Below are 55935 nucleotides of genomic sequence, written 5' to 3'. Positions count from 1 at the left end.
CTCCAGCAGGGCGTCGAGCGGATCACCGTGGACGAGGACGTCCTGCGCTACTGCGTGGACCTGGCCGCCGCCACCCGCGCGCACTCGGCCGTCGAGGTCGGGGCGTCACCACGTGGTGCGCAGGCGCTGGTGCTGGTCGGCCGGGCGCTGGCGGTGCTCGACGGGCGGGATTTCGTGCTGCCCGAGGACATCAAGGAGTGCGCGGTCCCGGCGTTGGCGCACCGGCTCACGCTGCGGCCCGAGACGTGGACGTCCGGCGTGACCGGCGTCGAGGTCGTCACCGAACTGCTCGGCCACGTCCCCGGACCGGCGAGCAGCCGGTCATGAACCGCGGGCAGCGCATCAAGGAAGCCCTGTCCGGCGGGCGCGGGTCGCACTGGCACCCCACGGACGCCCTGGTGCGCGGCGCGGCCCTCGGGGTCGGGCTGGTCGTCGTCGGCGGGTTGATCCACCGGGTCGAGCTGGTGCTGTTCGGCGCGCCGCTGCTGGTGTCCACGTTGATCGCGCTGGTCACCAAGGTCGGCGGGAAACCGGTCGTGACGGTGCGCGGACTGTCCCGGACGGGTGCGAGGCCACCGTCGGCTCGTCGCGTCGCCTTTCCCGACGATCACGCTTTTCGATCGGCGGGAAACGCGGCGCGACGAGCCGACTTTCGGGCGGCCGAGCCGCGAGCCGGAGGCGAGCCGTCCAACACGGTCGGGGCGGCGAAGTCGCTGGTCGAGGTGGACGCGGGCGACGGGGCCGAGGTGATCGCGATCCGGCTGCCGGTGGACGAGCCCGGGCCCGGTCCGGTGCACCTGCTGCCCGCCACCACCCGGTCGGTCGAGGTGGTGCTGCGCCGCGACTCCTGGGGTGAGGGCGTGGACCTGCGCCCGGACCACCTGGTGGCCGGTCCGGACGGGCTGCTGGTGTTCGGTCCGGTGACCGCCGCCGAACGGGGCCGGGTGATCCTGCCGCCGGTCCACCGGCTGCCCGCCGGGCTGCTGCCCGCCCGCGCCCGCGGTCTGGTCGGCGCGCACCGGGCGCGGCGGCCGGGGGATTCGGTGGAACTGCGGGACATCCGCGCCTTCCAGCCGGGTGATCGGCTGCGCCGCGTCGACTGGCGGGTGTCGCTGCGGGCGGGCGCGCTGCACGTCCGGGAGCACCACGCGGAGGCGGACGCGGACGTCGTGCTGGCCCTGGACACCCGGTTCGACGTCGACCAGGACGTCGGCTCGTGGTCGGTGGCGACTCAAGACGCGACCACCCGGGACGGCGGGAGCCTCGACCTGGCGGTGCGGGCGGCGGCGTCGCTGGCGGCCGGGTACCTGCGGCAGGGCGACCGGGTGGGCCTGGTGGACCTGGGGCGACCCGAGTTGTCGGTGCGGCCGGGCGCCGGTCGGCGGCAGTTGTTGCGGCTGCGCAACCAGCTCGTGGTGTGCGCGCGGTCGGCGGGGTGGGCGCAACGGCCCGTGCTGCGGCGCGAGCAGTTGCCGCACGGGGCGCTGGTGGTCGTGTTGTCGCCCTTCCTGGACGCGGACGTCGCGGAGCTGTCGGTGCACGCGGCGCGGCGCGGTCACGTGGTGCTGGCGGTGGACGTGCTGCCGTCGGACCTGAAACCGGACCGCGAGACGCCCTGGGGGGCCGCCGCGCTGCGCGTGCTGCAACTGGAGCACGAGGTTCGGATGGAGGCCATGCGCCGGCACGGGGTGGCGGTGGTGACCTGGGACCCGCGTGGCGCCGCGATCTCGACGGTCCTGCGGGAAGCGGCTCGACCGGGGGTGCGGCGGTGAATCCGGGAACGGTCGAATTGCGCCGCGGCTGGCCCGGATGGCTGTTCCGCGCGGCCGTCGGAGTGGTCGGCCTGGCCGCCGCCGGCGTGCTTTACGCCGAAGGGGTGACGATTACTCCACTGGTGTTGTACGTCGGCCTGACCGCCGTGGCCGCCGCCATTCCCGCGTCGGCCGCCGCCGCGCTCCTCGTCGCCTATCCACCGGTCGCGTTGGTGGTGCTCGGCGGCGAACCGGTGCGGCCCGGCGTGCTCGTGCTCGTCGCGCTGGTCCATTTGCTGCACGTGCTGTGCGCTTACGCAGCGCTCGTACCCACCCGGAGCCGAATTCACCCGTCCGCACTGCGCCCGGCGGCACTGCGGTACGTCGCGGTGCAGGCCGGTGTACTCGCTTTGGCGGGTGTCGTGCTCCTTTTGCCGGGCGGCCGGACGGACGCCGCCGTTGAGGTGATCGGACTGGCGTGCGCGGCCGGTCTGGTGCTCGGCGCGGTGGTCCTGATGCGCCGGCGGAGCTGAGAGAAGCGTCTCGACCACTCAGCGGAAGCTGAGCTTCTGGATCGTTCCTCTCAGCAGGTTCGCCCTTGGCGGGGGCACCGCCGCTGGTCAGCGCGCCAAGTGTCGCTCATCACCCGGCGACCGTGGTCACAACGGGGCCTGACGACCCGTCGGAAACGACCCTCCGGTGCGACCATAGGCGTATGGCTGCTGTGAAGTCGCAACCCACACGGATCGTGATTGTCGGCGGTGGGTACGTCGGCATGTACACCGCGCTGGGATTGCAGAAGAAGCTGCGTTCCGGTGAGGCGTCGGTCACGGTCATCGACCCACAGCCCCACATGACCTACCAGCCGTTCCTGCCCGAGGCGGCGGCGGGCTCGATCGAGCCGCGCCACGTCGTCGTGCCCCTGCGCAAGGTCCTCAAGCGCTGCCACGTGGTCACCGGCCGCGCCACCAAGATCGAGCACGCCCGCAAGGCCGTGACGGTCGAGCTGGCCGACGGCCACGTCGAGGAGTACGAGTACGACGTCCTCGTGTCGGCGCTGGGCGCCATCTCGCGCACCCTGCCCATCCCGGGCCTGCCCGAGGTCGGCATCGGCATGAAGACCATCGGCGAGGCGATCTACCTGCGCAACCACGTGCTGTCGCGGCTGGACCAGGCCGCCAGCACCAACGACCCGGAGCTGCGCAAGCGGCTGCTGAGCTTCGTGGTCATCGGCGGCGGCTTCGCGGGCATCGAGACGCTGGCGGAGCTGGAGGACATGGCCCGCTACGCGCTGCGCTACTACGAGGGCCTGCGCCAGGAGGACATGCACTGGGTCCTGGTCGAGGCGACCAACCGGATCATGCCCGAGGTGAGCGCCAAGCTCGGCGTCTACACGGTGCAGCAGCTGGAGAAGCGCGGCATCAAGTGCTACCTCGACACGCGGGTCAAGTCGATGGAGAACGGCCACGTCGTCCTCGACGACGGCACCGAGTTCGACTCGGACACGATCATCTGGACGGCCGGCATGAAGGCCAACCCGATGCTGCGCAACACCGACCTGCCGCTGGACGCGCGCGGTCGCGTGCAGTGCACCGCGGCCATGCAGGTCGTCGGCCTGCCCGGCGTGTGGGCGGCGGGCGACTGCTCGGCGGTGCCGGACCTGTCGCGCACCGAGGAGGACCCGACCGCGACCTGCGTGCCCAACGCGCAGCACGCGATCCGGCAGTCGAAGCTGCTGGCCAAGAACATCGTGGCCACCCTGCGCGGCCGCAAGCCGAAGGACTACTTCCACAAGTACCTCGGCAGCGTCGCGGGCCTGGGCCTGTACAAGGGTGTTGCGGACGTGTTCGGGCTGCGTTTCAAGGGTGTTGTCGCCTGGTTCATGCACCGCAGCTACCACGTCATGTTCATGCCTACGGTGAACCGCAAGTTCCGAGTGTTCGTCGACTGGACGCAGGCGTTGTTCTCGGGTCGTGAGGTCGTCGCACTGGGGCAGATCCACGAGCCGAAGGCGGAGTTCGACCGGGCCACGAAGAGCTGAGTGTGGTGCCCACTGCGCCGTTTGGTGGTGGTGGGCAAGCATCCGTCTGGCCCAGCTTCGTAACTTAAGCCCCCAATAGGAGTAATGGGCAGCGCGTCACCTTGACATTGCGTAACGTGAACCCGAGACTACGACTGGTGCGCCACCAAAAGTGTGACGCACCAGTGGGGAGAGAGGTGACCGCGATGTCGCTTGAGGAGCTGGCCGCACAGCTTCGCCGCGGTGAGATCGAGGACCGTGCGCTGGCGGAGTACGCCGCCGAGTACGCCACCGCCGGAAAGGTTTTTCGCAGCAAGAAAGACGACTGAGTCATGTCCGCTTCCGGGTGGGGGAGCGACCTGGTTCCCCCACCCGAGGCCGTCCGGCCCGTGAAGCCCACCCCACTGCTGTTGCAGGGTCAGGACTACATCTTCCGGTCACCCGCCAAGAACCTGGACTTCCAGGAGCAGGTGCACCGCCTCGGCATGGTCGACGAGGGCGACGGCAGCCCCGTGCCGTGCGTCCTGGTCCTCGCCCGCGCCGCCGACATGGAGATGAACGCCCTCTCCATCGCGCTGGCCGAACGCGGCATCCGCATGGCCCGCGTCGACGCCGACCGCTGCGTCGACCTCCCGTTCACCGTCTACACCGACGCCCCCCTGGTGGAGCTGGACCGCTGGCTGCTGCGGCCCCTGCTGGTGTGGCGCCGGCACTTCGAACTCTCCGCGCTCCAGGTCGAACCCGGCACGCTGGCCGGCGCCTACGCCGTGGACCAGTGGGGCGCGGTCGCCAACTGGCTGGCCACCCGCGGCGACTGGGCGCACGTCAACCCGGCCCGCGCCACCGCCCACCTGGACCGGCTCACCCAGCTGTCCGACGCGGCGTCGTTCGGCCTGACCGTCCCGCGCACCGCGGTGACCACCCGACCCGGCCGCACCCGGCCCGGCGGCGGGCGGTGCATCGTCAAGACCACCGGCCGCCACCTGCTCGAACCCCGCCCGGGCATGCAGCACGGCCTGTTCCCGCGCCCGCTGGAGACCAGTCGCGCGGGCGACGTCCCCGAGTCCGCGCCGGTCATCGTGCAGGAGTACGTGCCGTCCGAGACCGAGCTGCGCGTGTTCGTCGTGGGCGAGCAGACCCTCGCGTTCCAGGTCGACAAGCTGGACCCGGCGCAGCTGTGGGTCGACCCCGAAGCGGTCCGCGTGACCCCGGTGGACGTGCCGGCGCGCCTGTCGGACCGCCTGCTGGCCTTAGCGCGGCACTGGCGCTTGCAGGTCGCCGCCTTCGACCTCCTCGTCTCCGGTGGCGACCACGTGTTCCTGGAGGTCAACGTCAACTGCGACTGGCGGTGGTTCGAGCACCGCGCGCAGGACGAGCGGGTGTCCGAGGCCGTGCACGAGTGGGTGGCGGCGCGTTTCAAGGAGTTGATGGGTGCGGGTAAAGGTCGCTGAGCACGCGGCGCTGTTCTACCAGGACGGCACCGTGGTGTGGGACGACTACCTCCACCACCGGCAGTTCGCGATCAGCGAGACCGCCGAGCTGCTGTGCCGCAAGTTCACCGCGTTCACCGACGTGGACGAGCTGCTCGCGCCCCTCGGCGAGGCCGACCGGACCGCGCTGCGCAAGGTGCTGGACGAGCTGGTCGAGTCGGGCGTGCTGGTCGTGGAGGGGTCGCCGGAGCACGAGGCCGAGCGCCGGATGCTGTCCGGGTGGCGGGCGTGGGGCGCGTCGGCGCGGCACTTCCACTTCGCCAGCCGGACCCTCGCCGACGCCCCCTACCAGGCTTCGGACGAGCACGACGCCCTGCTGGACGAGAAGATGGCGGGCGACCCGCCGCCCGCGCCGTTCCGCAGCACCGGCGGCCCGGTGGTGCCGCTGCCCGGGTTGCCGCGGGACCCGTCGTGGGGATCGAAAGGGCTGATGGACGTGCTGCTGTCCCGGCGCACGTCACGCGACTTCGGCCCGGGGCGGGTGCCGCTGGAACGGCTGGGCGAGCTGCTGGCGGTGCTGGGCGCGCCGTCGCCGGTGCGGTCGCGGATCGGGCGGACCGGGACGGTGTTCAAGACCAGCCCGTCCGGCGGCGGCCGGCACCCGGTGGAGATCTACGCGCACGTGCGCGGCGTGGACGGCCTGGCCCCCGGCTGGCACCACTACGACGGCCTGGCGCACGCGCTGGAGCCCCTGGGCGTGTGCTGGACGCCGGCCGAGATGGCCGAGGCGGCGGGGGATCAGGGCTGGGTGGGTGAAGCTCCGGTGGTGCTCGCCTACACCGCGGTGTTGGAGCGGACCCGGTGGCGGTATGACACATCTCGCGCGTACCGGGTGGTTCAAATGGATGTGGGTCACCTCTCGCAAACCGCGTATTTGGTGGCTACCGCAATGGGATTTGGTATCGGCTTCACCGCAGCATTGCGGGATGAACTCGTCGAACAAGCACTGGGGTGTGACGCTTATCACGAAGCAGTACTCGGGATGAGTGCGCTCGGTCCATTACCCGAATGAGCGCAATAGCGGTTGGCATTGAGCCGTGCGGGGGACTTGTGACGAACCAGCCCCACGAACGCTGCGTAACCGCTTAGGCTCGCCGCTGCCCCCGTAGCCCAAAGGAAGAGGCAGGCTCCTTAAAAGAGTCACAGTACGGGTTCGAATCCCGTCGGGGGCACGACTGCTGCGACCTTCGTCGTCACCCGACCATCGGGTGATCAAGATCGTCCGGCGGGGTGGGTGATCCGCCCACCCCGCCACCACGTCGGATCAGCCTTGCGTGGTCACCCAGTCGCGGACGACCTCGTCCAGCACGGCCAGCGGGAGCGGCCCGCCGCCCAGCACCAGGTCGTGGAACGCGCGGATGTCGAACCGGTCGCCCAGCGCCGCCTCCGCCGCCGCCCGGATCCGCTGGATCTCCAACCGCCCCACCATGTACGACAGGGCCTGCCCGGGTGCCGCGATGTACCGGTCCACCTCGGACTCGATCTCCACGGTCGCCAGCGGCGTGTTCTCGGCCAGGTACGCGATCGCCTGCTCCCGGCTCCACCCGTGCGCGTGCAGCCCGGTGTCCACGACCAGCCGCCCGGCGCGCATGGAGTCCATCGCCAGCATCCCGAGCCGGGCCACGTCGTCGGAGTACAGCCCCATCTCGTCGGCCAGCCGCTCGCAGTACAGGCCCCAGCCCTCCAGGTACCCGGTCACCGTGGCGACCCGGCGCAGCATGGGCAGGTCGGTCAGCTCCTGGGCCAGCACGATCTGGAAGTGGTGCCCCGGAACGGCCTCGTGGAACGCGATCGCCTCGGCCTGGTACCGGAACCGCTCCTCCACCCGGTGCGTGTTGGCGTAGTACGTGCCGGGCCGGGTGCCGTCCATCGACGGCGGCGCGTAGAAGGCCGTGGGCGCGCCGGGGGCGTCCACCTCGGGCACCGGCTCGACCAGGCACCGCTTGGACGGGATCCGACCGAACCACGCCGGCGCGGCCTCCTCCGCCCGCGTCACGGCCGCGCGCGCCGCCTCGATCAGCTCCTCCTCGGAACCCCACCGCAGCGCCGGGTCGTTGCGCATCCGCTCGAAGATCTCGGCCACGTCCCGCGTCCCGAACACCCGCGACCCGACCTCGGCGTACTCCTCCGCCAGCGCCGCCATCAGCTCCAGGCCGGTCTGGTGCAGCTCCTTGGGCGTGCGCTGGGTGCTGGTCTGCACCCGCGCCAGACCGGCGTACACGGCCTCGCCCTCGGGCAGCCAGCACAGGCCCACCTTGTCCAGCGGACGGCCCTCCAGGCCCGCCACCAGGTTTCGGTAGGCCGCGAAGGCGGGCCGCACCTCGGCCTCGATCAGCTCGTCGCGCGCCGCGTTGAACTCGTCGCTCCCGCCGACCCGGGCGAACGGGTCCTCCGGCGCGGACAGGTACCGGTCCAGGTAGTCCACCGCGGCGTCCCGCAGGTGCGCGACGGGCAGGCGCCCGGCCGCCGCGCCCTCGGCGTGCCGCTCGCCGACCACCCGCAGGAACGCCGGGATCGCGGCCAGCCGGCGCAGGTAGTCCTGCTCCTGCTCGGGCGTCTTCACCACGGTCATCGGCATGACGTTGAGGACCTCGCCCGCCGCCGAGAAGAACGAGGGGCTGATCGTGTACTCGACCGACCGCGCGTCGAGCAGGTCGACCGTCGCCTCCGCCTGCTGGACCACCACGGCCCGGGTCACCGGGTCGTCGGAGTCGGGCAGGGCCCGCGCGCGGGCGGCGATGTCGACGGCCTTGACCCGGGCGGCGGCCTCGGCGTCCGGCGTGTGGTCGGTGAGCAGGTGGTCGTAGCCGGGCAGCCCGAACACGGTCGCGCCCAGCGGAGACAGGCGGGACATCAGGTCGAGCAGTTCTTCGGCGAGACTTGCGGTCGTGTCCACGGTGAGAGCCCCCCGGGCATCGATGGGAAAGCAACTTGCTACTTAGCCTAAATAACGACTAGAGCCGGTCCAAATAGGCGAGCACGGCCAGCACCCGCCGGTTGTCGTCCTCGGACAACGGCAGGTCCAGCTTGCCGAAGATGTTGGCGATGTGTTTGCCGACCGCTTTCTCCGTGACGAACAGCCGCGCGGCGATCGCCGCGTTGGACCGGCCTTCCGCCATCAGCCCGAGCACTTCCCGTTCGCGCGGGGTCAACGTGGTCAGCGGGCGGTCGCGGTCGCCGCGGGTGAGCAGTTGGGAGATGACCTCCGGGTCCATCGCGGTGCCGCCGGCGGCCACCCGCCGGATCGCGTCCACGAACTGCTTGACGTCCGACACCCGGTCCTTGAGCAGGTAGCCGACCCCGCCCGCCCGGTCGGACAGCAGTTCGCGCGCGTAGAGCTGCTCGACGTACTGGGACAGCACGAGCACCGGCAGCCCCGGCACCCGCTTGCGCGCCTCGATCGCCGCCCGCAGCCCCTCGTCGGTGAACGTCGGCGGCAGGCGCACGTCGACCACCGCCACGTCCGGACGGTGGTCGACGAGGGCCTTGAGGAGGGCGGGACCGGAGTCGACCGCCTCCACGACGTCGAAGTCGTAGGCCTGGAGCAGCCGGATCAGGCCGTCCCTGAGGAGGACGAGGTCTTCTCCGAGGACAACGCGCACGGCAGCTCCATGGTGACGATCGTGGGCCCGCCCATCGGGCTCGCGATGCCGAGTGTGCCGTCAAAAGCCCCCAGCCTGCGCTCGATTCCGCGCAGTCCGCCGCCGTCGGTCGGTTCCGCGCCGCCGCGACCGTTGTCCCCGATCATCAGCCCCAGCCGGCCGTTCTCGTGCCGCACCCGCACCCACGCGCTGGTCGCGCCGCTGTGCTTGGCCACGTTGGTCAGCGTCTCGGCGACCGCGAAGTACGCCGCCGACTCCACCGGCGCCTCGGGCCGGCCGGGCAGCACCACGTCCACCTCGACCGGCAGCGGGTGCGCCAGCGCCAGCGCCTTCAACGCGCCCTCCAGGCCCCGGTCGGCCAGCACCGGCGGGTGGATGCCGCGCACCAGGTCCCGCAGCTCCGCCAGGGCCTGCGAGGACGACTGGCGGGCCTCGGCCAGCAGGTCCCGCGCCGCCTGCGGGTCCCGGGCCATCAGTTCCTCGGCCATGCCCAGGCTCATGCCCAGCGCCACCAGCCGGGCCTGCGCGCCGTCGTGCAGGTCCCGCTCGATCCGGCGCAGCTCGGCGGCCTGCGCGTCCACCGTGTCGGCCCGCGAGTCGGCCAGCTCCTGCACCCGGTTCGTCAGCGCCTCGGTGGCGCTGGGCGCGAGCATCCACCGCACGAACGACGCGTGCACCCGCACGATCCGCTCCGTGCCCCACCAGGCGAGCAGCAGGTAGAGGCCGCCCAGCAGCGGCGCGAGGAACCAACCGCCGGGGTCCTCCGGGCCCAGGCCGTTGGGCCGGAGGTCGGTGCCGCCCGCCAGCCAGATGAACGGCGTGAGCAGACCCAGGACCCCGCCCAGCCACAACGCCGCCGGAAGCACGCCGAACAGCACGCCCAGGACCGCGTTGAGCGGCAGGAAACCCAGGTCCCGCCAGGTCGCCGGGTCGGTCGCGATGGTGCGGACCCGGGTCATCGGCCCCCGGTTGGCGGGCTTGCGGTAGGGCAGCGGGATCGGCTCCCCCAGCACCTTCCCGGCCCACCACCGGTGCAGCGTCGTGTACTTGCGCGCCAACGCGGTGAACAGCAGCAGCAGCGGCACGCCCACCGTCACCAGGATCAGCGGGTAGGTGTAGAGCTGGAGCGGGATCAGCGGCAGGCCGATCAGGCACAGCGGCACCCGCGCCAGGGCGAGCCCCGCGGTCCTCAGCCGCGAGGCCGCTCCGCGCACGAGGTCGTGGTCCGTCATGCCGTCGATTCTTCCGGCCGGCCGCGGCGAAAGCGGTGGGTTTAACCCCCCGATCAGACCTCGACCACGGCCCCGTCCGGCAGCACCTCCACGCCGGCCTCGCGGATCTTGGCGTGCTCGGCCGATGCCGGGTCGAGCACCGGGTTGGTGTTGTTCAGGTGCGTGTACACCCGCCGGACGTGCGGGTGGCGGCGCAGCTCGGGCAGGGTGTGCGTGATCGGCAGGTGGCCCATCGCGGACTGGCCGCCGGTCCGGCCGGTGGCCGTGCCCATCTCCGACGGCGCGTAGAACGTGCCGTCCAGCAGGGCCACGTCCGCCTCGGCCACCAGGTCGTCGAACCCCAGCGGCCAGCCGGCCAGGCACGGCGCGTACAGCACGATGCCGCCGGTGCGCGGGTCGTGCAGCCGGTAGGCCACCACCCAGTGACCCTCCACAGTGGACTCGCCCGCGTACCGGGGCCGCTTGCCGCTCACCGGGAACGCCGTCACCTCCAGCCCGCCGTCGAGCGCGAAGGTCTGCTCCGGTTCGACCTGCCGCCACCGCCACTCGGCGTAGGACTCCAGCACCGCCCGGGTCTCGCCCAGCGCGTGCAGCACGGTCGCGGGCGCGTGGACGCGCAGGCCGGGCGCGCCGCGCAGGGTGAGCAGGCCCAGGGTGTGGTCGAGTTCGGCGTCGGTGAGCAGCACGCCGCGCACCGGGGTGTCCCGCGGACCGGGGCCGGGGTGCAGGGCCGGCGTGGCCGCGAGCTGGAGGCGCAGGTCGGGGGAGGCGTTGAGCAGCCACCACGAGACGCCGTCGCCGCTGACCGCCAGGCCGTCCTGGAGGCGCGGGGACAACTCGCCGCGCCGGACCGCCGCGCACGGCCCGCACGCGCAGTTCCACTGCGGCACACCGCCACCCGCGGCCGTGCCGAGCAGGACCACCTTCACCGCGCCACCTCCCCCGGCGCCAGGACCACCTTCACCGCGCCACCTCCCCCGGCGCCAGGACCACCTTCACCGCGCCACCTCCCTGGGCGCCAGGGCGTCCGCCGCGGGTCGCCGCAGCACCAGGTCCACCAGGCCGCGGTGCGGGGACAGCGAGCACACCGGGTCGGTGTTCGCGGCGTTCCCGGTCAGCTGGAAAGCCTGGCAGCGGCAGCCGCCGAAGTCCACCTCCCGGCGCGGGCAGCCCCGGCACGGCTCGCCCATCCAGTCGAACCCGCGGAAGGCGTTGAAGGACACCGAGTCGTGCCAGATCTCCCGCAGCGGACGGGACTTCACGTTCTCGATGCCCAAGCCCTCGATGACCGTCGCCGCCGGGCACGGCAGGACGTCGCCGTTCGGCGCCACGGTGAGCTGCCGCGCGCCCCACCCGTGCATGCACGGCTTGGGGTGCGCCTCGTGGTAATCGGCGATCACGTACACGATCTCCATGCGGGACCGGCTTTTCGCCTCCCGCACGACGTCTTCCGCTTGTCTCAACTGGGTCCTCGTCGGCAGCAGCGCCGCCTGGTTGCGCAACGCCCACCCGTAGTACTGCGTGTTGGCCAGCTCCAACCGGTCCGCGCCCATGTCCTCGGCCAGCGCGACGATGTCGGCCAGGTGGTCCAGGTTCTGCCGGTGCAGCACCACGTTCACCGTCAGCGGCAGACCGGCTTCCTTCACCACCCGCGCCGCTGCGGGCTTGTGCGCGAAGCCCTTCACGCCCGCGATGCGGTCGGCGTTGGCCGGGTCGGCGTCCTGGACGGAGAGCTGCACGTGGTCCACGGCCAGCTCGGCCAGCCGCCCGGCGGTCAGCCCGAGCCCGCTGGTCACCAGGTTGACGTACGCCCCGAGCCCGCTCGCGTGCCCGACCAGCTCGGGCAAGTCCTTGCGGGCCAACGGTTCCCCGCCGGACAGGTGGAACTGGAGCACGCCCAGCTCGCGCGCCTGGTCGAAGACGTCCCACCACTCGGCGGTGGACAGCTCGGCGTCCCGGCGCACCAGTTCCAGCGGGTTGGAGCAGTAGCCGCAGCGCAGCGGGCAGCGGTGGGTCAGCTCGGCGAGCAGCCCGAACGGCGGTTCAGCCATCGGTCACCACCACTCTGCGCGCGATCAGCCGGGTGACCAGCTCGGCCACGTCGTCGACGCGGACGCCGTCGAAGTCCTCGGCCAGCTTCTCCGCCATCTGCGCGATGGTGGTGCGGCCGTCGCACATGCCCACGACGGCGGCGGCGGTCTCGTTGAGCACCAGCACGCCCTCCGGGAACAGCACGACGTGGCTGTCCCGGGTCTGGTCGTACGCGGTCTTCACGCCCTTGCCCAGCCTGGGCGTGGTGAACAGGTCGCTCATGGTCTCGTCCCCGAGTAGTAGTCGACGGTGTCGAGGATCGCCCGCAGCACGTCGCACTTGAAGGCCAAGGCGGCCACCGCCGCCTCCTGCCGCTCGCGGGTCGCGCAGTTGCGCACGACCAAGTCCAAAGTGGACTTCCCTTCTCCCGAGATCACCTTGAGCCGCGCGGTGAAGTAGGCGAACCCCTCTTCGGCGATCCAGGGGTACCGCGCCCGCATGTCCGCCAACCGCCGGGTCATCAGGCCGCGGGAGAACATCTCGGTCAGCCCCGACGCCACCGCCTCCACCCAGTGCCTGGTGCGGGCGAAAGTCACGTAAGCGTCCACCGCGAACCGCACTCCCGGCAGCACGTGCCGCTCGTCGAGCACCTCGTCCCGGGACAGCCCCAACGCTTCGGCCATGCGCAGCCAGTCCTCCGCACCGCCTTCGCCGGGCTTCGTGCCGTCGTGCCAGACGATCCGCTCCCGCCACAGCCGCCGGACGTCGGGGTCGGGGCAGTTGGCGAGGATCGCGGCGTCCTTGCGGGGGATGCTGCGCTGGTAGTACCACCGGTTCGCCGCCCAGGACCGGAGTTCTTCCTTGGTGAGGGTGCCGGCGTGCAGGCGCAGGTGGAACGGATGTGTGTCCCAGTAGCGGCTGGAAAGCGCGCGCAAGCGGGCAGTGAATTCCTCAGCCGACCACGGCTCGGTCATGCTTCTGACTCCAGAGTTGGTGAGACACGACCGGCGAGGCCGCGTCGGCCTGTCGCGCCGCTTTCCCGCCGATCACGTCCTTCGATCGGCGGGAAAAGCAGCGCGATGGGCCGACGCGGCCTCGCCCGCGACGCCGGAGGCGGCGCCACGGGCAGAGTCAGCTCCTGGCCGCGTACGCGGTGACTTCCATCGGGGTGTCGACGTCGACGAAGTCGGGCTTGACCCACGTGCGCTTCGGTTCGGTCTGCATGGCGCGTCTCCTCGCAGTCGTCGTGAGGACGCGGCGGCGGAGTCCCACGGTAGAGCGTCCGGAGCGCCTCGCGCTAGATCGTAAGGAGGGTTGCCCAACCCGCAAGTGGATCAGTCCTGGCGTGATCGTTGCCGGTCTCGGTTGGCTGTGGTTGCATCGGAAGCGACCGCCGAGTTCCGCCGCCGAGCCAGTGCGGACTACGGAGGAGCGCACATGCGTGCTCGTCTAGGTGCGGTGCTTTCGGTCGCCGCTCTCGTCGCAGCGGTCGGACCCGCGCACGCCGAGCCGACGGCCGCCGCCGTGCGGACCGTCGCGACCGGTCAGGCCGTCCCGTGGGACATCGAGTTCCTGCCCGACGGCAGCGGCATCTTCACCGAACGCGACACCAAGAGGATCAAGAAGATCACCGGGACGACGGTGACCACCGTGCACACGGTGGACGCGGCCGTCCCCGGCGGCGAGGGCGGCCTGCTGGGCCTGGCCGTGTCGCCGACGTTCGCCACCGACAACACCGTCTACGTCTACTACACCGCCGCTTCGGACAACCGGATCGCCCGGGTGCGCCTGGGCGGTGCGGTCGAACCGATCGTCACCGGCATCCCCAAGGCCCGCGTCCACAACGGCGGCGGGCTGGAGTTCGGGCCCGACGGCTACCTGTGGGCCACCACCGGGGACGCGGGCGTGACCGGCAACGCCCAGAACGTGAACTCGTTGGGCGGCAAGGTCCTGCGCTTCACCACCACGGGCGCGGCCGCGCCCGGCAACCCCTTCAACAGCCGCGTCTACACCCTCGGCCACCGCAACCCGCAAGGCATCACGTGGGCCAACGGCCGGGCGTACGCGACCGAGTTCGGCCAGAACACCACCGACGAGCTGAACTGGATCGAGGCCGGGAAGAACTACGGGTGGCCCACGTGCGAAGGCACGTGCTCGGACAGCCGGTTCGTCAACCCGGTGAAGACCTGGCCCACCTCCCAGGCCGGCCCCACCGGCATCGGCTTCTACAAGGACGCCCTCTACATCGGGGCGGTCACCGGCCGTCGGGTCTGGAAGGTCCCGGTCTCCGGCACCACCCTGGGCACGCCGGTCTCGCTGTTCACCGGCTACGGCCGCATCCGCGCGGTGGCGCCCGCACCGGACGGCACCCTGTGGATCGGCACCTCGAACCGGGACGGCCGCGGCACCCCTGCCGCCACGGACGACCGCATCCTCAGCACGGACGGCTGACCATCAACACGCACGGCTGACCATGAGCACGGAGGGCTGATCACCTAGTTGCGTGCGGGAGGCATGCGCCGGAGTTGTTCCAGCACAACGGGGTCCTGCAACTGCATCCACTGGACGACCTCGGTGTACGTGGCGCACACGGTGTCCTCCCGCACGCAGACCTCCTCCATGAACTTCTCCACCGCCGCGCTGAACGCCCCGCCGGCCCAGTCGTTGAAGTGGTTGCCCACCACCATCGGCGCCCGGTTGCCGTTGAACGCCGCCTGGTACACCGACCGGTACGTGTCCAGCACGACCTGGGTGAACTCGCCCGGCGGCCCCGGGTCGTCCTTCGCCCCGTTCAGCGCGTACCAGAGGTTGAAGTCCATCATCACGACCTGCTTGCCCAGCGCGGGCACCCGGACCTCCGGCATCGGGAACTCCCACATCCCGTTCTGCACCGACGGCCACACCACGCCGAGGCTCACGTGGCTCGTGTCGTACACCAGCCCGTGCCCGCGCATCGCCGGGAACGCCTGCCCCCAGTCGCCCTCCAGGCACGGCGTCCGCCCGCCCCGCACCGCCGCCGGGTCGAGCTTGAACCCCTGCGCCCGCGCCTTCTCCACGACCGCGAAGAACTGGTCCAGCTCGCGGTTCCACTCGTCCGTGGTCCACTTGCCCACGCTGGGCTCGTCGCCCTGGCAGTAGTGGCCGTTGTAGTGCGTCCCGATCTCGTGCCCGGCGTCGATGGCGTCGTTGAGGTACCTGATCCGCGCGGCCACGTCCTCGCGCGACCCGCCGAACCCGATCGAGGAATACCCCGGGCGGTGGCCGGGACCGGTGTAGGACGCGCCTTCCGCGTCCGGGATCAGGTACACGCCCGACAGCAGACCGGTCACGTGCGCGTTCACCCGCTGCGCGAGCGGCATCACGCGGTCCCAGTGCGCCTTGGACGCGGCCCCGTCGAACGAGAACAGCACGAACTGCGGCGGCTTCTCACCCGGCTGCACCTTCCGCATCCACTTCGGCGGTGCCGCGGGCGCGGGCACGGTCGGCGTCGGCCCGCTCGACGAGGTCGACGGCTGGCGCGGGGCGATCGGCAGGGGAGCGGCCAGTTCCCCGGTGTCGTGGGTCGGCGCCTCCTCCCGCGCGCCAAGCACGGCGAGCACGGACAAGGTCAGCGCGAGCGCCACCGCCGTCGTGACGAAACCCCTGCGTTTCACACCATCAAGACGACTGCGGGTAGCCGGTGGTTGCTTCTACGTGACCGGCGTGGCCACGACCACCTGGTTCTCCTCGTACCCCTGCTCGCCGCCGACCCACCGCCCGCCGCAGGTCACCAGCACCAGCCGGTGCGCGCCACGCGGCCCGAACAGCTCGACGGCCCGCGTCGGCAGTTCGTCCTTCCGAACCGTGTGCACCTCGCTGACGGTGTACTTGAACACCTTGCCCGCGGTGTCGACGACCGACACCTCCCGGCCCGGCGCGGACCGCCACAGCTCGTCGAACGGCCCGGTGACGCCCTTCCAGTTCACGTGCCCGGCGAGCACCGTCGCCCCTTCGGCGGCACCCAGGTCCACGCCCCACCAGGTCGCCTCGCCGACGCCTTCCGGGACGGGCAGCTCACCGTTGGCGGTGACCTCCTTGCGCACCAACGTGGCCAACCCGCCCTCGGGCAGCCGGACGGTGCCCGGTGCCTGCGTGGGTGGCGGCGGTGGTTCGCTCGACGGCGGGGGTGTGGTCGGCGACGCCGGCGGATTGGCCCCACCCGGCAGCCCCGCCAGGTCCACGCCCCGCCCACCGTTCAAGCTGTCCCCGAGCGGGTGTGGCACCACGGGGTCACCCGGCTCGGCGACCCCGGCCACCACCTCCGGAGCCGGCGAGAACACCAGCGCGGCCCCGGCGAGGACACCCGCCACCACCGCGCCGGTCACCAACACCTTCACTCTGTCGTGTTTCACACGATCGGGCCTTTCGCGACCGGGCCTCTCACGATCGGGTGGCCACCAGGCGGCGACGCACGAACCAGCCGAGCAGCCCGCCCACCAGCAGCACGCCACCGCCGAACGCGACCAGCGCGCCCGTGTTCAGCTCGGTGGTGTACGCGGCCTTCGCCGTCACGCCCGCGCCCTCGGAGCCGGCGTGGATGGTGATCGGCACGACCGGCTTGTTCGGCTTGTTCGCCAACGCGAGCGCAAGCGTTTGCCCCGGCTCGACGTTCCCGCACGCCTTGGGTGGCGCGTTCGGGTCGAAGTACTCCTCGTAGCCCTTGGCCGCGGCCACCTCGACCACGCAGATCTCCTGCGGCGTGCGCAGGTCGGGCACGGTCGCGGTGCCGTCGTCGCCGGTCTGGAGGACCAGCGGCTTGCCGTCCGGGCCGGTGAGCTTGCCGTCGTCCTGCTTGAGCGCCGGGGTCGTGCCGTCGGCCGCGGTGATCCGCAGGGCCACACCCGCGATGCCCTTGCCGGTCTCGGTGTCGGTCTTGGCCACCTTCACCACACCGGGCGCGGTCTTGGCCGTGGTCGACGCGTGGGCGGTCAGCTTCTTCTCGCCACCCGTGGTGACGATGCGCTGCATGTTCTCCCGGCCGGCCGGGACGTGCACCTTCGGCTTGTCCGCCGGGCTGTCCAGCTTGACCACCACGGTCGGGTTCGGGCCGGTCGGCACGACGTTGACGTTGAGCGGGCCGCCGTCCAGCGAGGTCTTCAGCTCGCCGGTGGTCTGCCCGCTCTCCAGCGTGGCGTCGGTCAGCTCGACCGTCACCGGCACGCCGCCGACCAGGCTGCCGTCGGACTTGGCGACGTCGACCTTCCACGCGTCCGGCGACCCGATCACCTGCTCCTCGGTGGGGGCGGTGACCTTGGCCGTCCACGGGCCGCGGTTGGTCTCGGCGTCCTTGCGCATCCGGTCCACGGCGTCGCGGGCGCTCGGCGGCAGGTGGTCGTAGTGGAACTGCTCGTTGTACGCGATCGTGCGGTAGTCGCTCTCCGGGCTCAGCGACAGGCCGCCGTGCTCGAACGACGTCCACGAGTGCAGCAGGTGGGCCAGCGCCGCCGACTCGTCCGCGGAGTTGGTGGTCGAGTAGCGCAGCAGCAGGTAGGAGATGTTGGCGGCGATGTCGGGAGCGAGCGGCACGCCCGCCTTCGTCCGCAGCTCGTCACCCTCCTGGTACTCCACGCTGCTGTCCGGCGCGAGGTAGGAGTAGGAGACGCACCACACCTGCTTGCCCTGCCAGATGTAGGAGCCCAGCCAGTCGGTGGTGCCCGGCTTGCCCCGGTACCCCTGCGCCGGTGTGTTGTGGCCGATGCCCTCCTGCACCTGCGCGTTCGACGTGGCGGGCACCGCCAGCAGTGCCACACCGGCCGCGAGCACCGCGCCGGCGAGTCGTCTCCAACCCATGTCTGAACCTGACCCCTCCGGGCGCGTCGTCCGGGCGAACAGTGGCGTGGGTGAGCCTTACGGGTCGTTGGTTGGACGGACAAGCCTCCAGCGGGGTGGGATGGCGACTACGCTCCGCAGCGTGGGCTGTGGATTTGAGATCGACAGCCCGGGTAAAGTCGCTTTTACCGACGGGAACCGATCGACTCGTGTGGTCGTTGAACCCCGTGACGGCGTCGAAACGCCACAGGAGGACGAGGTGCGTACCACCAGCAACCCCGCGTTCCGCAACCTGCCGACCGGCGGCGGTTACGGGAGCTACGCAGGCTTCGGCCAGCAACAGCCCTACGGCACCGAGCCGTACGGCTACCAGGCGCCGCCGACCACCGGCGAGCGCCCCATCACCATCGACGACGTGGTCACCAAGACCGCGATCACCCTGGGCACGACCCTGGTCGTCGGCCTGGTCGCCGCGTGGCTCGTGCTCTCCCGCCAGATCGCGCCCATGGCGCTGGTCATCCCGGGCCTGCTCGTGGGCCTCGTGGTGTCCCTGGTGATCATCTTCAAGCGCACCCCGAGCGCACCGCTGGTGATGACCTACGCGGTCGCGGAGGGTGTGTTCCTCGGCGCCATCACCGGCGTGTTCGAGGCGTTCTTCCCCGGCATCGCCTGGCAGGCCATCCTCGGCACGTTCGGCGTGTTCGGCGCGATGCTCGTGGTCTACAAGACCGGCGCGATCCGCGTCACCCCGCGCCTGACCAAGTGGATCATCGGCGCCACGGTCGGCGTGGTCGTGCTCATGCTCGGCAACCTGCTCCTCAGCCTGTTCGGCGTGAACTCGGGCCTGCGCGACGGCGGCACCCTGGCGATCATCTTCAGCCTCGTGGTGATCGGCATCGCGGCGTTCAACTTCCTCCTCGACTTCGAGGCGGCGAACGAGATGATCCGCTCCGGCGTTCCGGCCAAGTGGGCCTGGTGGGCGGCGTTCGGCCTGATGACCACGCTGGTCTGGCTGTACCTGGAAATCCTCCGCCTGCTGTCCTACTTGCAGCGCGACTAGCAACCAGCTCCAAACGAAGGGCGCCCGGCTCCGGCCGGGCGCCCTTCGCCTTTCCGCCACCAACGCACCACGCTCGGCTTTCCCGCCCAGGGCATGAATCGCGTTTGGCCGCGCAGCGGCTGCTTTTCGCGCCGCAGGCGCTCCCCTATGGGCTATCAGCCACAGGAAGGGCCTCGGTTCGTCCCCCGTACGGCCTGGGCGCAGCCCAACCGCGCTTCGGTCCTTTCCGCAACCACGCTTTACCGGTTGCGGAAAGGACCGAAGTGTGGTTGCCTCCGGCAGGTCGTACGGGGGACGAACCGACGCCCTTCCTCCCCCGGGGGCCTGCCGCGCGGCGAGCGCCGCTTTTGATCTTGAGAGCGCGCAGCGCGTTCGGTTGAGGGCGCGTCAGCGCGGTTCAAGAGCGCGCAGCGCGTTCGTCCTGAGAGCGCGCCAGCGCGTTCAAGAGCGCGAAGCGCGTTCGAGCTTGCGAGCGTGGAGCGCGTTGCGTGACCGCGCGCGAAGCGTGGATTTGAGCAGGTGAGCGCCGGTTCAAAGATTAAAAGCGCCTCGCCGGCGGGCGAGCCGCCAAGGATGGACACAACTACAAGAGCGGGGGCTTCTTGCTTGTGTCATCCCCGCATGACCCGGCAAAGCCGACCACAGATTTCCCGGGTGCCGCTGAAAACTTTTGCTCGTTCCTCGCAAAACTTTTCAGCGGCACCCGGGAAATCTGTGGTAGCCCTTCGGGCGGGCCATACGGGGATGACACAAGCAAGAAGCCCGGGTTGGGGTGTGTGCCCCGGCGGCACTGCCCGACGGCGCTGCGCGCCGAAAAGCAGGCGCTGCGCGCCCAAAGCAGGCGCTGCGCGCCGAAGAGCAAGGCGCTGCGCGCCGAAGAATTCGGGCGGATGTCAGTCGATCCAGGTCGAGGTTCTGCGGTCCTCCGTGGGCATCTCCGAGCCGACCTTGATCAGGCAGGACACGCACAGAGCACCCTCCGGCTCCCGGACCAGCTTGTCCGGGGGCACCGAGTGGGTGCAGGCGGCCTCGAAGTAGGCATCCGATGCCTGGTGCGGCGAGAAGGCGTGGCACAGCGAGTCGTACCCGCTGTGCCACCACACGTACGTCATGGCCCCGACCTCCCTACTACTCCGTAGGACGAGTCGGGGCCGTAAGTGTGACGCGCGTCAGCTCAAACGCTCGATGACCATCGCCATGCCCTGCCCGCCGCCCACGCACATCGTCTCCAGGCCGAACTGCTTGTCGTGGAACTGGAGCGAGTTGATCAGGGTCGTGGTGATCCGGGCGCCGGTCATGCCGAACGGGTGACCGACGGCGATCGCACCGCCGTTGACGTTGAGCTTCTCCAGGTCGATGCCCAGGTCCTGGTACGACGGGATGACCTGCGCCGCGAACGCCTCGTTGATCTCGACCAGGTCGATGTCGTTGATCGACATCCCGGCCAGGGCCAGGGCGCGCTTGGACGCCTCGACCGGGCCCAGGCCCATGATCTCGGGGGACAGGCCCGACACGCCCGTCGACACGATCCGCGCCAGCGGGGTGATGCCCAGTTCCTTCGCCTTGGTGTCGCTCATGATCACCAGGGCCGCCGCGCCGTCGTTCAAGGGGCAGCAGTTGCCCGCCGTCACGCGGCCGTCGGGGCGGAAGACCGGCTTCAGGCCCGAAACACCCTCGTAGGTGACACCCGGACGGGGGCCGTCGTCCGTGGACACGACCGTGCCGTCCGGAAGGGTGATCGGGGTGATCTCGCGGGCCCAGAAGCCGTTGGCGATGGCCTTCTCCGCCAGGTTCTGCGACCGGACGCCGAAGTGGTCCATCTCCTCGCGGGAGATGCCCTTGGCCAGGGCCAGGTTCTCCGCCGTCTGGCCCATCGCGATGTAGATGTCGGGAAGCTCGCCGCGCGTGCGCGGGTCGACCCACTCCGACGCGCCGCTCTCCGCGACCGACTTGGTCCGGGCCTCGGCGTCGGCGAACACCGGGTTGTGGGTGCCCGGCCAGCTGTCCGAGGAGCCGCGCGCGAAGCTCGACACGGTCTCCACGCCGGCGCTGATGAACACGTCACCCTCGCCCGCCTTGATGGCGTGCAGCGCCATGCGGGTGGTCTGCACGCTCGACGCGCAGTACCGGGTCACGGTGGTGCCGGGCAGCTGGTCGAAGCCCGCCAGCACGGACACGACCCGGCCCATGTTGAAGCCCTGCTCGCCGCCGGGGAGGCCGCAGCCGAGCATCAGGTCGTCGATGTCGTTCGGGTCGAGCTGCGGCACCTTGGCCAGCGCCGCCTTGAGGACCTGCACGGTCAGGTCGTCCGCCCGGACGTCCTTGAGCGAACCCTTGCCCGCACGCCCGATGGGCGACCGGGCTGCGGAGACGATCACGGCCTCAGGCATTACGGAACTCCTTTGTTTCGCCGCAGAGGGTGCCCAACACCCTAGTTAACGCCTGTTCAGCCGGGCTACCACTCGTGACGCAGGACGCCGACCAGTGGGGCCAGCAGGATCGATGCAGCCGCCTCGTACCCGGCCGCGCTCGGGTGGAACTGGTCCCGGCTGAAGAAGTCGCCCCGCCGCGCCACGAACTCGCGCGCCAGCAGGTCGCCCAGCGCCACCGGCACCCCGCCCGCGGCCAGCACCTCGCGCCGCTGCGCCCGCGCCAACCGCAGGCTCCACTCCCGCGCCAGCGACCGCAGCGGCTGCGCGATCGGCTGGATCGAGCCCAGGTCCGGGCACGTCCCGACGACCACGCCCACCCCGGCCTCGCGCAACCGCCGCACCTGGACGCCCAGGAGGGCGGCGGACACCGCGACCGGCATCCGGGTCGTCACGTCGTTCGCCCCGATGACCACCAGGCACAGCTCCGGCGGGTCGGCCACCACCCGGTCCACCTGCGCCGGCAGGTCGCGCGTGGTCGACCCGCTGATCGCGTAGGTCTCCAGCCGCACCGGCCGGTCCAGTTCCTCCGCCAGCCCGGTCGCCAGCAACGCCCCGGGCAGCTCGGCCGGGTCGTCCACGCCCAACCCGGCCGCCATCGAGTCACCCACTACGGCGAACCGCACCGGCTTCGCGTCGCCGGTCCCGTACACGCCGTCGGCGCGCGGCGGCGGCGCGTCCGGCACGCCGATGACCACCCGCGCCCGCCGCGACTGCCGCGTGAACAGGCCGTACGCGAGTCCTGTCACGCCACCCACCGCACCCAGCACCACCGCCAGGAACCGCCACCACCGCACGGGCACCACCCCCTTGACCAATCGTCCACAAAGCCGCGCGGATTACCCGCCAAACCGCCGCGGCTCGCGGGTCACCCGGCAGCGGTTACGCTTCGCAAGTCATCTCGCGTTGTGGGAAGGGACTAGCGGTGGAGTACGTCGAGAGCGTCGTGGACCTGGTCGGCAACACGCCGCTCGTGAAGCTGAACAAGGTCGCCGAGGGGCTCAAGCCGCTCGTCCTGGCCAAGGTCGAGTACCTGAACCCCGGCGGCAGCGTGAAGGACCGGATCGCCCTGCGCATGGTGGAGGCCGCCGAACGCTCCGGCGCGCTGAAGCCGGGCGGCACGATCGTCGAGCCCACGTCGGGCAACACCGGCGTCGGCCTCGCCCTGGTGGCCCAGCGGAAGGGCTACAAGTGCGTCTTCGTCTGCCCGGACAAGGTCAGCGTGGACAAGCGCAACGTGCTCAAGGCCTACGGCGCCGAGGTCGTGGTGTGCCCGACCGCGGTCGCGCCGGAGCACCCGGACTCCTACTACAACGTGTCCGACCGCCTGGTCCGCGAGATCCCCGGCGCGTGGAAGCCCAACCAGTACGCCAACCCGGAGAACCCGGCGAGCCACTACCACGGCACCGGCCCCGAGCTGTGGCGCCAGACCGAAGGCAGGATCACCCACTTCGTCGCGGGCGTCGGCACCGGCGGCACCATCTCCGGCACCGGCCGCTACCTCAAGGAGATCTCCGAGGGCCGGGTCAAGGTCGTCGGCGCGGACCCGGAGGGCTCGGTCTACTCCGGCGGCACCGGCCGCCCGTACCTGGTCGAGGGCGTCGGCGAGGACTTCTGGCCGGACGCCTACGACCGCACCGTGTGCGACGAGATCGTGGCCGTCTCCGACAAGGACTCCTTCGAGCTGACCCGCCGCCTGGCCCGCGAGGAGGGCCTGCTGGTCGGCGGCTCGTGCGGCATGGCCGTCGCGGCGGCGCTGCGCGTCGCGGAGAGCCTGACCGAGGACGACGTGGTCGTCGTGCTGCTGCCCGACGGCGGTCGCGGCTACCTGTCCAGCGTGTTCAACGACAAGTGGATGGCGCAGTACGGTTTCATGTCGCCGGACACGTCCGGCGCGACCGTCGGCGACGTGCTGCGGCGCAAGGACGGCACCATGCCCGACCTGGTCCACGGCCACCCCAACGAGACGGTCGCCGAGGCCGTGGCGATCATGCGCGAGTACGGCGTGTCCCAGATGCCCGTGGTCAACGCCGAGCCGCCGGTCATGGCCGCCGAGGTGGCGGGCGCGGTCAACGAGCGCGACCTGCTCGACGCCCTGTTCACCGGGAAGGCCCAGCTCACCGACCGCCTCGACGCGCACATGTCGGTGAAGCTGCCCACCATCGGGTCCGGCGAGTCGATCAGCGCGGCCATGCAGGCGCTGTCGGCGGCCGACGGCGCCCTGGTGCTCGACGACGGCAAGCCCGTCGGCGTGGTGACCCGGCAGGACATCCTGGGCTTCCTCGCCGGACGCTGATGACGACACGTTCACCGGTTGCCGGTGGCCGACGCGGGTGCATCCGCTAGCGTTGGCCACCGACTTATACGCCTACGGCCCATGCCAAGGGGGTTGGAAACTCCGATGAACGCTCCTCAGCCGCCAGGGAACCAGCAATTCGGCGGTCAAAACCAGCAGGAGCAGGGGCAGGGTGCCCAGCCCCCGAACGCCGACGCGACCCAGGTCGTGCCGAGCGGCGGATCGTCCCCTGCGTTCCCACCCCCGGAGGCCACCCAGGTGGTGCCCTCGTCCGGCCCGCAGCAGGCGGTGAACCCGGACGCCACGCAGGTCGTGCCGCCGAGCGCGACCCAGCAGCCGCCGTCGGCGTCGGGTGGTTTCCCGGCGCAGCAGCCGCCGTCCTCCGGCGGGTTCCCGGCCCAGCAGCCCAACCCGTACGGCCAGCCCCAGCCGCAGCCGGGCCAGTACGGCCAGCCCCCGCAGCCGCCGGCCTACGGCCAGCCGCAGTCCAACCCGTACGGCCAGCCGCAGCAGCCGAACCCCTACGGCCAGCCGCAGCCGCAGCCCAACCCCTACGGCCAGCCGCAGGCGAACCCGTACGGCCAGCCGCAGCAGGCCAACCCGTACGGCCAGCCCCAGCAGCAGGCGTGGGGCGCGCAGCCCGGCTACGGCCAGGCCGCCGCGTACGGCGCCCCGCCCACCGGCTACGCCGAGTGGGGCTCCCGCGCCGTCGGCGCCCTGATCGACTACGGCGCTCCCGGCGTGGTGGTCGGCATCCTGGTCGGCATCGGCTCCGCCACCGGCGACCCGACGCTGGCGTTCCTGCTGGCCGGCGTGGGTTACCTGGCGATGCTCGGCTTCATGATCTACAACTCCTGGTACCTGGCGGGCACCACCGGCCAGTCGCTGGGCAAGAAGGTCGCGAAGATCAAGCTGCTCAAGGAAGAGACGATGCAGCCGATCGGCTTCGGCAACGCGTTCGTCCGCCACCTGTGCCACTTCGTCGACGCCCTTCCGTGCTACGCGGGCTTCTTCGCGCCGCTGTGGGAGGTCAAGAAGCAGACGTGGGCCGACAAGATCCTCGGCACCATCGTCGTGAACGCGCCGGACACCGGGATGCCCGGCGGCGGGTACCCCGGCCGGCAGCAGTACGGCCAGCCCCAGAACCCGTACGGCCAGCCGCAGGCCAACCCCTACGGTCAGCCGCAGCAGAACCCGTACGGCCAGCAGCCGCCGCAGCAGTGGTGAGTTGGCACCCCTTCGGACACCGCCCGTTGGCTCATTAGGCCAGCGGGCGGCGTTGTTTCACCCGGTCGTACTCTTGTGCTCATGACGGACTTCGCCCCCTACGGTTTCGCGACCAGGGCAATCCACGCGGGCCAGGAACCGGATCCGACGACCGGCTCGGTCATCGTCCCGATCCACGCCACCTCCACCTACGCCCAGGACGGCGTCGGCGGCCTGCGCGGCGGCTTCGAGTACTCGCGGACCGGCAACCCCACCCGCGCGGCGCTCGAGGAGTGCATGGCGGCGCTCGAAGGCGGTCGGCACGGCCGCGCGTTCGCGTCCGGCATGGCCGCCACCGACACGGCGCTGCGCGCGATGTGCCGGCCGGGCGACCACGTCGTCATCCCGAACGACGCCTACGGCGGCACGTTCCGCCTGATCGACAAGGTCCTCAGCCAGTGGGGCGTCGAGCACACCCCGGTCCCGCTGTCCGACGTGGACGCGGTGCGCGCGGCGGTGCGGCCGAACACCAAGGTCATCTGGGTCGAGACGCCCACCAACCCGCTGCTCAACATCGCCGACATCGCCCTGCTCGCGCAGGTCGCGCACTCGGCGGGCGCGCGCCTGGTGGTGGACAACACCTTCGCCTCGCCCTACCTGCAGAGCCCGCTCGCGCTGGGCGCGGACGTGGTGCTGCACTCGACCACCAAGTACGTGGGCGGCCACTCCGACGTCGTCGGCGGCATCCTCGTGACCTCGGACGACGAGCTGGACAGCGCGTTCGGCTTCCTCCAGAACAGCGCGGGCGCGGTCCCCGGCCCGTTCGACGCGTGGCTGACCCTGCGCGGCATCAAGACCCTCGAAGTGCGCATGGAGAAGCACTCGGACAACGCCGAACTGGTCGTCCAGGCCCTCCTGCGCCACCCGCGGGTGACCTCGGTGCTCTACCCGGGCCTGCCCGAGCACCCCGGCCACGAGGTCGCGGCGAAGCAGATGAAGCGCTTCGGCGGCATGATCTCGTTCACCGTCGAGGGCGGCGAGGCGGCGGCGCTGGAGGTCTGCTCCCGCACCAAGCTGTTCACCCTGGCCGAGTCGCTGGGCGGCGTCGAGTCGCTGATCGAGCACCCCGGCAAGATGACCCACGCCAGCACGGCGGGCTCGATGCTGGAGGTCCCCGCCGACCTGGTCCGCGTCTCGGTGGGCATCGAGTCCGGCGACGACCTGGTCGCCGACCTCGTCGCCGCTCTCGACCAGGCCTGATCAGGTCCCGTAACGGGCGGCGGCGCGTTCCTTCGCCTTGGCGGCTTCGACTTCGCGATCGCGCGGCGGGGCCTTGGTGACCAGGGACTCCAGCAGGACCCTGGTCGCCTCGGCCACCGCCTCGACCGCGATGTCGAACGCCTCCCGGTTCGCCGCCGAGGGGTGGGTCGACCCGCTGACCTTGCGCACGTACTGGACGGCGGCGGCGCGGATCTCGTCCTCGGTGGCGGGCGGCTCGAAGTTGTGCAGCACCCGGATGTTCCGACACATGCGTCCACTATCGCCGAAATCCGCTTGGCCTCGCATGGTTGTCTGAGCACGTGCCCGAGCCCAACCGCCCGTTCCGCTGGGACCCGGTGCGCCCGGACCACCTGGGGACGCTCCCGGCCGACCCGCCCGACCTCTGGTACGTCGACGACCTGGTCGAATGCGCCGGTCAGGTGCTCGCGCGGTGCGCCGACAGCGACCTGTACCTCGTCGGCCGGTCCGCGGACAGCGTGTTCGACCTGCTCAGCGGGGCGTTGGAGCACACGACCTGGCGCGACCGCCTGCACCAGGTGCCGCTGTCGGTGTTCGGCTCCTACCGGGTTTCCGGCGACGACCTGCCCCACTGCGCGCCAAGGCCGGACGGCAGCGTCGAGCGCAACTGGTGGCCGTGCTGTGCGAGGAACCGACGATCCGCGAGCCGTGGCTGCGGTCGCTGGTGAACGAGATCAGGGCTTGACGTCGTACCGGGCGTTTTCCACCTTCGGCACTGCGGGCAGGTCGTGCCCGTTGATGCAGCCACCCTCGAACTTGACGACACCGTCGTGCTCCACGAACCGGCCCGTCTCGGCGCAGCCCGCGTGCGCCACGGTGAAGAACGCCGCACCGGTCAGCGCCGCGGCCGTGGCCACCGCACCGACGAGCGGCAGCACCGCGGTGACGCGTCCCGCGAGTGCCATGCCACCTCCCCAGGTGAAATCCGTGCAAACCCCCGCACCGAGGGTACCGGTCCGGACGTGCCCGGAGGGTGCCTCTCAGGGTTCCCACAGGAAAGGGCCGGCCCGCGGGTGGCGGACCGGCCCTTGTGCACGCGTTCGTCAGAGGTTGCCCCGACGCTCCTGCTCGCGCTCGATGGCCTCGAACAGGGCCTTGAAGTTGCCCTTGCCGAAGCCGAGCGAGCCGTGGCGCTCGATGAGCTCGTAGAAGACGGTCGGCCGGTCGCCGATCGGCTTCGTGAAGATCTGCAACAGGTAGCCGTCCTCGTCCCGGTCGACGAGGATGCGGTGCTCCTTGAGCACCTCGATCGGCACGCGCACCTCGCCGATGCGGGCCCGGAGTTCCGGGTCGTCGTAGTACGAGTCCGGGGTCTCCAGGAACTCGACGCCGGCCGCGCGCATCGCGGTCAGCGTGGCGACGATGTCGTTGGTGGCGAGCGCGATGTGCTGCACGCCCGCGCCCGAGTAGAACTCCAGGTACTCGTCGATCTGCGACTTGCGCTTGGCGATCGCGGGCTCGTTCAGCGGGAACTTCACCCGGTGGTTGCCGTTGGACACCACCTTGCTCATGAGCGCCGAGTAGTCGGTGGCGATGTCGTCGCCGATGAACTCCGCCATGTTCACGAAGCCCATGACGCGGTTGTACCACTCGACCCAGTAGTCCATCTTGCCGAGTTCGACGTTGCCCACGCAGTGGTCCACCGCCTGGAACAGCCGCTTCGGCGCGCCCTCGGGTCGGACGACGGTGCTCTCCCTGGCCACGTAACCCGGCAGGTACGGGCCGGTGTAGCGGGACCGGTCGATCAGCGTGTGGCGGGTCTCCCCGTAGGCCGCGATGGCGGCCATGCGCACCACGCCGTGCTCGTCCTCGACGTCGTGGGGCTCGACGAGGACGGTGGCGCCCTGGGTGCGGGCGTGTGCGATGCACTTGTCGACGTCGGCGACCTCCAGCGCGAGGTCCACGACACCGTCACCGTGCCTGCGGTGGTGGTCGAGCAGCGCGCTGTCCGGCTGCACCCCACCGTTGACCACGAACCGCGCCGAACCGGACTTGAGCACGAAGGACTTGTGGTCCCGCTGCCCCGTCTCGGGCCCGGCGTACGCGACGAGCCGCATCCCGAAGGCGACCTGGTAGAACCACGCGGTCTGGGTCGCGTTGCCGACCACGAAGACCACGGCGTCCATGGAGCGCACGGGGAACGGATCGCGCGTCCCGTCGTAGTCGACCAGGCCCACGAGTTGGCGGAGCTGGTCGTAGCTCACGTCGTCAAGCTGCTGCGTCATGCCTCACAGCATGTGCGGCGTTGGGCAGGGTGAGCAACAGTGTCGTCTTTCGCTGGGCAGGTTGTACAGTGATCTATGGTTTCCGACGGGCAAGCTGAACACTCTGACCAGGTCCTGGACGCGCTGGACGCCCGGCTGTTGCTCCTGCTCACCGACGAGCCGCGACTGGGGGTGCTGGAGTGCTCGCGGCGGCTGGGCGTGGCGCGCGGCACCGTCCAGGCGCGGTTGGACCGGTTGGTGGCGCGGGGCGTGCTGACGGGGTTCCCGCCGGCGCTGGACCTGGCGGCGATGGGGTACGGGCTGACGGCGTTCGCGGTGGTGGAGATCGCGCAGGGGCAGCGGCGGGAGGTGTCCCGGGGGTTGGCGGCGATCAACGAGGTGTGCGAGGTGCACGCGACGACCGGGCAGGGGGACTTGTTCGTGCGGATGGTGGCGCGGTCGAACGCGGATTTGCAGCGGGTGATCGACGAGATCGTGGACGTGCCGGGGGTGCGGCGGCTGTCGACGTCGATCGCGCTGTCGACGCCGGTGCCGCCGCGGGTGCGGCCGTTGCTGGAGCAGGTGCTTTAGGGGGTGTTGCGTTGAGCGTGTCGGGTTGCGCTGGGTATCCCCACCCACCACCCCGGCCAAGCCACCCAGCAAAGCCACCAAGAGCACCCGCCTGCGGCGGGGCCGCCTCCGGCGGCCGGCACGGCCCGGCTGCGCCGGGGCCGTGCGGCCCGAGCGCGCAGCGCCCGGGCCTACGCGCGCAGCGCGGGGCGGCGCAGCGCGGGGCGGCGCAGCGCGGGGCGGCGCAGCGCGGGGCGGCGCGGGGCGGGGCGGCGCGGGGCGGGGCGGGGCGGGGCAGCGCCTGGCTTGTGCCAGGGTGGCCTGGGGGGTGGCGGGTGGGATACCCAACGCAACCCGACAGGCTGAACGCACCCACCCACTCACCCACGCACACGCCCAACACGCGCACCCGAGTAGCCCGACTTGTCGGTCTCCACCCCGAGCAGGCCCTACTCGCCGGCCTCCACACCCGAGCGGCCCACTCGCCGGCCTCCACACAGCAACCGGTCTCCACACGGCAAGAGGGGCGGCCACCTCGCCTTGGTGGCCGCCCCGCTCAAGTCCGTGGGTCAGGCCGCGTAGGGCACCGCCTTGATGAGTGTCACCTTCATCGTGCTGCCGTTGGGCAGCTCGTACTCCCGCGTCTCACCCTCCTTGGCGCCGTTCAGCGCCTTGCCCAGCGGGGACGACGGGGAGTAGACCTCCAGCGAACCGTGGGCGCCTTCCTCGCGGGTGGCCAGCAAGAAGTCCTCGGTCTCGTCGTCGCCCTCGTAACGGACGGTGAGCACCATGCCGGGGGCGGCCACACCGGAGACGGTGGGCGCCTCGCCGACCTTGGCGACGCGCAGCAGTTCCTGCAGCTGCCGGATGCGGGCCTCCTGCTTGCCCTGCTCCTCGCGGGCCGCGTGGTAGCCGCCGTTCTCGCGGAGGTCGCCCTCCTCGCGGCGGGCGTTGATCTCCGCAGCAATGACCGGGCGATTCTCGATCATCTCGTCCAGCTCAGCCTTGAGCCGGTCGTAGGCCTCCTGGGTCAGCCAGGTCACCTCAGTGTCGCTCACGGTCACCAACTCCTCGTCTTGCTCCGGCCCACGGCGTGGGCTGGCAGTTCCCGGGCGCACGCGCCCGGAACGGAAAAACACGGCCCGCGTCGGGGCCGTGCTGAAAGGCCAGAGTAACACGCCTACAACGTTCAGCGACGGTGTTTTGTTCCGAACGGGGCCGTTAAACCCGCAGATCACCCGCTTGGCCGCTACCTCGTGGACAGGTAGGGCGGAACCTGGTAAGAGCAGCCGAACACCTCTCCGGTCGTCGCCTCTTTCGACGTCCGGAGCACGGTCTTGGGATAAACCCGGGTGGCCCCGGGCGGCACCAGCACTTCACGCCGGCCGGCCTCGTCGCCGTCGTCGGACCGGGCCCGCACGATGCACACGACGGGCTTGTCCGGTGTCTCCCGGACGACCTCGAAGGTGATCTCCACCGACCCCGGGTCCAGCACCCGGAACGCGGTCTGCTTCGCCTCGACGGGCGCGGTCCCCAGGTTCTGCCAGCCGACCCACGCCACGAGCGACCCGACCAGCACGGCGATTACGGGCAGTGACCACCGGGCCCACTTCGGCAGGGCACGGCGGGGTTTGCCGTACCGGCCTTCCGGCAGTGCCACTTGCCAACGCCTTCCTGCCCGTGGGGAACAATGGTCCGCGACCACCGCGTTGAGTGTCGCAGGGGCCGCGGCGGCCCCGTCCAGCAGGGCCCGAGGGAGGACCACCACCGTCATGGTTGAGAAGCTGCGCCTGATGGCGGTGCACGCGCACCCGGACGACGAGTCGAGCAAGGGTGCCGCGACGATGGCGCGCTACGTCGCCGAGGGGCACGAGGTCATGGTGGTGACCTGCACGGGTGGCGAGGCGGGCAGCATCCTCAACCCCAAGCTCGCCGACCGGCAGGACGTGCTGGAGAACATCGGCGAGATCCGCCGCGCGGAGATGGCGCGCGCCGCCGAGATCCTGGGCATCCAGCACCGCTGGCTGGGCTTCGTCGACTCGGGCCTGCCCGAGGGCGACCCGCTGCCGCCGCTGCCGGAGGGCTGCTTCGCCCTGACGCCGCTGGAGGAGTCCGTCCCGCCGCTGGTGGCCGTGATCCGCGAGTTCCGCCCGCACGTGATCGTCACGTACGACGAGAACGGCGGCTACCCGCACCCCGACCACATCCGCTGCCACGAGGTGTCCGTGGCGGCCTGGGACGCGGCCGGCGACCCGGACATGTACCCGGAGGCAGGCGTTCCATGGCAGCCGCTGAAGCTGTACTACTCGCACGGCTTCTCGCGCGCCAAGCTGCTCGCGTTCCACGAGGCCATGACCGCGCAGGGCCAGGAGTCCCCGTACGCGGAGTGGCTGGCCGGCTGGGCGGCGGACAAGCCCGACGTGATCGAGCGCGTCACCACCCGCGTCGAGTGCGCCGACTACTTCCCGGTCCGCGACGAGGCCCTGAAGGCCCACGCGACCCAGATCGACCCCGACAGCCGCTGGTTCGCCGTGCCGCTGGAGATGCAGCGGACGGTGTGGCCCACTGAGGAGTACGAACTGGCGCGCTCGCTGGTCGACAGCACGTTGCCCGAGGACGACCTGTTCGCGGGCGTGAGGGAAAAGGTGACGGCGTGAACCCGGTCCCCTGGGACCAGACGACGGCGATGGTGCTGGTGCAGCCCTCGACCACCAAGGACCCCGGCGGTCAGCAGGAGGACTTCGGCAAGTCCTCCCCGCTGGGCCTGCTGATCCTGGTGCTGTTCTTCATCGCGGTGTTCTTCCTGGTCCGTTCGATGAACAAACACCTGCGCAAACTCCCGGCGTCCTTCGACCAACCCGAGGACAAGCCGAAGAAGGACGACTAAACCCGGAGAACCGCACCACCCCGGCGTCGCAGATCACGACGAGCCTGCCGTCGCCGGTCCAGATCAGCGCGCGCGGCACAGACCCAGGTCGACGCCGGCGACCTCGATCGCCGACCCGCCTTCCCGGCACGTCCACACGGTCGGCTACCCGTCGACGTCCCCTACGGCGACCAACGCCCGGTCCTCCTCCGGGAACGCGGTGGCGACGTCGCTGGGCTCCCAGCGCGGGGCATCGGCGGAGTCCAGTTAGGCCGGGGGTCGAGGTCCAGGACCACGGCGTTGCCCAGACGGGCTGGCAGGAGGTTCGAACCGGAGCCTCGCGCGCCGACCCGGGTCCCGACCCGCCCGTCCCGGCACCGTAGAGGTAGCCGGCCAGGTCGTGCGGAGCGTGGTCGCAGCCTCAGCGCGGGTACCACACCCGGCGAGCCGGCACGGAGACCGGTTCGCGCTCCGGCCAGCGCACCGCCGTCAACGCGCCGCCGAACGCGCAACCGGTGTCCAGGCACAGCGTTCCGTTGACCCACACCGGTTCCTCGACCGGCGTGTGTCCATACAGGACGGTTGCGGACCCGCTGTACTCCTCGAACCACGGGTGCCGGACCGGGAAACCGCGCGCGTCGACCTCGCCCGTGCTCTGCCCCCACACGGCCGGCGCCCGCGCCCGCGACGACTCGACCCCGTGGTACCGCTCGGGCAGGCCCGCGTGCGCCACGACCAGGTCACCGCCGTCGAGCACGTAGTGCGGCACGAGCGAGTCCAGGAACTCCAGAACCTCCGCCCGGAAGGCCCCAGTCTCGTGCGCGAGCTGCGCCAGCGACTTCTCCAGGCCGTGCACGACCGTCACGTCCCGGCCCTTCAGCGCCCGCGCCGGCTTGTCGTCGTGGTTCCCGCGCACGCACAGGGCCGTGCCCGCACGCACCATGCCCATCACCAGGCGCAGCACGCCGGGCGTGTCGGGCCCCCGGTCCACCAGGTCGCCGACGAACACCGCAGTCCGCCCGTCGGGGTGCCGAGCACCGTCGTCGGCCACCTCGTAGCCCAGCTCGCGCAGCAGGTGGACCAGCTCGACCCGGCAGCCGTGGACGTCCCCCACCACGTCGAACGGACCGGTCAGGTGCCGCAGGTCGTGGGGCAGGCGCTCGGTGATCTCCACGGGTCCCAGTGTGATCGAACCGGTCCGCGCGCCGCGTGGGAATTACTGTGGACCCATGACGAACCGGCTCGCGTCCTCGACCAGCCCGTACCTGCTCCAGCACGCCGAGAACCCGGTGGACTGGCACGAGTGGTCGCCGGAGGCGTTCGCCGAGGCGCGGGAGCGGGACGTGCCGGTGCTGCTGTCGGTCGGGTACGCGGCCTGCCACTGGTGCCACGTGATGGCGCACGAGTCGTTCGAGGACGAGGCCACCGCCGAGTACATGAACGCGCACTTCGTCAACGTCAAGGTCGACCGCGAGGAACGCCCGGACGTGGACGCGGTGTACATGGCGGTGACGCAGGCGCTGAGCGGGCACGGAGGGTGGCCGATGACGGTCTTCCTGACCCCGGGCGGGGAGCCGTTCTACGCGGGCACGTACTACCCGCCGGTGCCGGGCCGGGGGATGCCGTCGTTCCGGCAGGTGCTGGAGGCGATCGACCACGCGTGGCGTGAGCAGGGCGCGGAGGTGCGCGAGTCGGCGGCGAACATCGTGTCCCAGTTGGCCTTCCGGCCGCTGCCTCAGTCCACTGTGGACGCCGAGGTGCTGTCCGGGGCGGTGGTCTCGCTGCTCGGGCACTTCGACCGGGCGAACGGCGGTTTCGGTGGTGCGCCGAAGTTCCCGCCGTCGATGGTGCTGGAGTTCCTGCTGCGCCACCACGAGCGGACCGGGTCGGTGGAGGCGCTGTCGATGGCGCGGGCGACGTGCGACGCGATGGCCGCGGGCGGGTTGTACGACCAGTTGGCGGGCGGGTTCGCGCGGTACAGCGTGGACGCGTCCTGGGTCGTGCCGCACTTCGAGAAGATGTTGTACGACAACGCTTTGCTGCTGCGCGTTTACACCCACCTGAGCCGGCGCGACCCGTCGCCGCGGTACGCCCAGGTGGTCCGGGAGACCGCCGGGTTCCTGCTGCGGACGCTGACCACGCCGGAGGGCGGGTTCGCCGCGTCGCTGGACGCCGACACCGACGGCGTCGAGGGCCTGACCTACGTGTGGACGCCCGCCCAACTGGCCGAAGTGCTCGGTCCGGTGGAGGGCGCGCGGGCGGCCGTGCTTTACGGCGTGACCGAAGAGGGGACGTTCGAGCACGGCACGTCCACGCTGCGGATGCTCGGCGAGCCCGTGCCGGAGATCGCGGAGAAGCTGTTGGAGGCGCGGGAACAGCGGCCCCAGCCGGGGCTGGACGACAAGGTCGTGACCGCGTGGAACGGCCTCGCGATCACCGCGCTGGCCGAGGCCGGTTCGGTGTTCGGCGAGCCGCGCTGGGTCGCGGCGGCGGCGCGGGCGGCATCGCTGTTGCTGAACCTGCACGTGGTGGACGGGCGGCTGCTGCGGACGTCCCGGGGCGGCGCGGCGGGCACGGCGGCGGGCGTGCTGGAGGACTACGGGTGCTTCGCGGACGGCCTGCTGGCCCTGCACCAGGCGACCGGTGAGCCGCGCTGGTTGACCGAGGCGTGCGCGCTGCTGGACACGGCGTTGGCGCGGTTCGCGGGTGCCGAGCCGGGCGTCTACTACGACACCGCGGACGACGCCGAGGCGTTGGTGCAGCGGCCGTCCGACCCTTCGGACAACGCGAGCCCGTCCGGGGCGTCTTCGTTGGCGTCCGCGCTGGTCACGGCGTCCGTGCTGGGTGCGCCCCGGTCGGCGGAGTACCGGGCGGCGGCCGAGGCGGCGGTGGCGCGCGCGGGTCTGCTGGCGGCGCGGGAACCCCGGTTCGCGGGGCACTGGCTGTCCGTGGCGGAGGCGCTGGAGCACGGGCCGGTGCAGGTGGCGGTGGTCGGCGGTGACCCTGCGCTGGTGTCGACGGCGTGGCGGGGTGTGCACGGCGGCGGGGTGGTGGTGGCCGGCGACCCGGACTCCGCCCCTCTGCTCGCCGACCGCCCGCTGGTCGACGGCGGTCCGGCGGCGTACGTGTGCCGCGGCTACGTCTGCGACCGCCCGGTGACCACCCCGGACGACCTGGCCGCCGCTCTCCAGCGCTAGCGCCCTTCACCGGCGTCTTCACCGGTAGCGAACCGCGGTTGTCTTCCGGCGTTACCGGCGTAGCGTCGTTTGCACTGTAATCGTGTAATCAACGAGGTGGGTGCGTCATGAGACGAGGTTGGGGATCGCGCTGGCAGCAGGCCGAACAGCCGCCCGCGGACGACGCGGCGGCCTGGTTCGCGGGCCGGCTGCCGGACGGTTGGTTCACCGAGGCGCCGACGGTGACCGTGGACCGCGAGGAGATCCTGGTGGTGGGCACCCTCCCGCCGCTGACCGGCGAGTTCGCGGACGAGGCGGAGCAGGCGGCGGCGGAGTCCGGCCGGATCAGCCGGTTCCGCGAGCAGACCCGCGAGGAGCGCATCGAGATCGCCCGCCAGGCCGAACACCGCTACCGCCGCAAGGTCGCGTGGGGTGCCCGGTTGGGTGGCACGGAGGAGCTGTTCACCACCCTGTCGGTGCCCGTGATGACCCGGCTGCGGCAGCCGGAACGCCAGGTCCTGGACACCCTGGTGGCCGCCGGCGTCGCCCGTTCCCGCTCGGAGGCCCTGGCGTGGGCGGTCCGCCTGGTGGGGCAGCACGCGGACACGTGGCTGACCGACCTGCGCGACGCGATGTCCCGCGTGGACGACCTGCGCGCGCAGGGGCCGGACCTGGCGTGATCCGGTAGTCGTGGAGGAGTGGTCGATTACGCCATCGCGTGGGACCTGGATGAGACGTCGTTCCGCGCGCCACCCGCGTGACGTTCAACGGGCCGCGACCGCACGCGTTGCTGGAGGCGACCGACGTGCGCCACGCCCGCCTGAACGGCCACGACGTGCCGTGGGACGGCGCCCGTCTGGTTCTTCATGGAGACGGCGTGCTGAAGGCTCCGGGTCGACCCGTGCACGTCGGTGAACCGCACTTCGACCACCGGCGGGAAGTCGTCGTCCACGCGGCGGGCGGCCCGAGCGCGCAGTGCCGTCACGAGTAGATCGCGAACCAGATGGCGATGTAGTGGCAGAGCGCCGCCAGCACCGTGGCCGCGTGGAAGAACTCGTGGTAGCCGAAGACGTGCGGCCACGGGTTGGGCCAGCGGGAGGCGTAGAAGATCGCGCCGACCGTGTACAGCAGGCCGCCGACCAGCAGCAGGACCAGCGCGCCCACACCCACGTGGTGCAGCAGGTCCGGCAGGACGAAGACCGCCACCCAGCCCAGGGCGATGTAGATCGGGACGCCCAGCCACCGGGGCGCGTGCGGCCAGGCCAGCTTCAGCGTCACGCCGCCCAGCGCGCCCAGCCAGACGACGGCCAGCACGACGTTGCCCGTCGCCGGTTCCATCGCCAGCAGCGCGAACGGCGTGTAGGTGCCCGCGATGAAGACGAAGATCATCGAGTGGTCCAGGCGCTTCATCCACGTGCGCGCCTTCACGCTCACCCAGTTCACCCGGTGGTACAGCGCGCTCACGCCGAACAGGCCGACGACGGTAGCGCCGTAGACGGAGGTGGCCAGGGCCGCTTTCCCGGACACGGTGGCGGCGGCGAGGGTGATCAGGGTCGCGCCCGTCGCGACGGACACCACGAAGGACCAGAAGTGCAGCCAGCCGCGCAGGCGGGGGCGCAGTGCCGGTGCCGGCGGCTCGGGGATCGTCGACGTCGTCACCAGCCCGAGGTTACGGGACCGTAGGGAGGCAGGTCAGCACGCGACGGCGTGACTGCCCCCACCCGGCGTACGCTCTTCCAGCGTGGGTCTTCGCGAACGGGTCAAGAACGTCCTCCTCAGGGGTTACGAGTACCGGCTCAACCGGTGGCTGGACGGGAAGCAACGGCCTCGGCACGTCGGCGTCGTGCTCGACGGGAACCGGCGCTGGGCCAAGGAGGCGGGCTTCACCGACGTCGTCCACGGCCACCGCGTCGGCGCGCGCAAGATCCTCGAACTGCTGAACTGGTGCCGCGAGGCCGAGGTCGAGGTCGTGACCCTGTGGATGCTCTCCACGGACAACCTCAACCGCCCGATCGAGGAACTCGGTCCGCTGCTGGACATCATCGGCGACATCGTCGACGAGATCGCGGAGCCCGGTAACCCCTGGCGCGTCCGCCACGTGGGCGCCCTGGACCTGCTCCCCACCGAAACCGCCGCCCGCCTCTCCGCCGCCTCCCTCCGGACGCGTGATCGGACCGGCTTGGAGGTCAACGTCGCCGTTGGTTATGGCGGGCGTCAGGAGATCGCGGACGCGGTGCGCAAACTGCTCCAGAAGCACGCCGAGTCGGGCGGGACGATCGAGGAGCTGGCGGAGGTCCTGGACGTCGACCACATCGCCGAGCACCTGTACACGTCCGGTCAACCGGATCCGGACCTGCTGATCCGCACGTCGGGGGAGCAGCGGCTGTCGGGGTTCATGCTGTGGCAGTCGGCGCACTCGGAGTTCTGGTTCTGCGAGGCGTACTGGCCGGAGTTCCGCCGGACGGACTTCCTGCGGGCCCTGCGCGACTACGCCCTCCGCCACCGCCGCTTCGGCGGCTGACCCGCGCCCGCCGGGGCCTGCCTTGCCTTTCGACACGGCGGTTGGCGGGCGGCGGGCGGCTTGCGTGTCAGCCGGCGGGCGGCGGCGCGGGGAAGCGGCCCGGTGGTGTGGGGAAGCGGCCGGGTGGTGTGGGGAAGCGGCCGGGTGGTGTGGGGAAGCGGCCGGGTTGGTGTGGCTGGTGGTGGCCTGGGCTTGGCCTCCGGCCCCCGTCTCGATCGTCTCACGCGGGTACGACATCGGTGTGCGTGCGGCTGAGCGGGGCATGTGCCCGGAACGCCGGCGGGTATGGGCACGGAACGCCGGCGGGTATGGGCACGGAACGCCGAGCGGGGCATGTGCCGGAACGGTGAGCGGCGCGTGCGTCTGGAAGACGGGAAGGGACGCCCCGGGTGGGACGCCCCTTCCGCATGTGGCCTGGATCAGCCGTTCTCGCCGTAGAAGTTCGCGTCGTCGCCGTCCACCACGCCGCCCGCGGCGCAGTTGTCGACGAAGATCGGCGAGTTGACCGGGATCGCGAACGCGATCACGCCGGCGCCGACGTTGTTGCCGCAGACGCCGACGACGGCGTTCACGTTGTTGCCGTTGACAGCGGACAGCAAGCCACCGGAGTTGAACTGCGGACCGCTGTTGCCACCGTCCTCCTCCCAGCCGCCGGGGACACCGGTGGCGGCGAACGCGGGCGAACCGAGCATCATGAGGCCGGCCGCGATGCCGGCGATGGCGCCTGCCTTCTTCAGCACGTCAGTTCTCCTTACGTAATGGTCCGAACGGGCGAAAACTATCGAAGATCGCGTGCTGCGGCGCGTCCACTAACACCATTGTGTGAAGTGTGGTCACCGCGCCTCACCGCCAGTGGAGAAAAGCCAGGGGCGCCACCGGTCCGGAAACCGGGCAGCGCCCCTGACGGGAATGCCGTGACGACGGTCAGCCGTCGTTCTCGCCGTAGAAGTTCACGTCGTCGCCGTCGACGATGCCGCCCGCGGCGCAGTTGTCGACGAACACCGGCGAGTTGATCGGGATCGCGGCGGCGATCAAGCCGGCGCCCACGTTGTTACCGCACGCACCCACGACCGCGTTGACGTTGTTGCCGTTGATCGCGCTCAGCAGTGGGCCCTGGTTCCACTGGAAACCTTCGCCGGCGGCGAACGCGGGGGAACCGAGCATCAAGAGGCCCGCCGCGACGCCGATGGCAGCGCCTGCCTTCTTCAGCACTTGAATCTCCTTCGTGTCGGGAATTCCCCCGTACCTTCCGGAGTCTTCGGGGATCTCCGGACGCTGGGGTCCTCAAGGTGAAAAGTTACGCGAACAACCGTCTGGCCGAGCGCCCACGACACCATCGTGTGACGCGGCTTCGTGATCTATCGCCTGTTCCGGTTAATTCCGGCACTTCCGATCCGTCCCTGACGGCCGGTCGTGGTAAAACCGGCGACGATCAGTCGTGGTGCCAGTGGTGGTGGTGGTCGTCCTCGACCTCGATCTCGGCTTCCGTGTTCTCGCAGTTGTAGCTGCTGATCGGCACGATCGGGATCTCGACGTTGACGAGCTGGATGACCTCGATGTTGCAGACGTTGACCTGGTCGAGGATCTCCGAGTCGTCGACGTTCACCAGACCCACCTGGTCGGTGTGGTCGATGTCGTCGATGTCACGGGCGCTGCCGACCACGCGGTCGATGTCGTCGGAACCCGGCTCACCCGCGAAGGCGGGGGAAGCCATGAGCAGCATTCCGGCGGTGATCGCGGCGAGAGCGCCAACCTTCTTCAGCATGCAACTACTCCCTAGGTGTTTTATCGTTCCGACGACATGCGCGTCGTGGACGGTGGTGGTGCGCGGTTGGTCGTACCGGGCGGAAAGGGCGGGACACGAAGCTCGCCGCCGCCGCCCTTTCCGCGCGCACGGCGCTACGTTGCGACCCGCGGTGCGGAGGTCAGTCCTCGACCTCGACCTCGACCTCGGTGTTCTCGCAGTTGTAGCTGTCGATCGGCACGATCGGCAGTTCGACGTTGACGAGCTGGATGACCTCGATGTTGCAGACGTTCAGCTGCTCGACGATGTCGGTCTCTTCGAGGTTGACCAGGCCGACCTGCTCGGTCACGTCGATGTCGTCTTCAGCGAACGCGGGGGAGCCGATTGCCATCAGGGCCGCGGTGATCGCGGTCGCCGCAGCTGCCTTCTTGAACACGCGAATGTCTCCTTGAGGTGTAACGTCCGAAGAGTTCGGAAGCACGCGCGAGATGTTGTGGTGCGGCTTCCGGGTGTGGACCATACCCACGGGTGTCTCCCCGCAGCTACCGACGCCATACTATTGAGCGAATTTCCGGAGCTGTTTCGCTCTATCGGTGGAATTTTTCGCAAATCAATGGTTTGAGCCGGTTCGCGGGCGTTGTTCCTGGTTGACGTAGGCTCCCCCACCTATGGACGCCGGAGAGCTGGTGCGGGAGTACCTCCTGCTCGGGTTGCGCCTCGACCGGCTGCACCCCGGTCTGGTCGACTCCTACACGGGCGACCGCGCCCTGCGGCGGGCCGTGGCCGACGAGCCCCGCCCGCATCCCGCCACGCTCGCCGAACGCGCCGCGCTGCTGCGCCGCGAACTGCCCGGCACGGACCTCGCACCGGACCGCAAACGCTTTCTGGACGCCCACCTGACCGCCGTCGAGTGCACCGCGCGCAAGCTCGCCGGCGTGCGGGTCCCGTTCGTCGAGGAGGTCCGCGCCTACTTCCAGGTCGACGTCCGGCCCGGTGACGAGGACGCCTACCGCCGCGCCCACGCCCTGCTGGACGAGGCCCTGCCCGGCGGCGGGTCGCTGGGCGAGCGGCTGGCCGACCACCGCGCCGCCGACGAGATCCCGTCGCGCCGGCTCAAGGGCGCCGTGCACGCCCTGTCCAGCGCCCTGCGCGACCTCGTCCGCGACCGGTTCGCGCTGCCGCCGGAGGAGGTCGTGGAGTACGAGATCGTCGGCGACAAGCCGTGGAGCGGGTTCAACTACTACCTGGGTGGCTTCCGGTCCAGGGTCGCGATCAACGCCGACCTCGGCCACCGCATGTCCAACCTGCCGCACCTGGTGGCGCACGAGTCCTACCCCGGCCACCACACCGAGCACTGCCGCAAGGAGGTCGGCCTGGTCGGCAAGCGCGGCCACCTGGAGCAGGGCATCTTCCTGATCAACACGCCGCAGTGCCTGATGGCGGAGGGCATGGCCGAACTGGGCCTGCACGCCGTGGTCGGGCCGGGCTGGGGCCGCTGGACCGCCGCCATCCTGCGCGACCTGGGCCTGCGCATGGACGGTGACCAGGCCGAACGGGTCGAGGCGGCGGTCGCCGGGCTGCTCACCGTGCGGCAGGACGCGGCGCTGATGCTGCACGACCGGCGCGCGTCCCAGGACGACGTCGTGGCCTACCTGCGCCGCTGGCTGCTGGTGCCCGAACGGCGGGCGCGGCACATGGTCCGGTTCCTGGCCGACCCGCTGTGGCGCGCCTACACCACCACCTACGTCGAAGGTGCCAAGCTGGTGCGCGCGTGGTTGGACCTGCGTCCAGCCACTGAGACGCTGCCTGAGCGCTACCTGAGACTTCTGGACGAGCCGATGGTGCCCGCGACGCTGCGCCGCGACTTGCGCGACGCGGTCCCGTGGTTGCCGCTCGACGCAGGGTGACGGTCGCTGCGCGGAGTGGCGCACCCGCGCTGAGCTGCGCGGACGACGCCGCGTTGCCAGTGTGTGACGGCCGGTTGTCGCAATCGGGCCGGTTGTCCCGCAATCTTTACGCCGTTTGGCGGCTACGTGACGAATTGGCGAATCACCTGTGTGGCTGCCTGCAGGATGGGTACTTCCGCAGGTAACTTCCGAATTGGCGGGCCGCGTCCACTGCGGACCGCGCAGGGAGGCTCCGATCGTGGCTGTGTGCGCGAGGGGGCCGGCACCCGGCCCTCGTGGGCGGTGCGCCTGACGGCGTGCCGTTCGATCGGGGTGGTGCCTGGCCCAGCGAGGAGCGGACGCGGGTGCCGCGTTCGTGAAGGAGTTGCCGTGAACGCACGACGACCCGCGAGCCGTTCCTCAGGCTCATCGCGCAGCACGTCCCGGCGCCGAGGTGCGCCGACCTCCCATACCTACGTGGTGGATACGTCCGTCCTGCTGTCCGACCCGCTGGCCACGACCCGCTTCGCCGAGCACCAGGTGGTGCTGCCGCTGGTGGTCATCAGCGAGTTGGAGGGCAAGCGGCACCACCCGGAGCTGGGCTGGTTCGCCCGGGAAGCGCTGCGCCTGCTCGACGACCTGCGCCTGGCGCACGGCCGGCTGGACCACCCGGTCCCGATCGGTGACGTGGGCGGCACGCTGCGCGTCGAGCTGAACCACTCCGACCCGGAGGTGTTGCCCGCGGGTTTCCGCACGGACTCCAACGACGCCCGGATCCTGGCCTGCGCGCTCAACCTCGCGGCCGAGGGCGAGCACGTCATCCTCGTCACCAAGGACATGCCACTGCGGGTCAAGGCCGGCGCGGTGGGCCTGGCGGCCGAGGAGTACCGCGCCCACGACGTCACTTTGTCCGGTTACACCGGAATGTCCGATGTGGACGTGGACCAGTCGGTGGTCGACGCGCTCTACCGGGACGGCACGATCGACCCGGCCGAGCACGACATCGCGCACGTCGCCGAACTGCCGTGCCACAGCGGGTTGCGGATGCTCGCGGGCACCTCCAGCGCGCTGGGCCGGGTGACCCCGGACAAGCGGGTCCGGCTGGTGCGCGGCGACCGGGAGGCGTTCGGGCTGCACGGCCGGTCCGCCGAGCAGCGCGTGGCCCTGGACCTGTTGCTGGACACCGAGGTCGGCATCGTCTCGCTGGGCGGACGGGCCGGCACCGGGAAGTCCGCGCTCGCGCTGTGCGCGGGCCTGGAGGCGGTCATGGAACGCCGCCAGCACCGCAAGGTCGTCGTGTTCCGGCCGCTGTACGCGGTGGGCGGGCAGGAACTCGGGTACCTGCCGGGTTCCGAGAGCGAGAAGATGCAGCCGTGGGCGCAGGCGGTGTTCGACACCCTCGGCGCCCTGGTCAGCCAGGACGTGGTCGAGGAGGTCATGGACCGGGGGATGCTGGAGGTCCTGCCCTTGACCCACATCCGCGGCCGGTCGCTGCACGACTCGTTCGTGATCGTGGACGAGGCGCAGTCGCTGGAGCGCAATGTCTTGCTGACGGTGCTGTCGCGGTTGGGCGCGAACTCGCGGGTGGTGCTGACGCACGACGTGGCGCAGCGCGACAACTTGAGGGTCGGGCGGCACGACGGCGTGGCGGCGGTGATCGAGAAGCTCAAGGGGCACCCGTTGTTCGCGCACGTGACGTTGACGCGGTCGGAGCGCTCGCCGATCGCGGCCCTGGTGACGGAGATGCTGGAGGACTACCACTCCTGATGCCGTGCTGAAGGGGGCTCCTCGCCACGGCGGGGAGCCCCCTTTGCTCCTGCTCGCGCGTGTTCGGAGCCGAGCCGTTCGAGGGTGACGCGCGGGTGGCGGAGGAAATCGGGTCAGTCCAGGGCGCGGCGGAGGAAGCCGCGGATGCCCAACGCGCCGAAGCCGGCGATCGACACGACCAGCACCACCAGGCAGATCCACAGGGGGATGTGGGGGACGTCCGGGGCCAGCACAGCGCGCGTTCCCTCGCTGACGTAAGTGAGCGGGTTCAAGGCGCAGACGACCTGGAACCAGCGCAGGCCGTCCAGCTCCGTCCACGGGAACTGCGCGGAACCGGTGAACAGCAACGGGGTCAAAATGACCGCGAACATCACCGTGATGTGCCGCGGCGACACCGACGTGCCGATCACCATCCCCACCGCCGCGCCCGCCAGCGAGCCGAGCACGATCACCACCAGCGCCACCGGCAGCCCGGACAGCGGCCACGTCACGTCCAGCATCAGGAACCCGATCGGCACCATCAGCACCGCCGCCAGCAGCCCGCGCAGCGCCCCGAACACCATCTTCTCCACCGCCACCAACGGGATCGGGATGGGCGCGAGCAGCCGGTCCTCGATCTCGCGGGTCCACGAGAAGTCCAGCACCAGGGGCAGGGTGGTGTTCTGGAGGGCGCCCAGGAAGCCGTTCATCGCGACGATCCCGGGCAGCAGCACGGCCGCGAAGTCGCCGTGCACGAAGCCGATGTCGCCGAGCACCTTGGCGAAGATGAACAGGATGAAGAACGGCTGGATGATCACCTGCGCGAGGAAGCTCGGCAGCTCCCGGCCGGTGACGAAGACGTCCCGCCACATCAGGGCCGCGAACGTCCGGGTGGCGGTGGTGGTGGTCATCGCAGCTCCCGGCCGGTGAGGTGGATGAACACGTCCTCCAGGCTCGGCGTGCCGATCGCCAGGTCGGTGACCGCGCAGTCCAGGCGTTCCAGCGTCCGCAGCACCTCGGGCAGCGCGGCGGCCGGCGCGACGTCGGTGAACAGCCGGAACAGGCTCGCGTCGGCCACGTGCTCGACCCGCTGGACCCCGGGCAGGGCGAGCAGGGCCTGCTGGACGGGTTCGGGGCCGGTGCCGTTCAGGCTCACCGTGACGCTGAGCGTGGTGCTGCCGGGCAGGGTCGCGGTGAGCGCGTCCGGGGTGTCCAGGGTGAGCAGCTTGCCGTGGTCGACGATGCCGACGCGGTCGCACAGCTTGTGCGCCTCGTCCATGTCGTGCGTCGTCAGCACGACCGTCACGCCCTCCGCGTGCAGCGCCGCCACCCGGTCGTGCACGAACAGCCTCGCCTGCGGGTCGAGACCGGTCGACGGCTCGTCGAGGAACAGCACGCGGGGCCGGTGCATCAGGGCGCGGGCGATCATCAGCCGCTGCGCCTGGCCGCCGGACAACGTGTCCACCAGCGCCTTCGCGTGGTCCTGGAGACCCATGCGGGCCAGCACCTCGTCGGCCAACCGGTGCCGCTCGGCGCGTCCCACGCCGTGGTAGGCGGCGTGGAACAGCAGGTTCTGCCGGACGTTCAGCGCCCGGTCCAGGTTGTTGCGCTGCGGCACCACGGCCAGCAGCTGCCGCGCCCGCCGCGGGTCGCGGACGACGTCGACGCCCTCCACCAGGGCGACGCCCGACGTCGGCCGCACCCTGGTGGTCAGGACGCCCACGGTGGTCGTCTTGCCCGCGCCGTTGGGCCCGAGCAGGCCGAAGACCTCGCCGCGGCGGACCGTGAAGCTCAGCCCGTCCACGGCGGGACTCCGGCCCGGCTTGTAGACCTTCACCAGGTCCGACACCGCCACGGCAACGTCCACAAGGGCCAGCGTAGGCCGGATCACCCACCCGCAGGCGGCGACCGACCCTCCGGTGACCAGCCCGCGACGGTGACCGGCCCGCAGCCGGTGATCGGCCCGCAGCCGGTGATCGGCCCGCAGCCGGTGATCGGCCCGCAGCCGGTGATCGGCCCGCAGCCGGTGATCGGCGATCGCCGGCGCCCGCGGGCGGTGGCCGGCGATCACCCGCCCGCGGTCACCAGCCGGCGGGCAGGGGGCGGCCTTCCGCGAAGCCGGCGGCGGACTGGATGCCCAGCGTCGCGCGCTCGTGGAACTCCTCCACCGTCGACGCGCCCGCGTAGGTGCACGCCGACCGCACGCCCGCGGTGATCGAGTCCAACAGGTCCTCCACGCCGGGACGGGTCGGGTCCAGCCGCATCCGGGACGTCGAGATGCCCTCCTCGAACAGCCCCTTCTTGGCCCGCTCGAACGCGTTGTCGGTGCGGGTCCGCGCGCTGACGGCCCGCTTGGACGCCATGCCGAACGACTCCTTGTAGAGCCGGCCCTGCTCGTCGCGGTGCAGGTCGCCCGGGGACTCGTAGGTGCCCGCGAACCACGACCCGACCATCGCCGCGCTCGCGCCGGCGGCCAGGGCGAGGGCGACGTCGCGCGGGTGCCGCACACCGCCGTCCGCCCAGACGTGCTTGCCCATCGCCCGCGCCTGCGCGGCGCACTCGGCGACGGAGGAGAACTGCGGCCGACCGACACCGGTCATCATCCGCGTGGTGCACATGGCGCCGGGCCCGACGCCAACCTTGACCACGTCCGCGCCGGCCTCGACGAGGTCCCGCACACCCTCGGCGGTGACCACGTTGCCCGCGACGACGGGCACCGTCGGCGAGGCGTCCCGCACCGCCTTGAGCGCCGAGATCATCTTCTCCTGGTGCCCGTGCGCGGTGTCCACGACCAGCGTGTCCACCCCGGCCTTCAGCAGTTCTTCCGCCTTGGCACGCACGTCGCCGTTGACCCCGATCGCGGCCGCGACCCGCAGCCGACCCTCGGCGTCCAGCGCCGGCGTGTACACCTCGGCCCGCAACGCCCCGAGCCCGGTCATGATGCCGCGGAGCCGCCCGTCGCCGTCGACGCCGAGCGCCACCCGGTGCGTGTTGTCGCCGAGCCGGTCGAACACGTCCCGCGGCGGGGTGTCCAGGGCGAGGGCGACCACCCGCCGGTCGGCCACGTCGTGCAGGCGGGTGAAGCGGTCCACCCCGGTGCACGCGGCCTCGTCCACGACGCCGAGCGGCCGACCGTCCTCGTCGACCACGACGACCGCGTTGTGGGCGCGCTTGTGGATGAGGTTGAGGGCGTCGGCCACGGAGTCGCCGGGCGCGAGCGTGAGCGGCGTGTCCCACACGGGGTGCCGCTCCTTGACCCAGGACACGATCTCGGCGACCGCGTCCGGCGCCACGTCCTGCGGGAGCACCACCAGCCCGCCGCGCCGAGCCACGGTCTCGGCCATCCGCCGCCCGGCCACGGCGGTCATGTTGGCCACGACGATCGGGATGGTGGCCCCGGTGCCGTCGGAGGTCGAGAGGTCCACGCCGAACCGCGACTCGACGGCCGAGCGGCTGGGGACCAGGAAGACGTCGTCGTACGTCAGGTCGTAGCTGGGCGCATGCCCTTCGATGAATCGCACGAAACTTTGACACTACCCGCTGGAACGGCGTCCCGCCCTTGGTCATGAGCCCCAATCACACGGTCCGTCAAGGCCCTTCGGTTGTGCGATCCTCCAAGCCCGCCCGGCTACCCGCTCGTGTGGCGTACCCGACGGGGACCGATCGGCACTGGGCGCTGGTCGAGTTGGCGGTTGCCGCGGCCGGGCTCGCCGTACCGGACGGGCTGCGGAGCCGGGTGCGGGGTGGCCAAGGTCAGGTCGGTAGGTCGGGTGGGGTCGGGGGTTTGGGGAGGAGGGCTCGGACCGAATCGATGGTGTCGGCCTCCGACGCGTCCTTGTCCGGGCGGTACCGCAGGACTCGGGCGAAGCGGAGGGCCACGCCGCCCGGGTAGCGGGGGCTGACCTGGACGCCGTCCAGTTCGATCTCGATCACCAGTTCCGGCCGCACGGTGACCACCCAGTCGGTCTTCTCCGTCGCCAGCGCCATCAGCTCGCGCGTCTGCCACGCCAGCAGCTCGTCGGTCAGCCCCTTGAACGTCTTCCCGACCATGATCGGCGGCCCGCCGTCCGGGTCCCGCGCGCCCAGGTGCAGGTTCGACAGCAGGCCCCGCCGCCGGCCGCTGCCCCACTCGACGCCGAGCACCACCAGGTCGAGGGTGTGCACCGGCTTCACCTTCTGCCACGACCGGCCCCGCCGACCCGCCGCGTACACCGACTCCAGCGCCTTGACCATCACCCCCTCGTGCCCGGCGGACAGCGCGTTCGACAGCACCGCCTCCGCCTGCTCCGCGGAGGGCGACACCACACCGGGGATCACGTGCGCCCCCGCCACCCGCCGCAACGCCTCCAGCCGCTCGGACAGCGGCGCGTCCAGCAGGTCCACGCCGTCCAGGTGCAGGCAGTCGAAGAAGAACGGGCTCAGCAGCAACTCCCGCGCGTCCTGCGCGCCGAAGCGGCTCATCGTCTCCTGGAACGGCCGCGGCTTGCCGTCGTCGTTCAACGCCAGCGTCTCGCCGTCCAGCACCACCGACGTGCACGGCAGCCCCTGGACCAGCTCCACCAGCTCCGGCACCGTTCGGGTGATCTCGCGCAACGTCCGGGTGAAAATCCGCACGCTCTCACCCGACCGGTGGACCTGGATCCGCGCCCCGTCGAGCTTGTGCTCCACCACGCACGCGCCCAGCTCCGCCAACGCGGCGTCCAGCGATTCCGCCGGTGACGCCAGCATCGGCCGCACCGGACGGCCCAGTTCCAGCCGGAACGACCCCAGGTTCCCGGCCAGCGCCGCCACGGCCGTGTCCGGCATGCTCCCCGACAGCATGAACGCCCGCCGCACGTCCTCGCCCGGCGCGTCGGCCGCCCGGGCGATCGCGTCGAGCATCACGCCCTCCAGCGCGCCCTGCCGCAGCTCACCGGTCAGCAGCCGGCGCAGGAAGTCCTGCTCGGCGGCCGTCGCACGCCCGAACAGCGAGGTCAACGCCGCCACCCGGCGCTGCGCCGACCCCTTGCCCGAGATCGCCGCGTACTCCCCAAGCGCCTGGTCCACCTCGTCGACCGTCAGCGTCGGTGCCGGCGCGGGCTGCGGGGTCACGTCGAAAACCGTGCGGTAGCCCGCCCCGATGCGCCCCTGGCTGGGCACGCCGATCAGGAACGACACGACCGCGGGCGTCGTCATCCGCCGCACCAGTTCGGCCAGCGCGGCGACCTTGGCCAGGCGCGACCGCGTGGCCGCCACCGCGGCGGACGTCTCGACCACCTCACTGAACAGCACGATGACCATGGTGCACCGGGGGTACGACAAAAGCCGGTTGGACGATCGCGCAAAACGAGGGGGCGGAATTGTGCGAGCGTCTAGCAGAGCGAATGCATCTCCTGGACCGCTCGCCGTAGCCGGTCGGGAGTGAGGGCGGCGTAGCCGAGGACCAGGCCGGGGAACGTGGGCACGCGGGTGTAGTCCGACAGTGGTGGTGCGTTGATGCCGGCTTGGGCCAGGCGTCGGGAGAGTGCGGTGTCGTCGGTGTTGTCGGGTAGGCGCAGGACGACGTGCAGGCCGGCTGCGACGCCGATGGGGGTCCAGTCGGGGCGGACGCGGGCGAGTTCGTCGAGCAGGGCGTCGCGGCGGGCCCGGTAGAGCTGGCGGGTGCGGCGGAGGTGGCGGTCGTAGCCGCCGGTGCGCAGGAGCTGGGCGAACGCGGCCTGGTGGAGGGTGCCGCTGCCCAGGTCGTCGAGGCGCTTGCGCTCGACGACGGCCGCGCGCAGCGGCGGCGGCAGGACCAGCCAGCCCAGGCGCAGCGCCGGGGCCAGGACCTTGCTGGAACTGCCCTGGTAGGCGACGTGCGCCGGGTCGAGCGCCTGCATCGCGCCGGTCGCCGGGCGGTCGTAGCGGTGTTCGGCGTCGTAGTCGTCCTCGATGACGACGGCGTCGCGCTCGCGTGCCCAGTCGAGCAGGGCGCGGCGGCGGTCGGGGTGCAGGACCACGCCGAGCGGGAACTGGTGCGCGGCCGTGACGAGGACCGCACGCGTGTCCACTGTGGACAAATCGGAAACGCGGAGTCCCTTGTCGTCCACGGGGATCGGGTGCAGGTCGAGGCCGTGCGAGCGGAGCATGTCGGCCGCGCCGAAGTGGCTGGGCTCCTCGATGGCGATGCTGGTGTGCCCGGCGGCGCGCAGGACGCGGCCGAGCAGCGAGATGCCCTGGGCGGCGCCGTTGACGACCACCACGTCCGACGGGTGCGCGGCGACGGCGCGGACCCGGCCGAGGTAGTCGGCGAGTTCCTTGCGCAGTGGGGCGAAGCCGGCCGGGTCGGGGTAGCCGAGGTCGTCGGCGGTGAGGGCGTTCAGCGCGGTGCGGTTGGCCTGGAGCCACTCGTCGCGCGGGAACGCGCTGAGCGCCGGCACGCCGGGGCGGAGGTCGAAGCGCCACGGCGGCGGGTGCTCGGGGGCGGCGGGGAAGGTGTTGGGCCAGTCGCAGGCGGCGGTGACGGTGGTGCCCGAGCCGCGCTTGGCCTCCAGGTAGCCCTCGCCGATGAGCTGGGTGTAGGCGGAGGTGACCGTGCCGCGGGCGACGCCGAGCTGGTCGGCCAGGTCGCGGCTGGACGGCAGCCGGGTGCCCGGCTTGAGCCGGCCCTCGCGCACGGCGCGCCGCAGCTCGGACTCCACGGCGCGGCGGCCGGTGAGCCCGCCGGGGAGCAGCAGCTCGCGGAAAGTGGTCCAGTTGGCGGCCATTGAATTGGAGCTTAAACGTGGACCACTCGTCGGTGAAGGTTGCCGGCATGAACCGTGTGAGAGTCGGCGTGGCGTCCGGGGCGTTGGGATCGCTGATCGTGGGGGCGTCGGTGCCGGTGACCGGCATGCTCCAGGGGTATCCGCTGCTGTCCGGGCAGGCGTTGCGGTACGGCTTGGGTGGTGTCGTGCTGCTGGGGTGGGTCCTGGCGCGGGGCGGGCGGCTGCCGGTGCCGCGGGGGCGGGACTGGGTGGCGCTGAGCGCGTTGGTGGGGCTGGGGATGCTCGGGTTCAACGCGTGCGTGCTCTACGCGCAGCGGTACGCCGAGCCGGGGTTCGTGGCGGCGGTGCTGGGGGCGAGTCCGCTGGTGCTGGCGCTGGTGGCGCCGTTGGTGGCGGGGCGGCGGCCGGCTCTGGGGGCGGTCGTGGGCGCGGTGTTCGTGGTGGGTGGTGTGGTGGTGCTGTCCGGTGGTGGGTCGTGGCGGGGGCCCGGGCTGGTGCTGGCGGTGTTGACGATGCTGGGGGAGGCGTCGTTCACGCTGTTCGCGGTGGGGGTGGTGCGGCGGATGGGCGGGGTCGCGGTGGCCACGTGGTGCTGCTTCCTGGCGGCCGGCGCGGGCGGGGTGCTGGGGACGTTCGTGGGCGGGTGGCAGGTGCCGACGGTGCGCGAGGGGGTGGCGCTGGTGGTGCTGGCGGTCGTGGTGACGGCGGTGGCGTTCGGGCTGTGGTACTTCGCGGTGGGGCGGTTGGGGGCGGACCGGGCGGGGGTGTTGATCGGGCTGATGCCGGTGGCCGGGTTGGGGGCGGCGGTGGTGTTGGGGGCGCAGGGGTTGACCGTGGTGGGGGTCGTGGGGGCGGTGGCGGTGGCGGCCGGGTGCGTGATCGGGCTGCGGCGGAGTGGGGCGAGCCCGGCTGGGGCCGAGCGGGCCGGCGCGGGGCGGGCTGGCGCGGGGCGGGCTGGCGCGGAGCGGGCTGGGGCGGGGCGGGCCGGCGCGGAGCAGGCTGCCGCGGAGCGGGCTGGGGCGGGGCAGACGGGGGCGGCGGGGGCCGGGGTGGGGTCGGCTGGGCAGCCCTCGACCGGGGCGGGGCCGACTGACGAGCCCCCGACTGCAAGCCTGCCAGAGGGCACCGACATTCCAGCCGTGCGGCGCTGAGGAAGCGTTGAGAAGAGGAGGCGCGGGAGGGGCGGGGGCGGCGGCGTGGCGGGGGAGGGCGGGGTTGAGGGCCGCCCTCCCGGGGTTGGATCAGCCGCCGTTGGCCATGCGGAGGACGTCGAGGGCCTCGTCCAGCTGGGCCTCGGTGAGCTTGGCCGGCACGTGGCCACGCTCCAGGACCACCTCGCGGATGGTCTTGCGCTCCTTCAGCGACTGCTTGGCGATCGACGCCGCCTCCTCGTACCCCAGGTAGCGGTTGAGCGGGGTCACGATGGACGGGGACGACTCGGCGTACTCGCGCATCCGGTCGGTCTGCGGTTCCGTCCCCACCAACACCTTGTCGGCCAGGAGACGTGCCACGGCGGCCAGGAGGCGGGCCGACTCCAGGACGTTGCGGGCGATGACCGGGAGCATCACGTTGAGCTGGAAGTTGCCCTGGGAACCCGCGAAGGCCACCGCCGCGTCGTTGCCGATGACCTGGGCGACGACCATCATCGTCGCCTCCGGGATCACCGGGTTGACCTTGCCGGGCATGATCGACGAGCCCGGCTGGAGGTCCGGCAGGGCCAGTTCGCCCAGTCCGGTTCGGGGTCCCGAACCCAGCCACCGCAGGTCGTTGGCGATCTTGAACAGGCTCACCGCGGTCGCGCGCAGCTGGCCCGAGGCCTCCACGACGCCGTCCTGGGTGGCCTGCGCCTCGAAGTGGTCGCGGGCCTCGGTCAGGGGCAGACCGGTCACGGCGGCGAGTTCCGCCGAGACGGCCGCGCCGAAGCCCTCGGGGGCGTTCAGGCCACTGCCGACGGCCGTGCCGCCGATGGGCAGCTCCGCCAGTCGGGGCAGGCTCGCGGTGAGCCGTTCGACGCCGTAGCGGACCTGCGCGGCCCACGCGCCGGCCTCCTGGCCCAGGGTCACCGGCACGGCGTCCATGAGGTGCGTGCGGCCCGACTTCACCAGGCCGGACCACTCCGCCGCCTTGGCCTCCAGGGTCTGCGCGAGGTGCTCCAGGGCCGGGATCACGTCCTTGGCCACCGCCTCGGTCGCGGCCACGCGCAGGGTCGTCGGGAAGGTGTCGTTGGACGACTGCGAGGCGTTGACGTGGTCGTTCGGGTGCACGTCCCGGCCCAGTGCCCGGGTCGCGAGGGTCGCGATGACCTCGTTGGCGTTCATGTTCGACGACGTCCCGGAGCCGGTCTGGAAGACGTCGACCGGGAAGTGGGCGTCGTGCGCACCCTCGGCGACCTCGTCGGCGGCCGACGCGATCGCCCGCGCCACGTCGGCGGGCAGCACGCCCAGCCGCTCGTTCACCCGCGCCGCGGCGGCCTTGAGCAGGCCCAGCGCCCGGATCTGCGCCCGTTCCAGACCCCGGCCGGAGATCGGGAAGTTCTCCACCGCGCGCTGCGTCTGCGCCCGCCACAGCGCGTCCGCCGGCACCCGGACCTCGCCCATCGTGTCGTGCTCGACGCGGTACTCCTGTTCAGCCATACCACCGAGTTTGGACTGCCTCTCCTTACTGGGCACAGTGGCCTGGAACACCTATGGTCGAGGTATGGACCTAGAGGTCGACCTGCTCATCGTCGGAGCCGGCCCCACCGGACTGTTCGCGGCCTACTACGCGGGTTTCCGAGACCTGTCCGTCGCGCTGGTCGACTCGCTGCCGGAGGCGGGCGGGCAGATCACCGCGATGTACCCCGAGAAGATGATCTTCGACGTGGCCGGGTTCCCCGCCGTGCGCGGGCGCGAACTGGTCACCGCCCTGGTCGCGCAGGCCGACCAGTGGAGCCCCACCTACCTGCTCGGCCGGCAGGCCCGGACCTTGTCCAGTGTGGACGATCGGTTGGAGGTCGGGCTGGCCGACGGTGCGGTGGTGCGCGCTGGGGCGGTGCTGATCACGGCGGGTATCGGCGAGTTCAAGCCGCGGCCGTTGCCGGCTGGTGACGGGTGGATGGGCCGCGGGGTGGTGCACTTCGTGCCGACGTTGAACGTCCACACCGGACAGGACGTGGTGGTGGTCGGTGGTGGGGATTCGGCGTTCGACTGGGCGTTGGCGCTGCACCCGATCGCGAAGAGCGTGACGCTGGTGCACCGGCGGTCGACGTTCCGCGCCCACCCGCCGACCGTGCGGCAGGTCCGCGATCTGGGGATCGAGATCATCACGGACGCCGAGGTGTTGGAGCTGCGGGGTGATGAATCCGTGGCGGAGGTGGAGCTGGGGTTGAAGGGCGGCGACCGCAAGGTGCTGCCCGCGCAGACCGTCGTGGCCGCGCTCGGCTTCACCGCCGACCTCGGCCCGATCGAGTCGTGGGGCGTCGAGCTGGACCACCGGGCGATCGTCGTGGACACCACCATGCGCACCGCGCGGGACCGGGTCTACGCGGCGGGCGACGTCGCGCAGTACCCGGGGAAGGTGAAGCTCATCGCCACCGGCTTCGGCGAGGCGGCCACGGCGGTCAACAACATCGCCGTCGTGCTCAACCCCGCCGCCCACCTGTTCCCGGGGCACTCGAGCAACGCGGGCTGACGTTGCGGGCTGACGTTGCGGGCTGACGTTCAGGGCACTACTTGGACCTGCTCACCGACGAACAGGTTGTCGAAGAAGGTCACCGCGGCCTCGTGCGAGAGGCGCACGCAGCCGTGGGACAGTTCCGTCAGGCTGCCCTCGTGGAACGCGATACCCGAATGGGTGAAGTAGACCGAGTACGGCATCGGCGCGTTGTACGGGACGCTCCAGTCGTCCTTCACCTTGCGCAGCACCGGGAACGTGCCGGTGGGCGTCTCGTGGCCGGGGCGCCCGTGCGTCACCGGAACGGGTCCGTAGCTCAGGTTGCCCCGGTAGATCAGCCACGCCTGGTTGGTGGACAGCTTCAGGCACGCACCGTCCGGGATGTCGCAAGGCGTGCCGGTCGAAGCGCTGGCGGGTGCCGCGAGGCCTGCCGTGAACGTCAGGGCCAGCGCGGCAGCCAAGGTGCCGAGCTTCCTCATCGCGAATCACTCCCTCACCCACTCGGCTACCCCGGGTGAGGGCCGGTCCAACCTCGGTCGGAGGTCGTGGCTGGGTACAGCCCGTCAGGCGACGACCTGCACCTGTTCGCCCGAGTGGAGGCTGTTGAAGTACTTGATGGCGGCCTCCATGGACAGGTGGATGCAGCCGTGCGACTCCTCGGTCAAGCTGCCCTCGTGGAACGCGATGCCGTAGTCGGTGAAGTAGACCGAGTACGGCATGGGTGCGTTGTTGTAGACGCGGCTGACCTCGTTCTTCACCTTGTGCAGAACGGGGAAGTAGCCGACCGGGGTCTCGTAGCCGGGGCGGCCGGAGGTGATCGGGACCGGGCCGTACTCCACCTTGCCGCCGCTGATCAGCCAGGACTCGTTGGTGGACAGGCGGATGCACGCGCCATCGGTGATGTCGCAGGGGGTGCCCTCGACGGTGACCGGAGGGGGCGGGGGAGCGGGCTGCGGGGTCGGCGTCTCGGAGACCGGGGACGAGGTGGGAGTCGGTGCCGAGGAGGAGGTGGTGGAGGAGTGGGTCGAGGACGACGGCGGCGTCGAGGACTGGTCCGATGTGGACGTGGCGGACGGTTGACCTGTTCCGCACGCTGTCACGGTTGCCAGGAAAGCGATTGCCACCAGTGCGGTCTTGCGCATCGCGCACCCCCGGGGTTGTTGCGGTATCTGCCCTGGAGACGCCACCCGACCGGCGTTGGTTGCCGCGCGGTTGTAACGAAACGGGAAGGGCCGTCCCGCGCGGTGGCGGGACGGCCCTTCCGGTGTGTGCCTTGCGGACTACACGGCGCCCGCGTACTGGCTGATCCAGGAGCGGAACGCCGGGACGTCCATGTAGATCGACGGACCGGTCGCGCAGGTGGAGCTGTTGTTGCCCGCGCGGCTGGTGGCGCCGATGAGCTGCCACGTGCCGTTCACCGACTTGATCTGCGGGCCGCCCGAGTCGCCGTAGCAGGCGCCCGAGTTGCCGTTCGGGTTGTTCGTGCAGATCTCGTAGGTGCCGTAGATGCCGTAGCAGCTGCTGTCGGACACGATCGAGGTGTTCAGCTCCTGCAGCGTGATCGGCGCGCCGCCGCAACCACGCGGGGCGCAGGTCTGGCCCCAGCCGATGATCCGGGTGGCGGTGCCGACCGGGCCCGAGGTGGACGCCACGGTGATCGGCGCCTGGCTGACGCTGGTGGCCAGCCGGACGAGCGCGATGTCGTAGCTCGGGTGGTTGACGATCTGGGCGCCCGACGCGACCGAGCCGCCACTGGTGCGGTTCGTCGAGCCGATGCGGGCCCGGATGGACGAGGCGGACCGGCCCTGGACGCAGTGCTTGGCCGTCACGACCCAGTTCGCCTTGATGAGCGAACCACCGCAGAAGTGGCTGCCCGAGGTGCTCTGCAGGGACACCATGAACGAGTAGACCTGCGTGGCGTTCCCACCGCCGACGATGTACGGGGTCAGCTCGCCTTCGTCGGACGGGGCCGCCGCCGCCCCACCCGCCGCCGCGAACGCCGCCCCGATCGCAACCGCGAACGCGGTGAACAGGGTACGAACCTTCATCATTTCCTCTCCGCGCCCGGCGCAGGGATGCCGGGACACGGATCGGAAACTAGGGAGGGTGGCCGGATGATCACTACATCCGTTCGGCCGGTAACAACCCGTTGACCGTTGACAGCCGGGCGTCAGTGTCCGCTTTTCGGACGGATGCCGCGCTGGCGCTTTGGGGTGCGCTGCGCGCTCTCAAGACGGACGCGCTGCGCGCTCTCAAGATGAACGCGCTGCGCGCTCTCAAGATCAAAAGCGGCGCTCGCCGCGCGGCAGGCCCCCGGGGGGTGGAAGGGCGTCGGTTCGTCCCCCGTACGGCCTGCCGGAGGCAACCACCCTTCGCCCTTCTTGGCAACCGGAAAAGCTGGTTGCCAAGAAGGGCGAAGCACGGTTGGGCTGCGCCCAGGCCGTACGGGGGACGAACCGAGGCCCCGCTGTGGCTTGGCAAGCCCAGGAGCGCCCGCGGCGCAAAAGCAGCGCCTGCGGCGCAAAAGCAGCGCCTGCGGCGCAAAAGCAGCGCCTGCGGCGCAAAAGCAGCGCCTGCGGCGCAAAAGCAGCGCCTGCGGCGCAAAAGCAGCGCCTGCGGCGC

General features: G+C 71.3%; 57 protein-coding genes, 1 tRNA gene and 2 pseudogenes (1 of these 60 only partly in view). 26 read left to right on the top strand and 34 right to left on the bottom strand.

Annotated elements, in window-relative coordinates; genetic code table 11:
- The 8 genes from RIN75_RS31465 to RIN75_RS31430 form a co-directional block, all read left to right on the top strand.
- Positions 1-327 carry the 3' portion of a MoxR family ATPase gene (locus tag RIN75_RS31465; protein WP_309115681.1) on the top strand. The gene continues 633 nt to the left of window position 1, outside the view, so 327 of the gene's 960 nt are visible here — the last part of the coding sequence; its start codon lies beyond the left edge, outside the window; its stop codon occupies positions 325-327.
- Positions 324-1772 carry a DUF58 domain-containing protein gene (locus RIN75_RS31460; RefSeq protein WP_309115680.1) on the top strand — a complete coding sequence of 483 codons (1449 nt, stop codon included), beginning with the start codon at positions 324-326 and terminating at the stop codon, positions 1770-1772. The genes RIN75_RS31465 and RIN75_RS31460 overlap by 4 nt, the downstream gene beginning before the upstream one ends.
- On the top strand, positions 1769-2284 hold the full coding sequence (locus RIN75_RS31455; RefSeq protein ID WP_309115679.1) for a hypothetical protein: 516 nt from the start codon (positions 1769-1771) through the stop codon (positions 2282-2284). Before RIN75_RS31460 ends, RIN75_RS31455 begins: the two co-directional genes overlap by 4 nt.
- Positions 2285-2466: 182 nt before the next feature.
- Entirely contained in the window at positions 2467-3792 is a 1326-nt protein-coding gene (locus RIN75_RS31450; RefSeq protein WP_309115678.1) for an NAD(P)/FAD-dependent oxidoreductase, read from the top strand.
- A 185-nt stretch (positions 3793-3977) separates the two neighbouring features.
- On the top strand, positions 3978-4100 hold the full coding sequence (locus tag RIN75_RS31445; protein ID WP_015098199.1) for a hypothetical protein: 123 nt from the start codon (positions 3978-3980) through the stop codon (positions 4098-4100).
- Positions 4101-4103: 3 nt separating this feature from the next.
- Positions 4104-5222, top strand: coding sequence for a hypothetical protein (locus tag RIN75_RS31440; RefSeq protein ID WP_309115677.1), 1119 nt, complete (start codon positions 4104-4106; stop codon positions 5220-5222).
- The gene (locus RIN75_RS31435) at positions 5203-6273 is read left to right on the top strand and encodes a SagB family peptide dehydrogenase (RefSeq protein WP_309115676.1); all 1071 of its coding nucleotides are present in this window, start codon (positions 5203-5205) and stop codon (positions 6271-6273) included. Before RIN75_RS31440 ends, RIN75_RS31435 begins: the two co-directional genes overlap by 20 nt.
- 87 nt (positions 6274-6360) lie before the next feature.
- A tRNA-Leu gene (locus tag RIN75_RS31430) sits at positions 6361-6433 on the top strand.
- A 92-nt stretch (positions 6434-6525) separates the two neighbouring features.
- Here RIN75_RS31430 and RIN75_RS31425 read toward each other — a convergent pair.
- The 8 genes from RIN75_RS31425 to pqqA all read right to left on the bottom strand — a co-directional run bounded on the left by RIN75_RS31425 (position 6526) and on the right by pqqA (position 13350).
- The gene (locus RIN75_RS31425; RefSeq protein WP_309115675.1) at positions 6526-8157 is read right to left on the bottom strand and encodes a DUF885 domain-containing protein; all 1632 of its coding nucleotides are present in this window, start codon (positions 8155-8157) and stop codon (positions 6526-6528) included.
- Positions 8158-8215: 58 nt separating this feature from the next.
- Positions 8216-8863 carry a response regulator transcription factor gene (locus RIN75_RS31420; RefSeq protein ID WP_309115674.1) on the bottom strand — a complete coding sequence of 216 codons (648 nt, stop codon included), beginning with the start codon at positions 8861-8863 and terminating at the stop codon, positions 8216-8218.
- Positions 8815-10095, bottom strand: coding sequence for a sensor domain-containing protein (locus tag RIN75_RS31415; RefSeq protein ID WP_309115673.1), 1281 nt, complete (start codon positions 10093-10095; stop codon positions 8815-8817). Before RIN75_RS31415 ends, RIN75_RS31420 begins: the two co-directional genes overlap by 49 nt.
- A gap of 53 nt (positions 10096-10148) precedes the next feature.
- Positions 10149-11024, bottom strand: coding sequence for a pyrroloquinoline quinone biosynthesis protein PqqB (gene pqqB, locus RIN75_RS31410; RefSeq protein WP_309115672.1), 876 nt, complete (start codon positions 11022-11024; stop codon positions 10149-10151).
- A gap of 66 nt (positions 11025-11090) precedes the next feature.
- Complete coding sequence (gene pqqE, locus RIN75_RS31405; RefSeq protein WP_309115671.1) at positions 11091-12146, bottom strand: pyrroloquinoline quinone biosynthesis protein PqqE; 1056 nt, start codon at positions 12144-12146, stop codon at positions 11091-11093.
- A complete protein-coding gene (gene pqqD / locus RIN75_RS31400; protein ID WP_309115670.1) occupies positions 12139-12408 on the bottom strand; it encodes a pyrroloquinoline quinone biosynthesis peptide chaperone PqqD in 270 nt (89 codons plus the stop codon). The genes pqqE and pqqD overlap by 8 nt, the downstream gene beginning before the upstream one ends.
- The gene (gene pqqC, locus RIN75_RS31395) at positions 12405-13100 is read right to left on the bottom strand and encodes a pyrroloquinoline-quinone synthase PqqC (RefSeq protein ID WP_309115669.1); all 696 of its coding nucleotides are present in this window, start codon (positions 13098-13100) and stop codon (positions 12405-12407) included. The genes pqqD and pqqC overlap by 4 nt, the downstream gene beginning before the upstream one ends.
- Before the next feature lie 157 nt (positions 13101-13257).
- Entirely contained in the window at positions 13258-13350 is a 93-nt protein-coding gene (pqqA, locus tag RIN75_RS31390; protein ID WP_309115668.1) for a pyrroloquinoline quinone precursor peptide PqqA, read from the bottom strand.
- Positions 13351-13563: 213 nt separating this feature from the next.
- On the opposite strand from pqqA, the gene RIN75_RS31385 reads away from it, so the two are divergent.
- Complete coding sequence (locus RIN75_RS31385; RefSeq protein ID WP_309115667.1) at positions 13564-14577, top strand: PQQ-dependent sugar dehydrogenase; 1014 nt, start codon at positions 13564-13566, stop codon at positions 14575-14577.
- Positions 14578-14621: 44 nt separating this feature from the next.
- Here the strand turns inward: RIN75_RS31385 and RIN75_RS31380 are convergent, their stop codons facing one another.
- Genes RIN75_RS31380 through RIN75_RS31370 form a run of 3 tightly spaced genes read right to left on the bottom strand, consistent with a single transcriptional unit; the run spans position 14622 to position 17955 of the window.
- Positions 14622-15779, bottom strand: a complete 1158-nt coding sequence (locus RIN75_RS31380; protein ID WP_309115666.1) for a polysaccharide deacetylase — start codon at positions 15777-15779, stop codon at positions 14622-14624.
- A 36-nt stretch (positions 15780-15815) separates the two neighbouring features.
- Complete coding sequence (locus RIN75_RS31375; protein WP_309115665.1) at positions 15816-16502, bottom strand: class F sortase; 687 nt, start codon at positions 16500-16502, stop codon at positions 15816-15818.
- Between the two features lie 43 nt (positions 16503-16545).
- Positions 16546-17955, bottom strand: coding sequence for a SpaA isopeptide-forming pilin-related protein (locus tag RIN75_RS31370; RefSeq protein ID WP_309115664.1), 1410 nt, complete (start codon positions 17953-17955; stop codon positions 16546-16548).
- 238 nt (positions 17956-18193) lie between these two features.
- On the opposite strand from RIN75_RS31370, the gene RIN75_RS31365 reads away from it, so the two are divergent.
- On the top strand, positions 18194-18994 hold the full coding sequence (locus tag RIN75_RS31365) for a Bax inhibitor-1/YccA family protein (protein WP_309115663.1): 801 nt from the start codon (positions 18194-18196) through the stop codon (positions 18992-18994).
- A gap of 893 nt (positions 18995-19887) precedes the next feature.
- Here RIN75_RS31365 and RIN75_RS31360 read toward each other — a convergent pair.
- The 3 genes from RIN75_RS31360 to RIN75_RS31350 all read right to left on the bottom strand — a co-directional run bounded on the left by RIN75_RS31360 (position 19888) and on the right by RIN75_RS31350 (position 22220).
- On the bottom strand, positions 19888-20106 hold the full coding sequence (locus tag RIN75_RS31360; RefSeq protein WP_309115662.1) for a hypothetical protein: 219 nt from the start codon (positions 20104-20106) through the stop codon (positions 19888-19890).
- Between the two features lie 57 nt (positions 20107-20163).
- Positions 20164-21384, bottom strand: a complete 1221-nt coding sequence (locus tag RIN75_RS31355) for an acetyl-CoA C-acetyltransferase (RefSeq protein ID WP_309115661.1) — start codon at positions 21382-21384, stop codon at positions 20164-20166.
- A gap of 65 nt (positions 21385-21449) precedes the next feature.
- The gene (locus RIN75_RS31350) at positions 21450-22220 is read right to left on the bottom strand and encodes an SGNH/GDSL hydrolase family protein (protein WP_309115660.1); all 771 of its coding nucleotides are present in this window, start codon (positions 22218-22220) and stop codon (positions 21450-21452) included.
- A gap of 128 nt (positions 22221-22348) precedes the next feature.
- Between RIN75_RS31350 and RIN75_RS31345 the strand changes: the two genes are divergently transcribed.
- The 3 genes from RIN75_RS31345 (at position 22349) to RIN75_RS31335 (ending at position 26185) form a co-directional block, all read left to right on the top strand.
- Complete coding sequence (locus tag RIN75_RS31345) at positions 22349-23719, top strand: cystathionine beta-synthase (RefSeq protein ID WP_309115659.1); 1371 nt, start codon at positions 22349-22351, stop codon at positions 23717-23719.
- A 105-nt stretch (positions 23720-23824) separates the two neighbouring features.
- A complete protein-coding gene (locus RIN75_RS31340) occupies positions 23825-24946 on the top strand; it encodes an RDD family protein (protein WP_309115658.1) in 1122 nt (373 codons plus the stop codon).
- A gap of 81 nt (positions 24947-25027) precedes the next feature.
- Positions 25028-26185: a cystathionine gamma-synthase gene (locus RIN75_RS31335; protein WP_309115657.1), complete on the top strand. Its 1158-nt coding sequence runs from the start codon at positions 25028-25030 to the stop codon at positions 26183-26185.
- Here RIN75_RS31335 and RIN75_RS31330 read toward each other — a convergent pair whose 3' ends face one another.
- Complete coding sequence (locus tag RIN75_RS31330) at positions 26186-26455, bottom strand: DUF2277 domain-containing protein (RefSeq protein WP_309115656.1); 270 nt, start codon at positions 26453-26455, stop codon at positions 26186-26188.
- 38 nt (positions 26456-26493) lie between these two features.
- Here RIN75_RS31330 and RIN75_RS31325 point away from each other — a divergent pair, with 38 nt between their 5' ends.
- Complete coding sequence (locus RIN75_RS31325; RefSeq protein ID WP_309115655.1) at positions 26494-26892, top strand: hypothetical protein; 399 nt, start codon at positions 26494-26496, stop codon at positions 26890-26892.
- 6 nt (positions 26893-26898) lie between these two features.
- Here the strand turns inward: RIN75_RS31325 and RIN75_RS31320 are convergent, their stop codons facing one another.
- Together RIN75_RS31320 and hppD are read right to left on the bottom strand one after the other, a co-directional pair.
- Complete coding sequence (locus tag RIN75_RS31320; protein ID WP_309115654.1) at positions 26899-27129, bottom strand: hypothetical protein; 231 nt, start codon at positions 27127-27129, stop codon at positions 26899-26901.
- Positions 27130-27267: 138 nt separating this feature from the next.
- Positions 27268-28449 (bottom strand): 4-hydroxyphenylpyruvate dioxygenase, encoded by a 1182-nt coding sequence (gene hppD, locus RIN75_RS31315; protein WP_309115653.1) that lies wholly within the window; start codon positions 28447-28449, stop codon positions 27268-27270.
- A gap of 75 nt (positions 28450-28524) precedes the next feature.
- Between hppD and RIN75_RS31310 the strand changes: the two genes are divergently transcribed.
- On the top strand, positions 28525-29019 hold the full coding sequence (locus RIN75_RS31310) for an Lrp/AsnC family transcriptional regulator (protein ID WP_309115652.1): 495 nt from the start codon (positions 28525-28527) through the stop codon (positions 29017-29019).
- A gap of 548 nt (positions 29020-29567) precedes the next feature.
- Here RIN75_RS31310 and greA read toward each other — a convergent pair.
- Complete coding sequence (gene greA / locus RIN75_RS31305) at positions 29568-30062, bottom strand: transcription elongation factor GreA (RefSeq protein WP_309115651.1); 495 nt, start codon at positions 30060-30062, stop codon at positions 29568-29570.
- 185 nt (positions 30063-30247) lie between these two features.
- Positions 30248-30658, bottom strand: a complete 411-nt coding sequence (locus RIN75_RS31300; RefSeq protein ID WP_309115650.1) for a DUF4307 domain-containing protein — start codon at positions 30656-30658, stop codon at positions 30248-30250.
- 112 nt (positions 30659-30770) lie between these two features.
- Between RIN75_RS31300 and mca the strand changes: the two genes are divergently transcribed.
- Positions 30771-31655: a mycothiol conjugate amidase Mca gene (gene mca, locus RIN75_RS31295; RefSeq protein ID WP_309115649.1), complete on the top strand. Its 885-nt coding sequence runs from the start codon at positions 30771-30773 to the stop codon at positions 31653-31655.
- A 29-nt stretch (positions 31656-31684) separates the two neighbouring features.
- A pseudogene (locus RIN75_RS31290) lies at positions 31685-31864 on the top strand (hypothetical protein); the annotation flags it as partial.
- A 430-nt stretch (positions 31865-32294) separates the two neighbouring features.
- On the opposite strand, the pseudogene RIN75_RS31285 reads toward RIN75_RS31290, so the two are convergent.
- A pseudogene (locus RIN75_RS31285) lies at positions 32295-33065 on the bottom strand (metallophosphoesterase); the annotation flags it as partial.
- A gap of 28 nt (positions 33066-33093) precedes the next feature.
- Here RIN75_RS31285 and RIN75_RS31280 point away from each other — a divergent pair.
- From RIN75_RS31280 to RIN75_RS31270, 3 genes are all read left to right on the top strand, one after another.
- Positions 33094-35061: a thioredoxin domain-containing protein gene (locus tag RIN75_RS31280; protein ID WP_309115648.1), complete on the top strand. Its 1968-nt coding sequence runs from the start codon at positions 33094-33096 to the stop codon at positions 35059-35061.
- 107 nt (positions 35062-35168) lie between these two features.
- Positions 35169-35720: a hypothetical protein gene (locus RIN75_RS31275; protein WP_309115647.1), complete on the top strand. Its 552-nt coding sequence runs from the start codon at positions 35169-35171 to the stop codon at positions 35718-35720.
- 77 nt (positions 35721-35797) lie between these two features.
- On the top strand, positions 35798-36031 hold the full coding sequence (locus RIN75_RS31270; RefSeq protein WP_309115646.1) for a hypothetical protein: 234 nt from the start codon (positions 35798-35800) through the stop codon (positions 36029-36031).
- Here the strand turns inward: RIN75_RS31270 and RIN75_RS31265 are convergent.
- Positions 36022-36702, bottom strand: coding sequence for a hemolysin III family protein (locus RIN75_RS31265; protein ID WP_309115700.1), 681 nt, complete (start codon positions 36700-36702; stop codon positions 36022-36024). The two genes, RIN75_RS31270 and RIN75_RS31265, sit on opposite strands and share 10 nt — an antisense overlap.
- Before the next feature lie 79 nt (positions 36703-36781).
- Between RIN75_RS31265 and RIN75_RS31260 the strand changes: the two genes are divergently transcribed.
- The gene (locus tag RIN75_RS31260) at positions 36782-37561 is read left to right on the top strand and encodes an isoprenyl transferase (RefSeq protein WP_309115645.1); all 780 of its coding nucleotides are present in this window, start codon (positions 36782-36784) and stop codon (positions 37559-37561) included.
- Positions 37562-37980: 419 nt separating this feature from the next.
- Here the strand turns inward: RIN75_RS31260 and RIN75_RS31255 are convergent, their stop codons facing one another.
- The 4 genes from RIN75_RS31255 to RIN75_RS31240 form a co-directional block, all read right to left on the bottom strand.
- The gene (locus RIN75_RS31255) at positions 37981-38301 is read right to left on the bottom strand and encodes a hypothetical protein (RefSeq protein ID WP_309115644.1); all 321 of its coding nucleotides are present in this window, start codon (positions 38299-38301) and stop codon (positions 37981-37983) included.
- Between the two features lie 184 nt (positions 38302-38485).
- Entirely contained in the window at positions 38486-38773 is a 288-nt protein-coding gene (locus tag RIN75_RS31250) for a hypothetical protein (RefSeq protein WP_309115643.1), read from the bottom strand.
- A gap of 220 nt (positions 38774-38993) precedes the next feature.
- Entirely contained in the window at positions 38994-39326 is a 333-nt protein-coding gene (locus RIN75_RS31245; protein ID WP_309115642.1) for a hypothetical protein, read from the bottom strand.
- Positions 39327-39486: 160 nt separating this feature from the next.
- Positions 39487-39741 carry a hypothetical protein gene (locus RIN75_RS31240; RefSeq protein ID WP_309115641.1) on the bottom strand — a complete coding sequence of 85 codons (255 nt, stop codon included), beginning with the start codon at positions 39739-39741 and terminating at the stop codon, positions 39487-39489.
- A 232-nt stretch (positions 39742-39973) separates the two neighbouring features.
- Between RIN75_RS31240 and RIN75_RS31235 the strand changes: the two genes are divergently transcribed.
- Positions 39974-41212: a DUF885 domain-containing protein gene (locus tag RIN75_RS31235; protein ID WP_309115640.1), complete on the top strand. Its 1239-nt coding sequence runs from the start codon at positions 39974-39976 to the stop codon at positions 41210-41212.
- Between the two features lie 456 nt (positions 41213-41668).
- The gene (locus tag RIN75_RS31230) at positions 41669-42958 is read left to right on the top strand and encodes a PhoH family protein (protein ID WP_309115639.1); all 1290 of its coding nucleotides are present in this window, start codon (positions 41669-41671) and stop codon (positions 42956-42958) included.
- A gap of 113 nt (positions 42959-43071) precedes the next feature.
- On the opposite strand, the gene RIN75_RS31225 is transcribed toward RIN75_RS31230, so the two are convergent.
- From RIN75_RS31225 to RIN75_RS31205, 5 genes are all read right to left on the bottom strand, one after another.
- Positions 43072-43848 carry an ABC transporter permease gene (locus tag RIN75_RS31225; RefSeq protein WP_309115638.1) on the bottom strand — a complete coding sequence of 259 codons (777 nt, stop codon included), beginning with the start codon at positions 43846-43848 and terminating at the stop codon, positions 43072-43074.
- Complete coding sequence (locus RIN75_RS31220) at positions 43845-44804, bottom strand: ABC transporter ATP-binding protein (protein ID WP_309115637.1); 960 nt, start codon at positions 44802-44804, stop codon at positions 43845-43847. Before RIN75_RS31220 ends, RIN75_RS31225 begins: the two co-directional genes overlap by 4 nt.
- A 214-nt stretch (positions 44805-45018) precedes the next feature.
- Positions 45019-46458 (bottom strand): GuaB1 family IMP dehydrogenase-related protein, encoded by a 1440-nt coding sequence (locus RIN75_RS31215; protein WP_309115636.1) that lies wholly within the window; start codon positions 46456-46458, stop codon positions 45019-45021.
- A gap of 232 nt (positions 46459-46690) precedes the next feature.
- Complete coding sequence (locus tag RIN75_RS31210; RefSeq protein ID WP_309115635.1) at positions 46691-48208, bottom strand: ATP-dependent DNA ligase; 1518 nt, start codon at positions 48206-48208, stop codon at positions 46691-46693.
- Positions 48209-48288: 80 nt separating this feature from the next.
- Positions 48289-49662: a PLP-dependent aminotransferase family protein gene (locus RIN75_RS31205; RefSeq protein ID WP_309115634.1), complete on the bottom strand. Its 1374-nt coding sequence runs from the start codon at positions 49660-49662 to the stop codon at positions 48289-48291.
- A 47-nt stretch (positions 49663-49709) separates the two neighbouring features.
- On the opposite strand from RIN75_RS31205, the gene RIN75_RS31200 reads away from it, so the two are divergent.
- Positions 49710-50813 (top strand): DMT family transporter, encoded by a 1104-nt coding sequence (locus RIN75_RS31200; protein WP_309115633.1) that lies wholly within the window; start codon positions 49710-49712, stop codon positions 50811-50813.
- 90 nt (positions 50814-50903) lie between these two features.
- On the opposite strand, the gene RIN75_RS31195 is transcribed toward RIN75_RS31200, so the two are convergent.
- Positions 50904-52295: a class II fumarate hydratase gene (locus RIN75_RS31195; protein ID WP_309115632.1), complete on the bottom strand. Its 1392-nt coding sequence runs from the start codon at positions 52293-52295 to the stop codon at positions 50904-50906.
- Positions 52296-52359: 64 nt separating this feature from the next.
- Between RIN75_RS31195 and RIN75_RS31190 the strand changes: the two genes are divergently transcribed.
- On the top strand, positions 52360-53331 hold the full coding sequence (locus RIN75_RS31190; RefSeq protein WP_309115631.1) for an NAD(P)/FAD-dependent oxidoreductase: 972 nt from the start codon (positions 52360-52362) through the stop codon (positions 53329-53331).
- A 29-nt stretch (positions 53332-53360) separates the two neighbouring features.
- Here the strand turns inward: RIN75_RS31190 and RIN75_RS31185 are convergent, their stop codons facing one another.
- Together RIN75_RS31185 and RIN75_RS31180 are read right to left on the bottom strand one after the other, a co-directional pair.
- On the bottom strand, positions 53361-53792 hold the full coding sequence (locus RIN75_RS31185) for a L,D-transpeptidase (protein ID WP_309115630.1): 432 nt from the start codon (positions 53790-53792) through the stop codon (positions 53361-53363).
- Positions 53793-53876: 84 nt separating this feature from the next.
- Entirely contained in the window at positions 53877-54152 is a 276-nt protein-coding gene (locus RIN75_RS31180) for a L,D-transpeptidase (protein ID WP_375296047.1), read from the bottom strand.
- A gap of 43 nt (positions 54153-54195) precedes the next feature.
- Between RIN75_RS31180 and RIN75_RS31175 the strand changes: the two genes are divergently transcribed.
- Complete coding sequence (locus tag RIN75_RS31175) at positions 54196-54393, top strand: hypothetical protein (RefSeq protein WP_309115702.1); 198 nt, start codon at positions 54196-54198, stop codon at positions 54391-54393.
- Positions 54394-54593: 200 nt separating this feature from the next.
- On the opposite strand, the gene RIN75_RS31170 is transcribed toward RIN75_RS31175, so the two are convergent.
- On the bottom strand, positions 54594-55361 hold the full coding sequence (locus RIN75_RS31170; RefSeq protein WP_309115629.1) for a serine protease: 768 nt from the start codon (positions 55359-55361) through the stop codon (positions 54594-54596).
- Positions 55362-55935 lie beyond the last annotated feature (574 nt).

This window comes from Saccharothrix sp., from assembly GCF_031180885.1.
Classification (GTDB): domain Bacteria; phylum Actinomycetota; class Actinomycetes; order Mycobacteriales; family Pseudonocardiaceae; genus Actinosynnema.
This window is presented reverse-complemented; position numbering and strand designations above follow the sequence as displayed.

Coding starts and splice junctions, on each gene's coding strand:
- RIN75_RS31460 (WP_309115680.1), top strand. CDS start 324: ATGAACCGCGGGCAGCGCATCAAGGAAGCCCTGTCCGGCGGGCGCGGG.
- RIN75_RS31450 (WP_309115678.1), top strand. CDS start 2,467: ATGGCTGCTGTGAAGTCGCAACCCACACGGATCGTGATTGTCGGCGGT.
- RIN75_RS31445 (WP_015098199.1), top strand. CDS start 3,978: ATGTCGCTTGAGGAGCTGGCCGCACAGCTTCGCCGCGGTGAGATCGAG.
- RIN75_RS31440 (WP_309115677.1), top strand. CDS start 4,104: ATGTCCGCTTCCGGGTGGGGGAGCGACCTGGTTCCCCCACCCGAGGCC.
- RIN75_RS31415 (WP_309115673.1), bottom strand. CDS start 10,095: ATGACGGACCACGACCTCGTGCGCGGAGCGGCCTCGCGGCTGAGGACC.
- pqqE (WP_309115671.1), bottom strand. CDS start 12,146: ATGGCTGAACCGCCGTTCGGGCTGCTCGCCGAGCTGACCCACCGCTGC.
- pqqD (WP_309115670.1), bottom strand. CDS start 12,408: ATGAGCGACCTGTTCACCACGCCCAGGCTGGGCAAGGGCGTGAAGACC.
- pqqC (WP_309115669.1), bottom strand. CDS start 13,100: ATGACCGAGCCGTGGTCGGCTGAGGAATTCACTGCCCGCTTGCGCGCG.
- pqqA (WP_309115668.1), bottom strand. CDS start 13,350: ATGCAGACCGAACCGAAGCGCACGTGGGTCAAGCCCGACTTCGTCGAC.
- RIN75_RS31385 (WP_309115667.1), top strand. CDS start 13,564: ATGCGTGCTCGTCTAGGTGCGGTGCTTTCGGTCGCCGCTCTCGTCGCA.
- RIN75_RS31370 (WP_309115664.1), bottom strand. CDS start 17,955: ATGGGTTGGAGACGACTCGCCGGCGCGGTGCTCGCGGCCGGTGTGGCA.
- RIN75_RS31360 (WP_309115662.1), bottom strand. CDS start 20,106: ATGACGTACGTGTGGTGGCACAGCGGGTACGACTCGCTGTGCCACGCC.
- RIN75_RS31355 (WP_309115661.1), bottom strand. CDS start 21,384: ATGCCTGAGGCCGTGATCGTCTCCGCAGCCCGGTCGCCCATCGGGCGT.
- RIN75_RS31340 (WP_309115658.1), top strand. CDS start 23,825: ATGAACGCTCCTCAGCCGCCAGGGAACCAGCAATTCGGCGGTCAAAAC.
- RIN75_RS31335 (WP_309115657.1), top strand. CDS start 25,028: ATGACGGACTTCGCCCCCTACGGTTTCGCGACCAGGGCAATCCACGCG.
- RIN75_RS31330 (WP_309115656.1), bottom strand. CDS start 26,455: ATGTGTCGGAACATCCGGGTGCTGCACAACTTCGAGCCGCCCGCCACC.
- RIN75_RS31320 (WP_309115654.1), bottom strand. CDS start 27,129: ATGGCACTCGCGGGACGCGTCACCGCGGTGCTGCCGCTCGTCGGTGCG.
- hppD (WP_309115653.1), bottom strand. CDS start 28,449: ATGACGCAGCAGCTTGACGACGTGAGCTACGACCAGCTCCGCCAACTC.
- RIN75_RS31310 (WP_309115652.1), top strand. CDS start 28,525: ATGGTTTCCGACGGGCAAGCTGAACACTCTGACCAGGTCCTGGACGCG.
- mca (WP_309115649.1), top strand. CDS start 30,771: ATGGTTGAGAAGCTGCGCCTGATGGCGGTGCACGCGCACCCGGACGAC.
- RIN75_RS31280 (WP_309115648.1), top strand. CDS start 33,094: ATGACGAACCGGCTCGCGTCCTCGACCAGCCCGTACCTGCTCCAGCAC.
- RIN75_RS31275 (WP_309115647.1), top strand. CDS start 35,169: ATGAGACGAGGTTGGGGATCGCGCTGGCAGCAGGCCGAACAGCCGCCC.
- RIN75_RS31245 (WP_309115642.1), bottom strand. CDS start 39,326: ATGCTGAAGAAGGTTGGCGCTCTCGCCGCGATCACCGCCGGAATGCTG.
- RIN75_RS31235 (WP_309115640.1), top strand. CDS start 39,974: ATGGACGCCGGAGAGCTGGTGCGGGAGTACCTCCTGCTCGGGTTGCGC.
- RIN75_RS31225 (WP_309115638.1), bottom strand. CDS start 43,848: ATGACCACCACCACCGCCACCCGGACGTTCGCGGCCCTGATGTGGCGG.
- RIN75_RS31205 (WP_309115634.1), bottom strand. CDS start 49,662: ATGGCCGCCAACTGGACCACTTTCCGCGAGCTGCTGCTCCCCGGCGGG.
- RIN75_RS31200 (WP_309115633.1), top strand. CDS start 49,710: ATGAACCGTGTGAGAGTCGGCGTGGCGTCCGGGGCGTTGGGATCGCTG.
- RIN75_RS31195 (WP_309115632.1), bottom strand. CDS start 52,295: ATGGCTGAACAGGAGTACCGCGTCGAGCACGACACGATGGGCGAGGTC.
- RIN75_RS31190 (WP_309115631.1), top strand. CDS start 52,360: ATGGACCTAGAGGTCGACCTGCTCATCGTCGGAGCCGGCCCCACCGGA.
- RIN75_RS31185 (WP_309115630.1), bottom strand. CDS start 53,792: ATGAGGAAGCTCGGCACCTTGGCTGCCGCGCTGGCCCTGACGTTCACG.
- RIN75_RS31175 (WP_309115702.1), top strand. CDS start 54,196: ATGCACGCGCCATCGGTGATGTCGCAGGGGGTGCCCTCGACGGTGACC.
- RIN75_RS31170 (WP_309115629.1), bottom strand. CDS start 55,361: ATGAAGGTTCGTACCCTGTTCACCGCGTTCGCGGTTGCGATCGGGGCG.